The organism is Stutzerimonas sp. VN223-3 (genome assembly GCF_045999685.1).
Lineage (GTDB): Bacteria > Pseudomonadota > Gammaproteobacteria > Pseudomonadales > Pseudomonadaceae > Stutzerimonas > Stutzerimonas stutzeri_AR.
In genome coordinates, this window is sequence record NZ_RBEC01000001.1 from 965,673 (window position 1) to 1,023,343 (window position 57,671).

Annotated in this window: 47 protein-coding genes, 1 tRNA gene and 1 pseudogene (2 of these 49 cut by a window edge); 18 read left to right on the plus strand and 31 right to left on the minus strand. The window is 61.0% G+C overall.

Features of this window, described 5'->3' with window-relative positions:
- Both gspD and D7241_RS04500 read right to left on the minus strand, forming a co-directional pair.
- Positions 1 to 58: the 5' end (the start) of a type II secretion system secretin GspD gene (gspD, locus tag D7241_RS04495; protein WP_408100472.1), read on the minus strand. The gene continues 2,213 nt to the left of window position 1, outside the view; 58 of the gene's 2,271 nt are visible here — the first part of the coding sequence; it begins with the start codon at positions 56 to 58; its stop codon lies beyond the left edge, outside the window.
- Complete coding sequence (locus tag D7241_RS04500) at positions 58 to 645, minus strand: type II secretion system protein N (protein ID WP_408100473.1); 588 nt, start codon at positions 643 to 645, stop codon at positions 58 to 60. The genes gspD and D7241_RS04500 overlap by 1 nt, the downstream gene beginning before the upstream one ends.
- A 382-nt stretch (positions 646 to 1,027) precedes the next feature.
- On the opposite strand from D7241_RS04500, the gene D7241_RS04505 reads away from it, so the two are divergent.
- The 4 genes from D7241_RS04505 to D7241_RS04520 all read left to right on the plus strand — a co-directional run bounded on the left by D7241_RS04505 (position 1,028) and on the right by D7241_RS04520 (position 4,050).
- Positions 1,028 to 1,104, plus strand: a tRNA-Asp gene (locus D7241_RS04505).
- Between the two features lie 313 nt (positions 1,105 to 1,417).
- Positions 1,418 to 2,857: a cytochrome ubiquinol oxidase subunit I gene (locus D7241_RS04510; RefSeq protein WP_255981921.1), complete on the plus strand. Its 1,440-nt coding sequence runs from the start codon at positions 1,418 to 1,420 to the stop codon at positions 2,855 to 2,857.
- Positions 2,858 to 2,859: 2 nt separating this feature from the next.
- A complete protein-coding gene (gene cydB, locus D7241_RS04515) occupies positions 2,860 to 3,867 on the plus strand; it encodes a cytochrome d ubiquinol oxidase subunit II (RefSeq protein ID WP_408100474.1) in 1,008 nt (335 codons plus the stop codon).
- Positions 3,868 to 3,891: 24 nt separating this feature from the next.
- Positions 3,892 to 4,050, plus strand: coding sequence for a DUF2474 domain-containing protein (locus D7241_RS04520; protein WP_255981917.1), 159 nt, complete (start codon positions 3,892 to 3,894; stop codon positions 4,048 to 4,050).
- A gap of 217 nt (positions 4,051 to 4,267) precedes the next feature.
- On the opposite strand, the gene D7241_RS04525 is transcribed toward D7241_RS04520, so the two are convergent.
- Both D7241_RS04525 and D7241_RS04530 read right to left on the minus strand, forming a co-directional pair.
- Positions 4,268 to 5,305: an AraC family transcriptional regulator gene (locus tag D7241_RS04525; protein WP_408100475.1), complete on the minus strand. Its 1,038-nt coding sequence runs from the start codon at positions 5,303 to 5,305 to the stop codon at positions 4,268 to 4,270.
- On the minus strand, positions 5,302 to 6,312 hold the full coding sequence (locus tag D7241_RS04530; RefSeq protein WP_408100476.1) for a carbon-nitrogen hydrolase: 1,011 nt from the start codon (positions 6,310 to 6,312) through the stop codon (positions 5,302 to 5,304). The genes D7241_RS04525 and D7241_RS04530 overlap by 4 nt, the downstream gene beginning before the upstream one ends.
- A gap of 216 nt (positions 6,313 to 6,528) precedes the next feature.
- Here D7241_RS04530 and D7241_RS04535 point away from each other — a divergent pair, with 216 nt between their 5' ends.
- The 5 genes from D7241_RS04535 (at position 6,529) to D7241_RS04555 (ending at position 12,684) form a co-directional block, all read left to right on the plus strand.
- A complete protein-coding gene (locus tag D7241_RS04535; RefSeq protein WP_408100477.1) occupies positions 6,529 to 8,559 on the plus strand; it encodes an FAD-dependent oxidoreductase in 2,031 nt (676 codons plus the stop codon).
- Between the two features lie 46 nt (positions 8,560 to 8,605).
- The gene (locus D7241_RS04540) at positions 8,606 to 9,046 is read left to right on the plus strand and encodes a nuclear transport factor 2 family protein (RefSeq protein ID WP_408100478.1); all 441 of its coding nucleotides are present in this window, start codon (positions 8,606 to 8,608) and stop codon (positions 9,044 to 9,046) included.
- Between the two features lie 189 nt (positions 9,047 to 9,235).
- On the plus strand, positions 9,236 to 10,597 hold the full coding sequence (locus D7241_RS04545) for a chromosome partitioning protein ParA (protein ID WP_408100479.1): 1,362 nt from the start codon (positions 9,236 to 9,238) through the stop codon (positions 10,595 to 10,597).
- 50 nt (positions 10,598 to 10,647) lie between these two features.
- A complete protein-coding gene (locus D7241_RS04550; protein ID WP_408100480.1) occupies positions 10,648 to 11,553 on the plus strand; it encodes a 1-aminocyclopropane-1-carboxylate deaminase/D-cysteine desulfhydrase in 906 nt (301 codons plus the stop codon).
- A gap of 24 nt (positions 11,554 to 11,577) precedes the next feature.
- Positions 11,578 to 12,684 carry a cyclic nucleotide-binding domain-containing protein gene (locus tag D7241_RS04555; RefSeq protein WP_408100481.1) on the plus strand — a complete coding sequence of 369 codons (1,107 nt, stop codon included), beginning with the start codon at positions 11,578 to 11,580 and terminating at the stop codon, positions 12,682 to 12,684.
- 11 nt (positions 12,685 to 12,695) lie between these two features.
- Here D7241_RS04555 and chrA read toward each other — a convergent pair whose 3' ends face one another.
- Together chrA and D7241_RS04565 are read right to left on the minus strand one after the other, a co-directional pair.
- Positions 12,696 to 13,916, minus strand: coding sequence for a chromate efflux transporter (gene chrA, locus D7241_RS04560; protein WP_408100482.1), 1,221 nt, complete (start codon positions 13,914 to 13,916; stop codon positions 12,696 to 12,698).
- A 100-nt stretch (positions 13,917 to 14,016) separates the two neighbouring features.
- Entirely contained in the window at positions 14,017 to 14,949 is a 933-nt protein-coding gene (locus tag D7241_RS04565) for a DUF1853 family protein (RefSeq protein WP_408100483.1), read from the minus strand.
- Between the two features lie 208 nt (positions 14,950 to 15,157).
- Here D7241_RS04565 and D7241_RS04570 point away from each other — a divergent pair, with 208 nt between their 5' ends.
- From D7241_RS04570 to D7241_RS04605, 8 genes are all read left to right on the plus strand, one after another.
- Positions 15,158 to 16,045 (plus strand): NAD(+) kinase, encoded by an 888-nt coding sequence (locus D7241_RS04570; RefSeq protein ID WP_255981896.1) that lies wholly within the window; start codon positions 15,158 to 15,160, stop codon positions 16,043 to 16,045.
- The gene (locus D7241_RS04575; RefSeq protein ID WP_408100484.1) at positions 16,045 to 17,004 is read left to right on the plus strand and encodes a metallophosphoesterase; all 960 of its coding nucleotides are present in this window, start codon (positions 16,045 to 16,047) and stop codon (positions 17,002 to 17,004) included. The genes D7241_RS04570 and D7241_RS04575 overlap by 1 nt, the downstream gene beginning before the upstream one ends.
- The gene (locus tag D7241_RS04580) at positions 17,005 to 17,871 is read left to right on the plus strand and encodes a rhomboid family intramembrane serine protease (protein ID WP_408100485.1); all 867 of its coding nucleotides are present in this window, start codon (positions 17,005 to 17,007) and stop codon (positions 17,869 to 17,871) included.
- A 79-nt stretch (positions 17,872 to 17,950) separates the two neighbouring features.
- On the plus strand, positions 17,951 to 18,226 hold the full coding sequence (locus D7241_RS04585; protein WP_255981890.1) for a YeaC family protein: 276 nt from the start codon (positions 17,951 to 17,953) through the stop codon (positions 18,224 to 18,226).
- Positions 18,226 to 19,059 (plus strand): DUF2797 domain-containing protein, encoded by an 834-nt coding sequence (locus D7241_RS04590; RefSeq protein WP_408100486.1) that lies wholly within the window; start codon positions 18,226 to 18,228, stop codon positions 19,057 to 19,059. Before D7241_RS04585 ends, D7241_RS04590 begins: the two co-directional genes overlap by 1 nt.
- Before the next feature lie 251 nt (positions 19,060 to 19,310).
- Positions 19,311 to 21,968: an aminopeptidase N gene (pepN, locus tag D7241_RS04595; protein WP_408100487.1), complete on the plus strand. Its 2,658-nt coding sequence runs from the start codon at positions 19,311 to 19,313 to the stop codon at positions 21,966 to 21,968.
- 292 nt (positions 21,969 to 22,260) lie between these two features.
- Positions 22,261 to 23,346: a WD40/YVTN/BNR-like repeat-containing protein gene (locus tag D7241_RS04600; RefSeq protein ID WP_408100488.1), complete on the plus strand. Its 1,086-nt coding sequence runs from the start codon at positions 22,261 to 22,263 to the stop codon at positions 23,344 to 23,346.
- Positions 23,347 to 23,364: 18 nt separating this feature from the next.
- A complete protein-coding gene (locus D7241_RS04605; RefSeq protein ID WP_408100489.1) occupies positions 23,365 to 25,743 on the plus strand; it encodes an efflux RND transporter permease subunit in 2,379 nt (792 codons plus the stop codon).
- Positions 25,744 to 26,287: 544 nt separating this feature from the next.
- Here D7241_RS04605 and nuoN read toward each other — a convergent pair.
- The 16 genes and pseudogenes from nuoN to D7241_RS04685 form a co-directional block, all read right to left on the minus strand.
- The gene (gene nuoN / locus D7241_RS04610) at positions 26,288 to 27,757 is read right to left on the minus strand and encodes an NADH-quinone oxidoreductase subunit NuoN (protein WP_408100490.1); all 1,470 of its coding nucleotides are present in this window, start codon (positions 27,755 to 27,757) and stop codon (positions 26,288 to 26,290) included.
- A gap of 7 nt (positions 27,758 to 27,764) precedes the next feature.
- Positions 27,765 to 29,294 carry an NADH-quinone oxidoreductase subunit M gene (gene nuoM, locus D7241_RS04615; RefSeq protein ID WP_408100491.1) on the minus strand — a complete coding sequence of 510 codons (1,530 nt, stop codon included), beginning with the start codon at positions 29,292 to 29,294 and terminating at the stop codon, positions 27,765 to 27,767.
- A 22-nt stretch (positions 29,295 to 29,316) separates the two neighbouring features.
- Entirely contained in the window at positions 29,317 to 31,161 is a 1,845-nt protein-coding gene (nuoL, locus tag D7241_RS04620; protein ID WP_408100492.1) for an NADH-quinone oxidoreductase subunit L, read from the minus strand.
- Positions 31,158 to 31,466: an NADH-quinone oxidoreductase subunit NuoK gene (gene nuoK, locus D7241_RS04625; protein ID WP_255981874.1), complete on the minus strand. Its 309-nt coding sequence runs from the start codon at positions 31,464 to 31,466 to the stop codon at positions 31,158 to 31,160. Before nuoK ends, nuoL begins: the two co-directional genes overlap by 4 nt.
- A gap of 3 nt (positions 31,467 to 31,469) precedes the next feature.
- On the minus strand, positions 31,470 to 31,970 hold the full coding sequence (gene nuoJ, locus D7241_RS04630) for an NADH-quinone oxidoreductase subunit J (protein ID WP_408100493.1): 501 nt from the start codon (positions 31,968 to 31,970) through the stop codon (positions 31,470 to 31,472).
- Between the two features lie 91 nt (positions 31,971 to 32,061).
- Positions 32,062 to 32,610 carry an NADH-quinone oxidoreductase subunit NuoI gene (nuoI, locus tag D7241_RS04635; RefSeq protein WP_408100494.1) on the minus strand — a complete coding sequence of 183 codons (549 nt, stop codon included), beginning with the start codon at positions 32,608 to 32,610 and terminating at the stop codon, positions 32,062 to 32,064.
- Positions 32,611 to 32,622: 12 nt separating this feature from the next.
- Complete coding sequence (gene nuoH / locus D7241_RS04640) at positions 32,623 to 33,618, minus strand: NADH-quinone oxidoreductase subunit NuoH (RefSeq protein WP_408100495.1); 996 nt, start codon at positions 33,616 to 33,618, stop codon at positions 32,623 to 32,625.
- On the minus strand, positions 33,615 to 36,320 hold the full coding sequence (gene nuoG, locus D7241_RS04645) for an NADH-quinone oxidoreductase subunit NuoG (RefSeq protein ID WP_408100496.1): 2,706 nt from the start codon (positions 36,318 to 36,320) through the stop codon (positions 33,615 to 33,617). The genes nuoH and nuoG overlap by 4 nt, the downstream gene beginning before the upstream one ends.
- Positions 36,321 to 36,451: 131 nt before the next feature.
- On the minus strand, positions 36,452 to 37,789 hold the full coding sequence (nuoF, locus tag D7241_RS04650) for an NADH-quinone oxidoreductase subunit NuoF (RefSeq protein WP_408101188.1): 1,338 nt from the start codon (positions 37,787 to 37,789) through the stop codon (positions 36,452 to 36,454).
- Between the two features lie 5 nt (positions 37,790 to 37,794).
- A complete protein-coding gene (nuoE, locus tag D7241_RS04655; RefSeq protein ID WP_408100497.1) occupies positions 37,795 to 38,289 on the minus strand; it encodes an NADH-quinone oxidoreductase subunit NuoE in 495 nt (164 codons plus the stop codon).
- A gap of 1 nt (position 38,290) precedes the next feature.
- On the minus strand, positions 38,291 to 40,072 hold the full coding sequence (gene nuoC / locus D7241_RS04660; protein WP_408100498.1) for an NADH-quinone oxidoreductase subunit C/D: 1,782 nt from the start codon (positions 40,070 to 40,072) through the stop codon (positions 38,291 to 38,293).
- Between the two features lie 62 nt (positions 40,073 to 40,134).
- Positions 40,135 to 40,809 (minus strand): NADH-quinone oxidoreductase subunit B family protein, encoded by a 675-nt coding sequence (locus D7241_RS04665; RefSeq protein WP_014852512.1) that lies wholly within the window; start codon positions 40,807 to 40,809, stop codon positions 40,135 to 40,137.
- A gap of 10 nt (positions 40,810 to 40,819) precedes the next feature.
- The gene (locus D7241_RS04670; protein ID WP_408100499.1) at positions 40,820 to 41,227 is read right to left on the minus strand and encodes an NADH-quinone oxidoreductase subunit A; all 408 of its coding nucleotides are present in this window, start codon (positions 41,225 to 41,227) and stop codon (positions 40,820 to 40,822) included.
- A 251-nt stretch (positions 41,228 to 41,478) separates the two neighbouring features.
- The gene (cobA, locus tag D7241_RS04675; protein ID WP_408100500.1) at positions 41,479 to 42,216 is read right to left on the minus strand and encodes a uroporphyrinogen-III C-methyltransferase; all 738 of its coding nucleotides are present in this window, start codon (positions 42,214 to 42,216) and stop codon (positions 41,479 to 41,481) included.
- 72 nt (positions 42,217 to 42,288) lie between these two features.
- A complete protein-coding gene (locus D7241_RS04680) occupies positions 42,289 to 44,985 on the minus strand; it encodes a molybdopterin-dependent oxidoreductase (protein WP_408100501.1) in 2,697 nt (898 codons plus the stop codon).
- A 108-nt stretch (positions 44,986 to 45,093) separates the two neighbouring features.
- A pseudogene (locus D7241_RS04685) lies at positions 45,094 to 46,314 on the minus strand (NAD(P)/FAD-dependent oxidoreductase); the annotation flags it as partial.
- Between the two features lie 464 nt (positions 46,315 to 46,778).
- Here D7241_RS04685 and D7241_RS04690 point away from each other — a divergent pair.
- Positions 46,779 to 47,090, plus strand: a complete 312-nt coding sequence (locus D7241_RS04690) for a class I SAM-dependent methyltransferase (RefSeq protein ID WP_408100502.1) — start codon at positions 46,779 to 46,781, stop codon at positions 47,088 to 47,090.
- Between the two features lie 60 nt (positions 47,091 to 47,150).
- Here the strand turns inward: D7241_RS04690 and D7241_RS04695 are convergent, their stop codons facing one another.
- The 9 genes from D7241_RS04695 to D7241_RS04735 form a co-directional block, all read right to left on the minus strand.
- Complete coding sequence (locus tag D7241_RS04695) at positions 47,151 to 48,824, minus strand: protein kinase domain-containing protein (protein ID WP_408100503.1); 1,674 nt, start codon at positions 48,822 to 48,824, stop codon at positions 47,151 to 47,153.
- A 93-nt stretch (positions 48,825 to 48,917) separates the two neighbouring features.
- On the minus strand, positions 48,918 to 50,129 hold the full coding sequence (locus tag D7241_RS04700; protein WP_408100504.1) for an MFS transporter: 1,212 nt from the start codon (positions 50,127 to 50,129) through the stop codon (positions 48,918 to 48,920).
- A 376-nt stretch (positions 50,130 to 50,505) separates the two neighbouring features.
- Complete coding sequence (locus D7241_RS04705; protein WP_255981847.1) at positions 50,506 to 50,949, minus strand: thioesterase family protein; 444 nt, start codon at positions 50,947 to 50,949, stop codon at positions 50,506 to 50,508.
- A 114-nt stretch (positions 50,950 to 51,063) separates the two neighbouring features.
- Positions 51,064 to 51,234, minus strand: coding sequence for a hypothetical protein (locus D7241_RS04710; protein WP_408100505.1), 171 nt, complete (start codon positions 51,232 to 51,234; stop codon positions 51,064 to 51,066).
- Positions 51,235 to 51,331: 97 nt separating this feature from the next.
- Positions 51,332 to 51,916 (minus strand): ANTAR domain-containing response regulator, encoded by a 585-nt coding sequence (locus tag D7241_RS04715; RefSeq protein WP_255981843.1) that lies wholly within the window; start codon positions 51,914 to 51,916, stop codon positions 51,332 to 51,334.
- A gap of 14 nt (positions 51,917 to 51,930) precedes the next feature.
- On the minus strand, positions 51,931 to 53,151 hold the full coding sequence (locus D7241_RS04720; protein ID WP_408100506.1) for a CmpA/NrtA family ABC transporter substrate-binding protein: 1,221 nt from the start codon (positions 53,149 to 53,151) through the stop codon (positions 51,931 to 51,933).
- Between the two features lie 305 nt (positions 53,152 to 53,456).
- The gene (locus D7241_RS04725; protein WP_408100507.1) at positions 53,457 to 55,079 is read right to left on the minus strand and encodes a BatD family protein; all 1,623 of its coding nucleotides are present in this window, start codon (positions 55,077 to 55,079) and stop codon (positions 53,457 to 53,459) included.
- Positions 55,076 to 56,812, minus strand: a complete 1,737-nt coding sequence (locus D7241_RS04730; RefSeq protein ID WP_408100508.1) for a VWA domain-containing protein — start codon at positions 56,810 to 56,812, stop codon at positions 55,076 to 55,078. The genes D7241_RS04725 and D7241_RS04730 overlap by 4 nt, the downstream gene beginning before the upstream one ends.
- Positions 56,809 to 57,671, minus strand: partial view of a vWA domain-containing protein gene (locus tag D7241_RS04735; protein ID WP_408100509.1) — the 3' portion only. 154 nt of this gene lie beyond the right edge of the window; 863 of the gene's 1,017 nt are visible here — the last part of the coding sequence; its start codon lies beyond the right edge, outside the window; its stop codon occupies positions 56,809 to 56,811. Before D7241_RS04735 ends, D7241_RS04730 begins: the two co-directional genes overlap by 4 nt.

Genomic DNA, 57,671 nt, shown 5'->3' on the forward strand with positions numbered 1-57,671 from the left:
CGGCGAGCAGGCCGGCAGCGAGTAGCGCAATGAGCGGGCGGGAGGAAAAAGGCAGCATCAGTCAGTCGTCTCTTCCGTGGGCGGTTCATTGGAGGGCATATTCTCTGGCGGGTTATTTGACCCTTCCATCTGTTGGCGAAGCGCTTCCATCTGTTGTTGCAGCATTTCCGCCTGCGGGTCGAGTTGATCCATTTGTGCAGGTTCACTGTAGTCCGGCAGGTTATCGGGCACGGCAGTAACGGAGCGGGTGCTTGGAAAATACAGGCTTTCGATCTGGCCGCCGCGCTGTATTTCTACCCTGTCTGGATGAACGCTGTGCAGAGCCACGCCCGACTCCAGTTGCTCATCAATCCGATAGAGCCGCGGCTGTCCGCTCAGCTGGATGATTGCCGTGGAGCGAGCAGGATCGGCATGAACGAAGCTTCCGAGCAAGGTTAGATCAGAACTCGTTGTACTGGGTGCATAGCCTTGGCTGGCTGGTGTTCCGAACAAGCTTTCCATGCGCTGTAAATCGGGTGCGACGCCAGCGGGTTGGCTGCTGTCAGCGGCGATTGTAGGCGGCGCCTGGGTAAGTTGCAGCCACCCACTAATCTGGCCAGCTAGGTAGAGGCCGAAGAGCACAACGATAGCCGCACTGGCGATCATCGGCGCGTGCTGACGGGCTTTGTGCACTGCTGCGAGGGAAGCCAAGCTAGGTGCTCCATGAAGCTGAATGATGATGAGCTGATTGTTTGGTTCAACTGTAGTTCGAGGTGTTCGCTCCATCCAGACCGAGCCATGACAAAGAAGCACTTTAGTATGCCAATGCAACTGACTGTTTTTCAGGCAAAAGGTGCCCGGCAGGCGATGAATCCTGAGCGTGCTTGCAAGTGGCCGTTATTTCTACAGAAAATAACGCTATGGCTGTTGACTTGATTCTGTTGGGTGCGTAAATTGCGCGCCTCGCAAGGCAATCAGCCTGTTGTATCAACGGTTGACTACTGCTTCACCGCAGGCCTTGCGAATCGGACGAAAGTCCGGCCGACGCGCAGCGGTAGTTCAGTCGGTTAGAATACCGGCCTGTCACGCCGGGGGTCGCGGGTTCGAGTCCCGTCCGCTGCGCCACATTCGCTTCTGGTTCATCTGAACGACTGGAAGCCTCGTTAAAAGCGGCCATATGGCCGCTTTTTTCGTTTTTATTCCCCCGCTTCTGCCGTTTGCTTCTGCATTCCTACGCGCCGGTAATTGCTTTTCCAATGCAATCGATGATTGCGTTGGGGCCGGAACCACCCGGCGAGCCCACTCTTTTCATCCGTTCTACGCTATCTGCGTCAATCTGTTACGGGGCGCAGAGCGCACCCTTGTGGTTTCCTGCTGTCTGTAATACGTGATGACATCAATAAGCCAGGGGCAAGCGGCTACTGACGAGGGGTTGTTAATGTTCGGTTTGGAAGCTCTCGAGCTTGCGCGGATCCAGTTCGCTTTCACCATCTCCTTTCACATCATATTTCCGGCGATAACCATCGGGCTGGCCAGCTTCCTCGCCGTGTTGGAAGGGTTGTGGTTGAAGACCAAGCGCCAGGTGTACCGCGATCTCTACCATTTCTGGCTGAAGATTTTCGCCGTCAACTTCGGTATGGGCGTGGTTTCCGGCATCGTCATGGCTTACCAGTTCGGCACCAACTGGAGCGCCTTTTCCGAATTTGCGGGCAGCGTGACCGGACCGTTGCTGGCGTACGAGGTGCTTACTGCATTTTTTCTCGAGGCCGGTTTTCTCGGGGTCATGCTGTTCGGCTGGAACCGTGTAGGACCGGGGCTACACTTCTTTTCTACCTTGATGGTGGCGGTCGGCACGCTGATTTCCACCTTCTGGATTCTCGCCTCGAACAGCTGGATGCATACACCTCAGGGCCATGAGATCATTGATGGCATCGTGGTCCCGGTGGACTGGTTCGCCATCGTCTTCAACCCCTCGTTTCCTTATCGTCTGACGCACATGGCGATTGCCGCGTTCCTGGCCACGGCATTCATAGTGGGTGCTTCCGCAGCTTGGCACTTGCTTCGCGGAAAGGACAATCCGGCGATCCGCAAGATGCTGTCGATGGCTATGTGGATGGCACTGCTTGTTGCACCAATCCAAGCGATGGTTGGCGACTTCCATGGCCTTAACACACTGGAACATCAGCCCGCGAAAATCGCTGCGATGGAAGGGCATTGGGATAATTCATCGGGCGAGCCGACGCCTTTGGTGCTGTTTGGTTGGCCGGACATGGAGCGTGAAGAGACGCGCTTCAAGGTAGAAATCCCCTATCTGGGTAGCCTGATTCTTAAACACAGCCTGACCGAGCCGATTCCGGCGCTCAAGGATTTCCCTCCGGAAGATCGGCCTAACTCGACCATCGTATTCTGGACGTTCCGGGTTATGGTCGCGCTGGGCTTCTTAATGATTTTCACGGGTTTGTGGAGCCTCTGGCTGCGGCGCAGCGGCCGTCTGTACGCATCACGGCCTTTCCTGCGGCTGGCGCTGTGCATGGGGCCTTCGGGAATTATTGCGATCCTGGCGGGCTGGTTCACCACCGAAATCGGCCGCCAGCCCTGGGTGATCTATGGGGTGATGCGCACCTCGGACGCCGTCTCGAATCATGGCGCCGGACAACTCGGTCTGACGCTTGCGATGTTCGTGCTGATTTACTTTGCAGTCTTCGGCATCGGTTTCGTCTATGTGCTGCGCCTGATTGCCAAGGGGCCGGTCATCAACGAGGGCAACGAGAAAGGGGCCGGTGGGCCGGGTGAAAAGCGCACCCCGATGCGACCGCTTTCCGCCGCCGACGAGGCGATTCCCCACGACCATGGCGACCAATTGGGCGAGAGGAACTGAATATGGGCATCGATCTTTCGCTGATTTGGGCCGTCATCATCATCTTCGGCATCATGATGTACGTCGTAATGGATGGCTTCGACTTAGGTATTGGCATTCTTTTCCCGTTCCTGGCCGATACCTCTGAGCGCGACGTGGCGATGAATACCGTGGCACCGATCTGGGACGGCAACGAAACATGGCTGGTGCTCGGTGGTGCCGGGCTATTCGCCGCGTTTCCGCTGGCCTACTCGGTGGTGCTTTCGGCATTGTATCTGCCGATCATCTTCATGCTCATGGGGCTGATTTTTCGCGGCGTTGCCTTTGAGTTCCGCTTTAAGTCGAGCGCGGCGCGCCAGCATATCTGGGATAAAGCGTTCGTCGGCGGCTCGCTGGCGGCGACGTTCTTTCAGGGTGTCGCGCTGGGGGCCTTCATCGACGGCTTCCCAGTGGCCGACCGCGCCTACGCCGGAGGTCCGTTGGATTGGTTGACACCGTTCTCGGTGTTTTGCGGCCTGGCTTTGATCGCCGCCTACGCGTTACTGGGCTGCACCTGGCTGATCATGAAAACCGCTGGCGATCTACAGAAGCGCATGCACGATATCGGCATACCGCTGGTATGGACGGTCCTCGCCGTGACCGGCATCGTCAGCATATGGACACCGCTGACGCACCCGGACATTGCCGAGCGCTGGTTTAGCATGCCGAACCTGATCCTCTTTATGCCGGTGCCAATCCTCGTGCTGCTGTGCACCTTCGGGTTGCTGCGATCGATCGCGCGCTACGCCCATTACTCGCCGTTTCTGTTTACCCTGGCGTTGATTTTTCTGGGCTACAGCGGCCTGGGTATCAGCCTCTGGCCGAACATTATCCCGCCGTCGGTGAGTATCTGGGATGCTGCCGCGCCACCACAGAGCCAAGGCTTCACCCTGGTTGGTGCGCTGCTGATCATTCCGCTTATTCTGATGTACACCGCATGGAGCTATTACGTGTTCCGCGGCAAGGTCAGCGCCGACGATGGCTACCACTGAGTCTGTCTCTTCACGGAGCCTTGCATGCAAAACAAGCACGAAAGTAGCGCGCCTGGACCGAAGCCGTTATGGAAGCGAATGACCTGGCTGGTGCTGATCTGGTCCGCCAGCGTGCTTGCGCTTGGTGTGGTCGCCTGGCTGTTGCGCCAGTTTATGACTGCCGCTGGTCTGTCGACGCCTTGAGCCTCACTCGTGGATGGCTTCAGCGCGATTGCAATGTGCGAGGGTTCATATTTTGTTCATAGGCCTGCGTTAACTTGCCTGGCATGGACTTTGTTAGCACATTTGACTCCAGCAAGAGGAACGCTCCTATGGATGACTATCAGGACGAAATTCTCGAATGGCACGCGGCAGAGCAGGACGGCCTTGAACCTGCCGAAGACGCGTTCGAGCTTTAATATCAGCCGGCGTGCCGCTGCGCGCGCCGATATTCCCCGGGTGTCTGCCCACTCCAGCGCTTGAACGCACGTTGAAAAGCCTCCGCAGAGGAGAAGCCGAGTAGCCAGGCGATTTCGCCGAACGCCGATTCGGTATCGCGAATGTAGGCCATCGCCAGGTCGCGTCGCGTGTCATTGAGGATGGCCCGATAGCTGGTGCCTTCTTCTTCCAACTTGCGGCGCAGCGTCCAGGGCGGAAGCTGCAGACGATTGGCGATCTGCTGCAAGTCCGGCTCCTGGCCCTTGAGCATCGGCCCCAAGAGTTGCGTTACCCGCTCATGGAGGCTGCGAGTGCGGGTGCGCTGCTCCAGCTCCGCTTCGCAGAGTTCCAGCAGCTGGCGCCAGGTGCCGGGACAATGCTCGGGGTTGCGCAATGCAAGCGTGGCCTTATCCAGCCGAAGTTGATTGTGCTCGGCACCAAACATCACGGGTTTCGCGAAAAACGCTTCATAGGATGCGGCGTAGTCGGGGCGGTCGAATTCGATCTGAACCGCGGCAGGCGACAACGGACATGCCGCAATCGCCCTCAGCTGAGTGATCCAGCTGGCCAGCACGGTATCCACGACGAACCGGTTGTAGCCGTTGTATGGGCTGATCGAATAGAACCGCAACCAGGCACCTTCGGCGTCTTCATGAAACCCTGAGGCGCCACGGTAGTTGGACGTATACAGCGGCTCGTAGCGAATCAACGTACGCGCCGCTTCACGAACAGTCGGCGCCTGGGTCGAAGTAACGCCAACCAAGCCGAGATGTCCGGCTTTGCGCAGCCGGCCCATATCCAGCCCCAGGCCCGGATCGCCAGTCATCTGTATAGCCGCGTGACCGAGGCGCATGTACCGCGGGATCGACAGACGGGCATGCGGCTCCGAGAGGCGTGCCAGATCCAGTCCGTACGCTTCCAGCAGTGGTTGCGGGTCTATCTGTTTCTCCTGCAGCGCGCTGCTCAGGCTGTGCACGAATCCTACCGAGAGATCACCGAGCCGTACTCGCTGCCGGTTCATGACCGCTCCGGCAGCCAGAGATTGTTCAGTTGCACCGGCTCGCTATGGTTGTGTCGTGTAGGTCTGTGGGGTGAGCCGACCAGATTCCAGGGCAATCCGAGCGTACGCACTTCCATGCGCGGCAGCTCTGTGCCCGTTGGGGCGGTGGCTGCGCAGGCACTGGACGGATCGTCTCGTGCGCCTGGTACGGCGAGCAGTTCGGCATCGGCTGGAACGGAGCGGGTGTAGCCATCGCAGCCGATCAGCACAGTCAGTCGACCAGCGGGCGTCTGCAACAAGGTCCCCGGCTGGTCGGTCGATGCTTCACTGTAGCGCTGCTCGTAACGACTGAGCATCATCTTGTGTTGCAGTGGTCCGATTGGTTCGCCACTGGCGGCGAAGCTCAAACTGACCTGCCGGAGTGGACCGTCGCCGATCAGCAAACGACCGTCTTCAAGGCGAGGTTCCGGAAGCACGATGGAGCCCGCAACCAACGTCACGCCATAATCCCTTGCAAGGCCGCCGAAGATGAGTTGATAGTCATCGGCCATCTGTCGCGCCTTGATCTTCAGAGCCGCCTCCGTGCGGCGGTCGTCGCCTTCGTTGTTGAACAGCGCACGGAGATAATCCCAAGGGTTGCTCAGCGCCATCCATTGCATCGCATCGCGCAGCGTACGCGCCTGCTGAACCTCGGGTTTCTCGCCGAGGGCGAAGAGACCGGTCCCAACATGCTCGGGCAGCACGACAACGGTGCGTGCGTTCAGCAGCCCGGCATCGCGCGCCTGGTCGAGGTAGGTGGCGAACTTCAGCTGCAATCGCTCGCGACTTTGATAGTCGGCCGGCACCAGTCGGGTTTCGATCCCGAGCAGATTGCCGGCGGTTCCCGGTTGCCCTTGGATACTTATGGGTAGTGTGCGTAAGTCCGACAGTAAGGGGCCGCTGCGCCGATCACGCGTCCAGTCCAGGTAGATGACTATTGCGGCAATGGCGAGTACCGCCAGGCCGAGCAGCTTGGTATGGGTGCGCATGACAATTACTTTTTGGGTGAGCCAAGAGACTAGGCATCTGCCGTTCGCTTGCCAAGCCTTTTGTGCATTAGGATCAGAGAGTTGTCATTTCGAATCATTGAGCGCTCGGTGTCGCCTGTTTATCTTCGCGGCATAGCGACCACGACCCGACGAGGCGTGGCGGCCCTACCGTTGCATACATGGCACGAGCCTGTGCCGTCTGATCGAGGAACGAACATGACTGCCTTTCCGCATCTGCTGGCCCCGCTGGACTTGGGCTTCACCACGCTGCGTAATCGCACGCTGATGGGCTCGATGCATACCGGTCTCGAAGAAATGCCCAACGGGTTCGAGCGCATGGCGGCGTTCTTTGCCGAGCGTGCCCGCGGTGGTGTCGGCTTGATCGTCACCGGTGGCGTAGGGCCGAATGAAGAAGGTTCGGTGCGTGCCGGCGCGGCCAAGCTGTCCACCGCCGAAGAAGCCGAAGAGCACAAAATCGTTACCCAGGCCGTGCATGAGGCGGGCGGCAAGATCTGCATGCAAATTCTCCATGCAGGCCGTTACGCCTACAGTCCACAGTCGGTGGCGCCAAGCGCCATCCAGGCACCGATCAACCCCTTCACGCCGCGCGAGCTGGATGAAGAGGGCATCGAAAAGCAGATCCGCGACTTCGTCAATTGCGCCAGCCTGGCCCAGCGGGCAGGGTATGACGGTGTCGAAATCATGGGATCGGAAGGCTATTTCATCAACCAGTTCCTGGTCGCCCATACTAACCATCGCAATGATCGCTGGGGCGGCAGCTACGAAAACCGGATGCGCTTGCCGGTGGAAGTCGTTCGCCGCGTGAGGGAAGCGGTGGGACCGGAATTCATCATCATCTATCGCTTGTCCATGCTCGACCTGATGGAAGGCGGCAGTACTTGGGATGAGGTGGTGGTACTGGCCAAAGCCATCGAACAGGCCGGCGCGACGCTGATCAACACTGGCATCGGCTGGCATGAGGCGCGCATCCCGACCATCGCAACCAAGGTGCCGCGCGCGGCCTTTACCAAAGTAACGGCGAAGCTGCGCGGCGAGGTCGGCATTCCGCTGGTTACCACCAACCGCATCAACACCCCGGAAATCGCCGAGCAGGTGTTGGCCGAAGGCGATGCCGACATGGTGTCCATGGCGCGACCTTTCCTCGCCGATCCGGATTTCGTCAACAAGGCGGCGGCTGATCGCAGCGATACCATCAATACCTGCATCGGCTGTAACCAGGCCTGTCTCGATCACACGTTCGGCGGCAAGCTGACTACGTGCCTGGTCAATCCTCGCGCCTGCTACGAGACCGAGCTGAACTACACTCCCACCGCGGCGGTGAAGAAAATTGCGGTGGTCGGCGCGGGCCCGGCTGGTTTGGCGGCGGCCACGGTCGCTGCCGAGCGTGGCCACCACGTAACGCTGTTCGACTCGGCCAGCGAAATCGGCGGCCAGTTCAACGTCGCCAAACGTGTGCCGGGCAAGGAGGAGTTCTACGAGACCCTGCGCTACTTCAATAGCAAGCTTCAGAGCACAGGCGTCGATCTGCGTCTGAATACCCGCGCCAGTGCTACCGAACTGCTAGCTGGCGGCTACGACGAGATTGTTCTCGCCACCGGTATCGCACCACGCACGCCTGAGATTCCGGGAATCGAGCACCCAATGGTAATCAGCTACCTCGATGCGATTCTGCAGCGTAAGCCAGTGGGCCAGCGCGTCGCGGTGATTGGCGCGGGCGGCATAGGCTTCGATGTGTCTGAGTTCATCACTCATCGTGGCCAGTCGACCAGTCTGGATCGCGAAGCATTCTGGAAGGAGTGGGGCATCGATCTTGGGCTGGAGGCACGCGGGGGGGTTGCCGGTATCCAGCCGGCACCGCATGCACCGGCGCGCCAGGTGTATCTGCTGCAGCGCAAGAAATCCAAGGTGGGTAACGGACTGGGCAAGACCACCGGATGGATTCACCGGACCGGTCTGAAGAACAAACAGGTGCAGATGATTAGCGCCGTGGAATATCTCAAGGTCGACGAGACCGGTCTGCACATCCGTGTTGCCGACGGCGAGCCGCAGGTGTTGCCAGTGGATACGGTGATCATCTGTGCCGGGCAGGATCCGTTGCGTGAATTGCAGGCTGAGCTCGAAGCAGCTGGGCGCCATGTGCATTTGATCGGTGGAGCGGATGTGGCCGCCGAGCTGGATGCCAAGCGCGCGATCAATCAGGGCTCACGCCTTGCGGCCGAGATCTAGTTTCCAAGCCCCGCTCCGAGCGGGGCTTTCTCTACAGGAGCATTGCATGAGCGCATCTCTATCGCTGCAACCCGCCGCTGCTACCAGCCTGCAGTGTTGGCATCGAATGATCGAGACCCGGGATCTCAGCGCTCTACCCGAGCTGCTTCATTCGCGGGCGGTGTTTCGCTCTCCGATGGCGTACAAGCCTTACGAGAGCGCGGCGGCCGTCAATCTGATCCTCAACACCGTGATCAAGGTCTTTGAAGACTTCGCCTATCACCGCGAGCTAGCTAGCGCTGACGGCTTGAGCGTAGTGCTGGAATTCAGCGCACGCGTCGGTGACCGACAACTCAAGGGTATCGACCTGATTCGCTTCGACGAGTCCGGGTTGATCATTGATTTTGAAGTCATGGTGCGTCCCATGAGCGGTCTGCAGGCGCTCGGCGACGAAATGGCTCGGCGCTTGGCGCCTCAGCTTGCAGCGCTAAAGCCCCGATCAGCTTAATCCCAACCCTGTCACAATTTACCGGCGGCATCTATTTGGGTTGGTCCGAACGCCAAGTTCGCTGCCAACCCAGTCACATTGCCGGTTTCGCTTTTTCCCCTAAACTTGCGCCGACCATGGGACTGCGGCGTCGATGCGCTCGCTATCTCAAAAACTCGCTGGCCGTTCATGCTGTTGAGGATGCCGAGCATGCAGAACAAACCGCAGACGGTCGAAGCCGTGCTGTTCTTCAATGATGGCGGCGTCTGCAAGGAAATGCTTTATCCGGAATTCGAGGCCATGCTCGACGGAGTCGTGAGCATGCCGGAGTTCGCCGACCAGCAAATGCGTGTCGCCTACGTGCTGGTCAATGCCCGCCTGCAGATTCGTGCGGCGGTGTTCTTTTATCTCGATTTCAACGAAGACGGTTCGGCAGATAGTGGCTGGAATATCCCGCTGCGCAATCTGGCCGAGCGCACAGGGCGCGGACCGGATCTGGGTGCCGGGCCGATTCGCCTGGCCTGTCGTAGCCAGTGCCCGGTGTCCTGGCACCAGATGCACTTATGGGATCCGGAGCTGACCCAGGGCAAAAACCACTTCGTCATGCTGCGTGACCGAATCAAGCGCAATCAACTGGGACTGCTGGTCGAGGACGAAGCGCCTCAGACCGTGCCTGCCGAGCGGTTGCAGATGGTCGCCGAGGAAACCTGGTACGCGCCTGACCCAGCCAAGGAAGTCGCCACCCGGCGAGCCGAAAAGCTCGAGCAGGAGCAACGGCTCAAAGCCGCCCAACTCATCAAGCAGCAGCGTTTGCGCATCGCCAGCCTTGAGCAACAGCGCGAAGCCGATATCGCCAAGCTGCGCGAATTGGCCGTGCAGCAACAGGCCAAACTGCAGGACGAAATTACCCAGCTACGCCTCGATCTGCACCAGCAGGAACAACGTGCCGCCGAATTGCGTGTACAGCTAAACGCCCAGGCCGAGGGCTTCCAAAAAAAACGTGAAGAGATGAGCCAGCAATTGCGCGCTTTGGAGCAGAACGGCCGCGCCGAAGCGGATGCCGCACGCGCGCAATTCGATAGCGAGATGCAAACGCAGATTGCAGCAGCGGTAGCCGAGTATAAGGAACAGGTGACGATCCGTAACGTTGAACTGGCCTACCGCAACGAGCTGGACAGCCAGTTACAGGATGAAATCGAACAGCTCCAGAAGCAACGTGATGCGCTTGCCGAGCAGAGTGGTGAGCGGGTACTGGAGCGGCTTTCACACATGGGCGTACTGTTCATGGCCTACCATCCTGGTGCCGGTCATCTGACCATCCCTCTGCAGGATATGGCGCGCTACCAGCAGAATCCTCTGGCATATGCTGCTGCCAAATGCGGCGTATCCGAAGAGCAGTACGGTCAGTGGGTCCAGCATTACCAACAACCGAGCTGCATTGCGACGCTGTCCAGCGGAGAGCGGTGCAGCATGCCGCTGGACAAAGTCGACTCACCCGGCCGCTTCGTTATCGGTGAGTCCAACTGCTGTGCCAGGCATCGGTCGCAAGGCCGGCTGCGCACCGGTAGCTGACGCGCTTGTCGGCGATCCCATCCAATTTCCCCGATTTAACGACAGCACCGTTGCAGCCAATCAATCTGCCCTGGCTGCAGCGAGCTGGCGTGCAGGTCGCCGTGCTGCGCCTGGATCTGGTCGATCCCGAGCTGTCCGGCAACAAGTGGTTCAAACTCGCCCATCATCTTCACGCAGCACATGCGGCCGGAGCGCCGGGGCTTATCAGTCTCGGTGGGCCGCACTCCAATCATCTTCACGCAATGGCGGCTGCTGCAAAGCGCTCCGGCTTTGTCAGCGTCGGCTTGCTGCGCGGCAACCCACGGCTGACGCCAACCATAGAGGACCTACAAGGCTTCGGCATGCAACTGCACTGGCTGGGCTACGGCGGTTACCGTGAGCGGCACCAGCCGGGATTCTTCACACCCTGGCTTGAACGATATCCGGGCTATTACTGCGTGCCTGAAGGCGGGGGCGGGCTGTCTGGGGCTCTGGGTTGCGCACCGCTGGTGGCCCACGTGCAGGAACAGCTTGCGGCTCTCGGCTGGGATGATCATGACGGTTGGTGGCTGGCAGCAGGGACCGGGACGACGCTGGCCGGGCTGGTCATCGGTGAGGCGGGACAGGCGCGCCGCCCGGTTTATGGCGCACTGGCCGGCCCGCCATCTCACGGCGTGGCGCAAGAAGTCTGCAGGCTTTTGAAGGAGGCTGGAATCGCTAATGACGGTTATCAGCTATTCGATGCGAGCCGCGGTGGTTTCGGCCGTTTCGACGAGCCGCTTGCCCGTTTTCTGTTCGAAACCGAGGTCGCAGGCCTGCCGTTGGAGCCGGTGTATACGGCAAAAGCGATGATGGCGTTGCGCCTTCACGTGGAGCGCGGTTATTTTGCCAAGGGCACGCGGCTCATCTTCATACACACCGGCGGCCTTCAAGGCCGACGAGCTGCCCAGACGCAACTGGACGAGCTGTTGCGCTGACTTATCGTTTTCTGGAAGCCAAGGATGAACAAGCCGCTGCGTCATGATCAGTTACGTAGTCTGATTCCGCTCAATGCGCTCTCGTCCTGTGGGGTCAAGGAGCTCCGCGACCAGCTAACGCCTCGCCCGCTGCTAGCTGGCGAGCTGTTGTTCGGTGACGATACAGAGGCTGGATCCAGCTATTTCCTTCTCGCTGGTGCCTTGTCCATGCAGGGCCCGGACGGCGAAGAGCGACGCATGGTTGCCGGTTCCCCGGAAAGCTGCCATGCGGTCAGCGTCGGCACTCGGTTGAGCAAGGTGTGGGCTCTGGAAGATTCCAGCGTGCTAGTGCTCGATAGCGCTCAGTTGAACCGCTTGCTGTCATGGCATCAGGCCAATGCCGATCTGCTGCTGGAACTGGCGACCGTCGGCGAGCTGACGGACTGGCTCGAGGAGTTGCTGGAAAAGCCACTGTTCGCCAAGGTGCCGCCGGAAAATGTGCGGGACATGCTGAACAAAATCGAATCGATCGAGTTGCCCGCCGGCCATGTGCTGTTGCGTGAAGGCGAAATCGGTGATTGCTGTTACTTCCTCAAGAGTGGACGTGCGGAAGTCATGATCGGCTTCGGTAACGAAGGGCAGGTGGTGGCGGAGCTGGACGTCGGCGCCTGCTTCGGCGAGGAGGCGCTGTTGACCGAGCGGCCGCGAAACGCCACCGTGACGCTTCTCGAGGATGCCTGTGTGCTGCGGCTGGCGCGCGAGGATTTCATTGCGCTGTTGAAGGCGCCGGTGGTTGCCGAGCTCAATCTTGCTGAGGCGAGCGGCTTGATAGCCAAAGGTGCGCAGTGGCTCGATGTCCGGTTGCTTGACGAATATCAGCACGGGCATGCGCCGCAGGCGTTGAACATGCCGCTGCACCTGCTACGCCTCAAGGTCCGCTTGCTGAAACAGGACCGGGTCTATCTGTGCTACTGCGATAGCGGCAAGCGCGGTGCCAGCGCGGTGTTTCTGCTGACCCAACTTGGCTTTACCGCCTATTCGTTGCGCGATGGCCTCGATGCGCTGTCCATGGATGGCTATACCGCTTTGCTCTGTGAGCAGGGCAGCGGCTACTTGGCGCGCTCCGGCGGCCGCACCGAACGTAGCGGCTAGACCCGATACGCTTATAGCAGCGCTGCGAGCATCCAGCCTGCGATGCCACCGACCAGCACCACCAGCCAGGGCGGGAGCTTCCAGACCATCAACGCGACGAGGGCGATCATCGCCAGAGCGAAGTCATCGGCACCGAAGATCGCATTGGTCCAGACCGGGTCGTACAGGGCGGCCAACAGCAGGCCAACTACCGCAGCGTTGACCCCACCCAATGCCGCCTGCATATGCCGGCTGGCACGCAGCCGTTCCCAGAACGGCATGACGCCGAACACCAGTAGAAACGACGGGATGAATACAGCAACCAAGCACACCGCGGCGTTTGCCAGGTTGCCGTTGCCACCACTCATCGAGGCACCAAGAAACGCGGAAAACGTGAACAGTGGGCCTGGCACCGCCTGAGTCGCACCGTAGCCGGCTAGAAAGGTGTCATTGCTAACCCAGCCGTTGGGTACCACCTCGGCCTGGAGCAGCGGCAGCACGACGTGGCCGCCGCCGAACACCAGCGCACCGGCACGATAGAAGGTGTCCAGCAATGCCAGCGACTGGCTTGCCGAGACGGCAACCAGCACGGGCAGCCCAATCAGCAATGCAAAGAACAGGATCAGGAAGAAGCTGGCTGTCGCTCGGCCGGTACGGGGCTGAAAAGGCATCGACGGCGAGCGCATGGATGGACGAAACAGGAGCAGCCCGATCATCCCTGCAATAACTATTATCCCGAGTTGTGCCCAGGCGTTGGGCACTACCAGTACGGCGCAGGCCGCAGCCAGCGCAATGGTGATCCGTGTTCCGTCGGTGCAGAGATTTCGCGCCATTCCCCATACGGCCTGCGCCACGACCGCTACTGCGACAATCTTCAGACCATGCAAGAGCTCATCCGGCAAGGCATCGCCCCAACTGGCAATGCCCAGCGCGAACAGCGCCAGAGCAATCGCCGAAGGCAACGTAAAACCGGCCCAGGCGGCCAACGATCCGCTGTAACCACCGCGCAGCAGGCCAATGGCAATCCCGACCTGGCTGCTGGCCGGTCCGGGTAGAAACTGGCAGAGCGCGACCAGGTCGGCATAGCCCGGTTCATCCAGCCAGCGACGCCGATTGACGAACTCTTCGCGAAAATAGCCGAGGTGCGCGATCGGGCCGCCAAAAGAGGTCAAGCCCAAGCGTAGAAACACCAGAAAGATGCTCCAGGCGCTTGAATGCGGTCGGTGGTCTGAATGGGCTTGGGCTGAGGACATCTGTTCGCTGTTCACGTTGCAGAAATGTCAGCATTGCTGACGCGATGGAGTGTGAAGTATGCAAATGACAGTTTGACGGCGAAAGACGCGCCTTCGCCGATCAGGTCGGCCAGGCGTCAGGGACGAGAAACAATCGCTCCTGCTCAAGCCAGAGATCATTCATGTCTGGTTCGAGGCGGACCAGCAGCTTTGCTTGGCGCTGGCTGTCCGTATCAGCGACCCAGCTGTCGAAATCCACGGGTTGCCAGACTTCGCTGTCGGCCAATCGAGCTGGCGAAAGCCAGGCGCTGCGGGGCAGGGGCTGCCAGCGCGCGTCGCGGTTACCATCGGTAAAGCCTCGCCAGTCGCAATGCCGCACCCATTTTCCGTAAAGATGTGACGGGTCGGCGCCTGCGGGCGGCTCGCAGCCGGCTGGCCAAGACTGGAACAGATAGCCGCCGAGCCAGAGCGCGCTGTCGATTTCGCAGCAGGTCAGCTCGCACAGCAGCGCGCGAGCATGAGGACTGGAGGAGAGCTGTAATTGATGCTCACAGAGGCGGCGCAATTTGATATCCAGCCGGTCATGGCTACCGGGGCCTAGCCAGTGGTCGTGTCGAGTACGGTCGCCATCATCCAGACCGAGGTAGAACTTCACCGCCAGTTCCAGGTGATGCACACCTTCGGTATCGCGCAGGACCAAATCCAGTTCACCCAGCGTGTGACCGCCTTGACGGATCGGTAGGTTGGCCACCAGCAGATCGATATCCGGTGCTTGGCAAAGCGCGAATTGCCAGAGGCTTTCGTAATACAGGCCCAGCCGGCGAATGCTGCGCTGCGCAAGCCAGGCCTGGAGCACGGCCGGCTGTGTATCGAGTAAGAGCAACCAGTCGGCGAGTTCGCCGGGTCGTTCGGTCCAGCGACTGGTCGCAAGCGGATGGCGTTGGGGCGATGGCGTATCTTTCAGCAGCGGCGGCGACAGCAACACCCAGGCAAGATCCCGCACCTGCGGGTGCAGCAACCTGGGCAATAACTCGGCAAGACAGGGGCGGTTCATGCACCAAGCATAGCCGGGATGGTTTGCTGCCACTTCGGGCTTTCGCTCATAATCGCGCAGCCGCACTGCAATGGGACTCGCACCAAGCGCGGTGTTGAACTCAAGCCTGCCCACGCGACACCAATCTAGTGCCTGTTACGCCCCGGCCGGCCAACGTCCCGTCGATTCCAGTCCGCCCGTTACCAGTCACGTCTATCAGGGAGCTTCAATGGACCAGTTCCGCAATATCGGCATCATCGGTCGCCTGGGCAGCTCCCAGGTGCTGGATACCATTCGCCGGCTGAAGAAATTCCTCGTAGAGCGTCATCTGCACGTCATTCTCGAAGAGAACATCGCCGAGGTGTTGCCCGGCCATGGCATGCAGACGTCTTCGCGGCAGCGACTGGGCGATTCGTGCGATCTGGTGATCGTCGTGGGCGGCGATGGCAGCCTGCTCGGTGCCGCACGGGCAATGGCCAAGCATCGTGTTCCGGTGCTGGGAATCAACCGCGGCAGCCTGGGCTTTCTCACCGATATTCGCCCTGACGAACTGGAAGAGAAAGTCGCCGAAGTGCTCAGTGGGCAGTACACGCTGGAGAACCGCTTTCTGCTCGAGGCCCAGGTCCGGCGCTTCGAGGAGTCCATCGGCGAGGGCGATGCGCTCAACGACGTTGTACTGCACCCCGGCAAGTCGACGCGGATGATCGAGTTCGAGCTGTATATCGATGGGCAATTTGTCTGCAGCCAGAAGGCCGACGGTCTGATCATCGCGACACCGACTGGCTCTACTGCTTACTCGCTTTCCGCCGGCGGGCCGATCATGCATCCACGTCTTGATGCGATCGTCATCGTGCCGATGTATCCACACACGTTATCCAGCCGGCCGATTGTGGTGGATGGCAACAGCGAGCTGAAAATCGTCGTCTCGCCAAACATGCAGATCTATCCGCAGGTGTCCTGCGACGGGCAGAACCACTTCACCTGTGCGCCCGGTGATACCGTCACGGTGCGCAAGAAGCCGCAAAAACTGCACCTGATACACCCGCTGGATCACAACTATTACGAGGTCTGCCGCACCAAGCTGGGCTGGGGCAGTCGCCTCGGTGGAGGGGAATAGTGATCGTCGATCCGGAGCGCAGCTACGACCTCATTGGGGACGTGCATGGTTGCGCCCATACCCTGATGCGCCTGCTTGATCAGCTCGGCTATCGCCAGCATGGCGATGTGTGGCGGCATCCGCGGCGACAGGTGATTTTCCTCGGCGACATTATCGACCGCGGGCCACGCATCCGTGAGGCGTTGCATCTGGTGCATGCAATGGTCGAGGCGGAGCAGGCCTATTGCATCATGGGCAACCACGAGTTCAACGCACTGGGCTGGTATACCCCGGCACCACCGGAAAGCGGCAAGGCCTTCGTTCGCGAACACACGCCGCGCTATGAGATGTTGCTGCAGCAGACGTTCGAGCAGTTCGAGCGCTATTCGGACGAATGGCAAGCGTTCCGCGAGTGGTTCATGGAGCTGCCGTTGTTTCTTCAGAGCGAGCGCTTCCGCGTGGTTCACGCCTGCTGGGACAACGCTGTCATCGATCAGCTGCGCCAGCGTTTAAGCCACGGGTGTGTTGACTCTGAGTTCTTGCGTGATGCCGCTTTCAGCGACGGGTTTGCTGCAAAGGCATTGGACCGCCTGCTACGAGGCACCGACATGCCTTTGCCGGAAGGCCTTACGCTGACCAGCGCCGAGGGATTCACTCGCAGCGTCTTTCGTACCAAGTTCTGGGAAGAGAATCCCAGGACCTACGGCGATATCGTCTTCCAGCCTGACGGCCTGCCGGAAAGAGCGGCCCGCCTGCCACTCAGTGAAACTCAGAAGAGCCGCTTGTTTCTCTACGGCCCCGATAACCCGTTGCTGTTCGTTGGGCATTACTGGCGTAGCGGTACGCCTGCGCCCATTCGTCCAAACCTGGCCTGCCTGGACTACAGCGCAGTCAAGTACGGCAAACTCGTCGCCTACCGGCTCGATCAGGAAACAAGACTCGACCCGGCGAAGTTCGTCTGGGTGAACGTGGAGCGATAGATGGCTGTTGTCGAGGCGTTGCGCCTGCCGTTGTCAGAGGATCTGAGTGGTTTCATTGCTTTGCTGCGACGCCTGCGGGTGCCTTGCCGGGTGTCCGAGGAGTCGGGCGAACAGGTCTTGCGGGTGCCTGCGGAAACTGTCGAGCAGGTCCAAGAGCTTTATCAACGCTACCCTCAAGGTGACGGCGCTGTGGTTGCCGAGCAGCCGCCACGCCGCGGCGACGGTTTCGTGGCGAGCTTGCGTCGAAGCCCGCTCACCGCTGCGGTGCTACTGCTGACGATGATCGCAGCCGCCATCACCATGCTCGGCGAGAACTTCGAGACTATCCGCTGGTTCAGCTTCAGCGATTTCCGCATCGACGGCGAATATGCCTATTTCGCCACCCTTGGACAGACTCTTGACGCGGGAGAATGGTGGCGGTTGGTGACGCCGATTTTCGTGCACTTTGGCTTCCTGCATCTGGCGATGAACTCCATGTGGTACTGGGAACTCGGACGACGCATTGAATACCGTCAGGGTGCGCTGATGCTGCTCGGATTCACGCTGCTGTTCGGTGTCGTGTCCAACCTGTCGCAATATCTGTTTGGCGGGCCGGGTATCTTCGGTGGGTTGTCGGGCGTCTTGTACGGGCTGCTCGGCCACTGCTGGCTGTTCCAGAAACTGTCGCCGGACGAAGCCTATCGCCTGCCACCCGGCGTGGTGGTGTTAATGCTGATCTGGCTGGTGATCTGCCTGACGGGCTTGATCGAGGTGGTGAGTTTCGGCGCATTGGCGATCGCCAATGCGGCCCATGTCGGTGGGCTGATTACCGGCTGTCTGACTGGCGTTATTGGCGGGCTGCTGGCGCGCCGCAGGGCCGCGACCTAGCGCAGCTGAAGCTGATCGAGTTTTTCCCTAAAGCGATGCCGCTCGGTAGAATGCGCGCTTGTTTCCCTGGGAGCCGGCCATGTCGTCCTTTATCGAAGCCATCGAAAACATTACCCCCGAAATCTATGAAAACCTGAAAACTGCCGTCGAACTGGGCAAGTGGAGCGACGGGCGCAAACTGACGCCCGAGCAGAAGGAAACCTGCCTCGGCGCGATGATCGCCTGGGAAATCCAGAATCTGCCTGAAGAAGAACGTACCGGCTACATGGGTGGCCAGGAATGCGCCTCCAAGAGCAAGAACAAGGCGCCGATCGATACCAGCCTGTTCGCACCTGTCTCAGGAACCCGTCACTGATGTTGGAGCTGGGACGCGGCGCTCTGAGCAAGATGTCGGTTCAGTTGGGCGCGCTGGCGCAATATTCCTTCCGCCTGAATGACGACCTGGTGCCGGTCAATCCGCTGATCGGCAAGACTCTGCGATTGGAGTACCTCGGCGCCATCAATTGCACTCACTGCGGGCGCAAAACCAATAAGAGTTTCAGCCAGGGCTATTGTTATCCCTGCTTCAAGAAACTGCCGCAGTGCGACGTCTGCATCATGAGCCCGGAAAAATGCCACCACGATTTCGGTACCTGCCGCGATCCGCAGTGGGGCATGGATTTCTGCATGACCGACCACGTGGTCTATCTGGCCAACTCGTCAGGCATCAAGGTGGGCATCACCCGCGCCACGCAATTGCCGACGCGCTGGCTCGACCAGGGCGCGAGCCAGGCGCTGCCGATCATGCGCGTCGCCACTCGCCAGCAATCAGGCATGGTCGAGGACCTGTTGCGCAGCCAGGTGGCTGACCGCACCAACTGGCGCGCGCTGCTCAAGGGCGACGCCGAGCCCATCAACCTGATCGAAACGCGCGAGAAGATCTTCGACGCCTGCGCCGAAGGCCTGCGAGGCCTGCAGCAGCGTTATGGGCTGCAGGCGATTCAACCGGTTGCAGATGCCGAGGTGTTGGAGATTCGCTACCCCGTCGAGGCCTATCCGACCAAGATCGTCAGTCTAGACTTGGAAAAGACCCCTGTCGTAGAAGGCACCCTGCGCGGCATCAAGGGTCAATATCTGATCCTCGATACAGGCGTTATCAACATTCGCAAATTCACGGCTTATCAGGTCGCGGCCAGCTCCGCGGCATAAATAAACAGTGCGTAGGGTGGATCACGCTTCATCGATCCACGGGGTGGCCTTCCACCGGGTGGCGATCCACGGGGTGGCCATCGAATGGGCACGAGGAACAATCAGGCTCCACCGAACGAACACATTGGTGGATGTAAAAAGCGACATCCACCCTACGAGACAGTCAATTTCAACGCCGACGTCAACGGCTGCCACCGAACCACTTGCAGCTTGAGCTTGCCGCTTAAAGCTGCCTCGAAGAGGCCTACCAGATGCGCACCGAACAACCGAAAGTCATTCATCTCAAGGATTATCAGGCGCCCGAGTACCTGATCGATGAAACACACCTGACCTTCGAACTGTACGAAGACCGCACCCTGGTGCATGCGCAGTTGGTGATGCGGCGCAATCCTGAAGCGGGTGCCGGCTTGCCGCCGCTGCAGTTGCACGGCCAGGATCTCGAGCTGATGTCCCTGTCGCTGAACGATTGCCAGTTGGGCCTCGGTGATTACGAGATCGCCGAGGAAAGCCTGACCCTGCAGCCCGATAGCGCCGCCTTCACCCTCGACAGCACCGTCGTAATTCATCCGGAAAGCAACACCGCGCTGGAAGGCCTCTACAAATCCGGCAGCATGTTCTGCACCCAGTGCGAGGCCGAGGGCTTCCGCAAGATCACCTATTATCTCGACCGCCCAGACGTGATGAGCAAGTTCACCACCACCGTCAGCGCCGAGAAACAGGCCTATCCGATCCTGCTGTCCAACGGTAACCCGCTTGCCAGCGGTGACGAGGAAGATGGTCGTCATTGGGCGACCTGGGAAGATCCATTCAAGAAGCCGGCCTATCTGTTCGCGTTGGTGGCTGGTGACCTTTGGTGCGTCGAGGACAGCTTCACCACCATGAGCGGCCGCGACGTGGCGCTGCGCATCTACGTCGAGCCGGAGAACATCGACAAATGCCAGCACGCCATGGACAGCCTGAGGAAATCGATGAAGTGGGACGAAGAGGCCTACGGTCGCGAGTACGATCTGGACATCTTCATGATCGTCGCGGTCAACGACTTCAACATGGGCGCCATGGAGAACAAGGGCCTCAACATCTTCAACTCCAGCGCCGTGCTGGCGCGTGCCGAAACCGCCACCGATGCCGCCCACCAACGTGTCGAAGCGATCGTCGCCCACGAATACTTCCATAACTGGTCCGGCAACCGCGTGACCTGCCGCGACTGGTTCCAGCTGTCGCTCAAGGAGGGCTTCACCGTCTTCCGTGATTCGCAGTTCAGCGCCGATATGAACTCGCCGACCGTCAAGCGCGTCGAGGACGTGTCCTACCTGCGCACTCACCAGTTCGCCGAAGACGCCGGCCCCATGGCGCACTCGGTGCGCCCGGAATCCTTCATTGAGATCTCCAACTTCTACACATTGACCGTGTACGAGAAGGGCGCTGAAGTGGTGCGCATGATCCAGACGCTGCTGGGCGAGGAGGGCTTCCGCAAGGGCAGTGACCTCTACTTCGAACGGCATGACGGCCAGGCCGTGACCGTCGATGACTTCGTCAAAGCCATGGAAGACGCCAACGGCGCCGACCTGACCCAGTTCAAGCGCTGGTACAGCCAGGCCGGCACGCCGCGCCTCGCCGTTAGTGAGCAATACGATGCAGCGACCAAGACCTACAGCCTGACGTTCCGCCAGAGCTGCCCGCCGACGCCGGGTCAGAGTGAAAAATTGCCGTTCGTGATCCCGGTTTCGCTGGGCCTGCTGGATGGCCAGGGCAACGAGATCGCTCTGCGCCTGCAAGGCGAAGACACCGCCGTCGGCACTACTCGCGTGCTGGCAGTCGATCAGGCCGAGCAGACTTTCACCTTCATCGACGTTCCCGAGCAACCGTTACCCTCGTTGCTGCGCGGTTTCTCGGCACCGGTAAAGCTTGAGTTTCCGTATAGCCGCGATCAGCTGATGTTCCTGATGCAGCACGACTCCGACGGTTTCAACCGCTGGGAGGCCGGTCAGCAGCTGTCGGTTCAGGTGTTGCAGGAAATGATCGGACAGCATCAGCGCGGCGAAGCGCTGCAACTGGACCAGCGTCTGGTCGCGGCGCTGCGCAGCCTGCTGGAGGACGAAAGTCTCGATCCGGCGATGGTCGCCGAAATGCTCTCGCTGCCGAGTGAGGCCTACCTCACCGAGATCAGCGAAGTGGCGGATGTCGACGCCATTCACGCGGCGCGCGACTTTGCTCGCCAGGGTATCGCCACAGCGTTGTTCGACCTGTTCTGGAAGCGCTACCAGGCCAACCGCGAGCTGTCCCGGCAGACGCCTTATATTGCCGAAGCCAGCCACTTCGCCCGTCGTGCTCTACAGAACATCGCCTTGTCGTATCTGATGCTCAGCGGCAAGCCCGAAGTGGTTGCCGCCTGCGTCGAGCAGTTCGAGCAGGCCGACAACATGACCGAGCGCCTGACTGCGCTGGCCGTGCTAGTCAACTCAGGCTTCGCAGCCGAGCGTGATAAGGCGCTCAAAGCCTTTGCCGAAAACTTCAAGGACAACCCGCTGGTCATGGATCAATGGTTCAGCGTACAGGCGGGGAACACCCAGCCGGGCGGGCTGGAACGTGTTCAGCACCTGATGCAGCATCCGGCGTTCACGCTGAAGAACCCGAACAAGGTCCGTGCGTTGATCGGCGCCTTCGCCAATCAGAACCTGGTCAACTTCCATCGGGCCGATGGCGCCGGCTACCACTTCCTGGCCGATCAGGTCATCGTGCTGAACACACTCAACCCCCAGATCGCCTCGCGCCTGCTGGCGCCGCTGACTCGCTGGCGCAAGTACGACGCGAGCCGCCAAGGGTTGATGAGGACCGAACTGGAGCGGATTCTGGCCTCGGGCGAGCTGTCCAGCGACGTCTACGAGGTGGTCAGCAAGAGCCTGGCCTGACGGTTTCAAACCGTCACCCGGATGGCCGGTTGGCACGACGATTCCCGCGCTCCGGTGCGGGAATTTTGTTTTCGATACGGCAAAAACGCCACATCCTTCGCCGCTCCGCGCAGCGAAACGAGTAGCTCTGAAGCCCGCGTGCCATCAGGCCAGCTAATTACGCAACATCACTCATCGCGGTTTAACAAAACATAACGTCCGGGCAATTGCCGCCGCTTTCGAAAGCCCGATAGCATGGCCTGGCCTGGTAGTCATACACAGGCCTTACCTAATAAAAATAAAGGGGGTATGTATGAGTGAGCCCGTCATGTGGCGCACCCAGATCGGCCGTGCGAAAACGCTCCGCAAGCCGATCTTCCGCAGTCATTCGCCGCTGGCAAGAACGCTCTCGCTCTGCAGTGTTCTCACCATTCTGTTTTTTGTCACCGCTCCGGCTCACGCACAAAGCGCAGCTGGGCCAGGCACCCGCTATGCGATCGAATCGCAGAAAGCCGCATCCACGCTTCTGCTCGATATCGCCCAGGCCGGTAAGCGTCTGGTCGCGGCGGGGGATCGTGGGCATATCCTCTTTTCCGATGACGGCGGCGCAACTTGGACGCAAGCCAAGGTTCCGACCCGCCAGCTGCTTACTGCGATCTATTTTGCCGACGATAAGCATGGTTGGGCGGTCGGTCACGATGCGCTGATCCTGGCTACTTCAGATGCTGGCGAGACTTGGGTTCGCCAGTACGAGGATCGCGAAGGCGAGGTACCGTTGCTCGACGTCTGGTTCGAGAGTCCGCAGCACGGTATTGCCGTCGGGGCTTACGGGGTTTTGCTGGAAACCACCGATGGCGGCCGAAACTGGGAGAACATCGTTGATCGTCTCGATAATGAAGACGGTTACCACCTCAACGCCATCGCCGAGATAAAGGGTTCCGGTCTGTTTATCGTCGGTGAGCTGGGGGGCATGTTCCGCTCTTCGGACATGGGGCAGACATGGGAACGCGTCGAATCACCCTATGAAGGCTCGCTTTTTGGCGTGCTGGGTGGCGAGCAACCGGGGCTGGTAATTGCTTATGGATTGCGTGGCCATCTGTTTCGCTCGACCGATTTTGGCGACAACTGGCAACAGATCGAGCTGAAGGACGGCAACCGGTCGGTACGTTCCGGCCTGTCGGGCGGCAGTCTGCTGTCTGACGGCACCATGGTCATCGTAGGGCACGGCGGGGCAGTGCTGACCAGCAAAGATCAAGGACGAAGTTTCTCGGTCGTCCATCGCTCGGACCGGCGTTCTCTCGCTGGTGCGATTTCCAACGAACAAGGTGAGCTGGTTCTGGTCGGGCAGGGTGGTGCGCACATCGCACTTCCGTCCGGTGAAGAGCCAAGCCAAAAATAATAGTCGGGGGAAATAGCGATGAGTAAACATCATCAAGACAAGGCCACGTTCCTGGAACGGCTGATATTCAACAACAGGCCAGTTGTCATTCTGCTGTGCCTGCTGGTCAGCATCTTTCTTTTTTATCAGGCTTCTCAGGTTCGTCCGTCGACCAGTTTCGAGAAAATGATCCCGCTCAGTCATCCCTATATCCAGAAGATGATCGAGTTCAGGAATGACTTGGCCAACCTCGGCAATACCGTGCGGATATCGGTGGAGGCCAAGGAAGGCAATATTTTCACCAAGGAATACATGGAAACGCTGCGGCAGATCCATGACGAGGCGTTCTATATCCCAGGTGTCGATCGATCCGGAATGAAATCCTTGTGGAGCCCCAGTGTGCGCTGGACTGAAGTGACCGAAGAGGGCTTCGACGGCGGTGAGGTTATTCCTCAGACCTATGACGGTTCCGAGGGCAGCCTGAACGAATTGCGTAACAACGTATTGAAGTCCGGGCAAGTCGGTCGTCTGGTCGCCAACAACTTCAAATCCTCGATCATCGACATTCCGTTGCAGGAGTCCTACCCGGACCCGAACGACCAGGGCAAGCTGATAAGCCTGGATTACCAGAAATTTTCCCACGAGCTGGAAGAAAAGATCCGCGACAAGTACGAACTGCAGAACCCCAATGTCGAGATTCACATTGTCGGTTTCGCCAAGAAGGTTGGTGATCTGATCGATGGATTGCTGATGGTGGTGGTATTTTTCGCCATCGCTTTTCTGATCACACTTGTACTGCTGTACTGGTTCACGCGGTGTATTCGCAGCACTATTTCGGTATTGGTGACCACCCTTATTGCGGTGGGCTGGCAGCTGGGTCTGATGAACCTGGCCGGCTTCGGCCTGGATCCGTATTCGATGCTGGTGCCGTTCCTGATCTTCGCCATCGGCATTTCCCATGGCGTGCAGAAGATCAACGGTATCGCCTTGCAATCGGGTGAGGCGGACAACGCGCTGATCGCTGCACGGCGGACGTTCCGTCAATTGTTCCTGCCGGGAATGATTGCGATCCTTGCCGATGCCGTCGGCTTCATCACGTTGCTAATTATCGATATCGGGGTGATCCGCGAGCTGGCCATTGGCGCGTCCATCGGCGTCGCGGTGATTGTATTTACCAACTTGATCCTGTTGCCGGTAGCGATCTCTTATCTCGGGATCAGCAAGAAAGCCGTCGAGCGCAGCAAGAAAGACGCCCGCACGGAGCATCCATTCTGGCGAGCGCTGTCGAATTTTGCCCATCCCAAGGTGGCGCCGATTTCAGTGGTGCTGGCGCTGGTGGTTGCGGTTGGCGGCTTCTGGTACCAGAAGCAGAACCTTCAGGTAGGCGACCTGGATCAGGGTGCACCCGAACTGCGTCCGGATTCTCGCTACAACCAGGACAACGATTTCGTCATCAATAACTACTCGACCAGTTCGGACGTACTGGTGGTGATGGTCAAGACCGCTCCTGAGGGCTGTTCCCACTACGACACGCTCGCTGCGATGGACGAGCTGACCTGGAAAATGGAGAACACACCGGGCGTGCAGTCGGCGGTGTCGATGGTCACGGTCGCTCGTCAGGGCATCAAGGGTATGAACGAGGGCAGCCTGAAATGGGAAACCCTGTCGCGTAACCAGCATGTCTTGAACAACTCGATCTCGCGCGCCGAGGGGCTGTACAACTCCGATTGTTCGGTGGCACCGGTCATGGTCTTCCTCAACGACCACAAGGCCGAAACACTCAAGCGGGTTGTTGCCGCGGTCGAAGTCTTCGCCGAGGAAAACAATCGTGAAGGGCTGGAATTCCTGCTTGCTGCGGGGAACGCTGGGATCGAGGCGGCGACGAACGAGGTAATCGCCAAGTCCGAGCTGACCATTCTCACCTTGGTTTATATCTGCGTGGCGGGTATGTGTCTGATCACCTTCCGCTCGATACCCGCCACCATTTGCATCGTCCTGCCGCTGATCCTGACGTCCATCCTCGGCAACGCGTTGATGGCATTCCTGGGCATCGGCATGAAGGTGGCCACGCTGCCGGTGATTGCGCTGGGCGTAGGTATCGGTGTGGATTACGGCATCTATATCTATAGTCGTCTGGAAAGCTTCCTGCGCGCGGGTCTGCCGTTGCAAGAGGCTTACTACGAAACGCTCAAGTCCACCGGCAAGGCCGTGCTGTTCACCGGCCTGTGCCTGGCCATCGGCGTGGCGACCTGGATGTTCTCGGCGATCAAATTCCAAGCGGATATGGGCTTGATGCTGACCTTCATGTTCATCGTCAACATGTTCGGCGCGTTGTGGCTGTTGCCGGCTCTGGCGCGTTTCCTGATCAAGCCGGAGAAGCTGGCGGGTAAGGTTGGGGGGTCGTTGCTAGCGCACTGATATCGGCGTTGCTTGGGCGCTTGAAGCTCGCATCGCAAGATGCGGGCTTTTTTATTCGTCATGGGTATCAGGAGCATAGTTTGAGACTGAACTGACAATTGAAGTGTTGATGTCGTTTGGCGGGATCTTAGAGTTCAATGTCAAACCGCTTGCGGCGTGTGCTAGCACTTCTAATGTATGGATTATTTTTTTGCACGAGCTATCAGGCGACGCGAAACGCCCTTCAGGAGGGTGAGCAGAATCGTTGCGCAGAGGGACGAGTCGCAGGGCCGTATGTCGGGGCAAGCGTTTTTTGTTACTTTTTCAGCGATTGGAAAAAGTGACTCGCCCAGCAGGGCGAAACCACGCCATCAGGCCACTCGATGATCGGCTTGGAACAAAACTTTCAACTAGCAGAAACACCCAGAATTACCAGTCCAGTATCAACCCCAGTGCTTTAGCAAAAATTACCCACCTTTCTCTTTCGCACAGACGAGAGAGCGCCAGGGTGACGCAAAAAAGCCCCGACTAGTCGGGGCGCTTTTTATCTGCTGAGCAGCGCGCGTCAGAGCACCGCCAATCCTGCCTGCTGCACCAGTTCCAACAACGGCTGCGGATAAACCCCCAGGAAGAACGCCAACACCGCAATCGCTAGCAACATCACACCTCCCGCACGCTGTCCCCAATTGATCGGAGCGTCGTGGCGGCGAATGCCCGGCTCGACCAGATACAGCGTCACCATCACCCGCAGATAATAGAACAGGCCAACGGCACTGCCGATGATCAGCGCGCCCAGCAACCACCACAGCTCGGATTCGACACCGGACGCGATCACGTAGAACTTGCCGATGAAGCCTGCCGTCAGCGGGATACCGGCCAGCGACAGCATCATCACGGTGAGCACGGCGGTGAGGTAAGGGCGGCGCCAGAACAGCCCGCGGTACTCATAGAGCGCATCGGCATCACGCCCCTGGAAGGGACTCGACATCAAAGTGATTACGCCGAATGCGCCCAGCGTGGTCAGCACATAGGACACCAGGTACACACCGATGGCTTCCACCGCCAGGCCCTTGCTGGCGATCAGAGCGACCAGTAAATAGCCGAAATGGGCGATGGACGAATAACCCAGCAGGCGCTTGAGATTGCTCTGGTTCAGCGCCAGCAGGTTGCCGATCAGGATTGAGGCGATAGCGATCAGGCTCAGCGCATCGTTCAGCCAGCCGCCGCTGGTGGCCGGCGACAGCTGATACAGGCGTAGCAGTACCGCGAACACCGCCACCTTGCTGACCGTGGCCAGGAAGGTGGCCACCGGAGCCGGCGCGCCTTCGTAGACGTCCGGCGTCCACAGGTGGAAGGGGGCCAGCGAAAGCTTGAAGCCGAGACCGATCAGCATCATGCCGATGCCGGCCTGCACCAATACCGACGAGCCTTGTGCGGCCAGGCTGGCGCCAATACCGGCGAAGCTGAGGCTTCCCGATTCGGCATAAAGCAGCGCCATGCCGAACAGCAGGAAGGCGCTGGCGGCGGCGGAAAGCACCATGTACTTGATGCCGGCTTCCAGCGAGCGCTTGTTGAAGAAAGCGTAGGCGACCAGCCCGTAAACCGGCACCGAGAGCAGTTCCAGACCAATGAAGAAGCTGGCTAAGTGTTGCGCGCTGACCAGCACCAGCCCGCCAGCGGCGGACAGCGCCATCAGCAGGTAGAGCTCCTCGCGATTGCCCGGGAAGCCGTCGGCGCCGGCTTTCTCGCCCAGGTAGGCGTGGGCCAGGGTTACGCAGGCCAGCGTCGCCACCAGCACCACGGCGCTATAGAAGTGAGCGAAGGGGTCCAGTCGTAGCAGCGGCGTTACATCCAGTGCGCCGACCTGCAGTGCGGGCACGATCGACAACAGGGCGAGCGTGAGGCCCACCGAAGTGACGATGAAACTGAGCCCGTGGTTGCGCCGCCAGGCGATGGCCAGCATCACCGCGATAGCGGTGGCGCCGGTGATCAGCAAGGGCAGCAGGGCGATGAAGTGTTGCTGTGTGAATTCCATAGCGAGACTACCGAGCCGAAACTGTTGGGGTGAAAGCGGTATCGATCCATTGCTGCACACCGTTCATGGTGGCGAGCGAGGTGTCGAACACCGGCTGCGGATAGACGCCGAGCAGCACCAGCAGCACGGCCAGCAACAGCACCATGCCAATCTCGCGTGCGTCCAGACCCTGCAGCAGCCCTTCGGCCTTGGTCGGGCCGAAATAGGCGCGGTGGATCATCGCCAGCGAGTAGATGGATGACAGCACCAGCCCGAAGGTGGCGATCACCACCACCCACGGTGAGTTGGCGAAGGCGCCGAACAGCACCACGAACTCACCGATAAAGTTGCCGGTGCCGGGCAGCCCCAACGAGGCGGCGGCGAAGAACAGGCTCAGCGGCGGTAGCCATGGCAGGCGCGACCACAGACCGCCCATCTCGCGCATGTCCCGCGTGTGCAGGCGCTCGTAGAGCTGGCCGCTGAGGATGAACAGCGCCGCGGCCGAGAGACCGTGAGCGATCATCAGCACCACCGCGCCCTGCAGAGCAAGCTCGCTGCCCGAGTAGATGCCGATCAGCACGAAGCCCATGTGCGAGACGCTGGAATAGGCGATCAGGCGCTTGATGTCGGTCTGCGCGAACGACAGCACCGCACCGTAGAACACGCCGAGCAGGCCGAGGCCCATGGCGATGGGCGCGAAGTCCATCGAGGCGTCGGGAAACAACGGCAGGGCGAAGCGGATCATGCCGTAGGCGGCGGTCTTCAGCAGAATCCCCGCCAGGTCGACGGAGCCTGCGGTAGGCGCCTGGGCGTGGGCGTCAGGCAGCCAGGAGTGCAGCGGCACGATGGGGAACTTCACCGCGAAGGCGATGAAGAAGCCCAGCATCAGCATGTACTCGACGCCCGGTGCCAGGTCGGCCTGGAGCAGCAGCTCGTAGTCGAAGGTCAGCACCCCGGTGTCGTGGAAGTTGGCCAGCACGAGGCCGAGAATGGCCACCAGCATGATCAGGCCGCTGGCCTGGGTGTAGATGAAGAACTTGGTCGCCGCGTTGATCCGCGAGCGCTTGCCTTCCGAGCTGTGACCCCAGAGCGCGATGAGGAAGTACATCGGTACCAGCATCATTTCCCAGAAGAAGAAGAACAGGAACAGGTCCAGGGCGAGGAACACCCCGACCACACCGCCGAGAATCCACATCAGGTTGAGGTGGAAGAAGCCGACGTGGCGCTGGATTTCTTTCCAGGAGCAAAGCACCGAGAGCACGCCGAGCAGGCCGGTGAGCATGATCATCAACAACGACAGGCCATCGAGCGCCAGGTGCAGGTTGATGCCGAAGCGCTCGATCCAGACGTGCTTGAACTCCATCGCCCAGTTGGCCTCGGCGCCAGGAGCGGGGGCGAGCTGGTAATTGCCGCCTGCCCACAGCCAGAGGCCGAGACCGAGCAGCAGCGCCATGGTGAGCAGGGCGATCCAGCGCGGCATGCTCTTGTCGAAACGTTCGACGAACCAGCAGAGCAGGCCGCCGATGAAGGGAATCAGGATTAGCCAGGGCAGAATCACGATTTCGAGTCCTTGCGCAAATTCAGAGCAGAACGATGCCGAGCAACAGCACGGCTCCGCCAACGATGGACAGGGCGTACCAGCGCAACTGGCCGGTTTCGCTGCGGCTCAGCAGCACATGGCTGCCCCGTGCCGTACGCGGTACCAATCCGATGGTGGCGTCGATGGGGTCGCGACCCAGTAGGCGGCTGAGCCACAGGTAGGGGCGCACGAAAAGCTTGTCGTAAAGCCAGTCGAAGCCCCAGGCGGCATACCACCAGGCCGAAAGGAAACGCCCCGGCGCGCTTTGCGCGATGGCGCTGACCAGGCCGCGCTTGCCAAGGAACAGCATGGCGGCGAGCAGGATGCCGGCCAGAGCGATGGCGCCGGAGGCGATCTCCAGGCTGTGCTTGGCTTCACCACCGGCATGGCCGACGCTTTGCGGCAGTACGCCAAACAACGGCGGCGAGATCATCGCGCCGAGGAAGGTAGACAGAACGATCAGCACCATCAGCGGCAGGCCATGGGCGATGCCGCGCCCGGCGTGAGCCTCGGTTTTCGCTTCGCCGTGGAAGGCGATGAAGATCAGGCGGAAGGTGTACAGCGAGGTCAGGAAGGCCCCGAGCAGACCTGCGTAGAGCAGACCGCTGTGGCCGCTGGCAAAGGCTTCCCAGAGGATCTCGTCCTTGGAGTAGAAGCCCGCGGTGATCAGCGGCAGCGCCGCCAGTGCCGAGCCGCCGACGATGAAGCTCGCGTAGGCCAGCGGCAATTTCTTCCACAGACCGCCCATCCTGAAGATGTTCTGCTCGTGGTGGCAGGCGTTGATCACCGAGCCGGAAGCCAAGAACAGCAGTGCCTTGAAGAAGGCGTGGGTCATCAGGTGGAAGATCGCCGCATCCCAGGCGCCGACGCCCAGGGCCAGGAACATGTAGCCGATCTGGCTCATGGTCGAGTAGGCGAGGATGCGCTTGATGTCGGTCTGCACCAGCGCGGCGAAACCAGCCAGTACAAGCGTCACGCCACCAACGATACCGACCAGTTCGTGCACATCCGGCGCAAGCAGGAACAGGCCGTGGGTGCGGGCGATCAGATAGACGCCGGCAGTGACCATGGTCGCTGCGTGGATCAGTGCGGACACCGGAGTCGGACCGGCCATGGCGTCGGCCAGCCAGGTTTGCAGCGGCAATTGCGCGGACTTGCCCACGGCGCCGCCGAGCAGCGCCAGGGTCGCCAGAGTGATCCAGAGATCACCGCTGGCGAACTTCTGCGGTGCCAGCACTAGCAACTCCTGGATATTGAGGGTGCCAAGCTGGACGAACAGGATGAACAAGCCGAAGGCCATCAGCACGTCGCCCACGCGGGTGACGATGAAGGCCTTGAGCGCGGCATTACCGTTCTTGCGCTCCTTGAAGTAGAAGCCGATCAGCAGATATGAGCACAGCCCCACGCCTTCCCAGCCGAAGTACAGCAGCAGCAGGTTGTCGCCCAGCACCAACAGCAACATGCTGAAGATGAACAGATTGGTGTAGGCGAAGAAGCGCGAGTAGCCCTCTTCGCCGCGCATGTACCAGCTGGCGAACAGGTGGATCAGAAAGCCAACGCCGGTGACCACGCCGAGCATGGTCAGCGACAGGCCGTCCAGGTGCAGCCCGAAGGCGACGCTGAAACCGGCCACATCCAGCCACTGCCACAGGTGCTGGCTGAACACGCCGCCCTCCGGTGGCGAGGTGTTGAATTGCCAGATGCACAGGGCGCTGATCAACGCCGACAGGCCGATCGAGCCGACACCGATCACGGCCGCCAGGTTTTCGGAGATGCGCCCGCGCGAGAAGGCCAGCAGGAAATAGCCGAGCAGCGGGAAAACGAAGGTCAGGAATAGTAGGTTCATCCGCGCATCTCGCTTGCAGCATCGACATCGAGGGTGTTGAAGCGGCGATACAGCTGCAGCAGGATCGCCAGGCCGATGGAGGCCTCGGCGGCGGCGAGGGTAATTACCAAGATGAACATGATCTGCCCATCCGGCTGCTCCCAGCGGCTACCAGCCACGACAAAGGCCAGACCTGCGGCGTTCATCATTACTTCCAGGCTCATCAGCATGAACAGGATGTTGCGTCGAACCATCAGGCCGACCAGGCCCAGGCAGAACAGCACGGCGGCGATGGCCAGGCCGTGCTCCATTGGAATCGAATGCATGGCTTACTCCTTCGCCTCGTGGCGGCCCAGATGGAAGGCGGCGACCAGCGCCGCCAGCAGCAGCATGGAGGCCAGCTCGACGGCCAGCAGATAAGGCCCGAACAGGGCGACGCCGACTTCCTTGGGCCCGACTGTGGTCAGGCCTGCGGGCGCGTATTCGGGCACCGAGAACAACGCCCAGAGCAGCTGCGCGAGGAGAATTGCCGCCAGCAGCGACGGGCCGATCCACACGCGCGGCGCCATCCAGGCGCGCTCCTGGCCGGCGGTGTTGCGGCCCAGGTTGAGCATCATCACCACGAACACGAAGAGCACCATGATGGCGCCGGCATAGACGATGATTTCCAGCGCGCCGGCAAAGGGCGCGCCGAGGGCGAAGAAGCACATCGATACGGCCAGGAGCGAGGTGATCAGGTAGAGCAGGGCGTGCACCGGATTGCTGCCGGTGATCACCCGCAGCGTGGCGACCACCGCCACGCCGGCAGAAAAGTAGAAGGCGAATTCCATCAGCAGAACCTCGATTCAGGCGCGAACTGCTCCCTCTCCCCTTGGGAGAGGATTGGGGTGAGGGGGAAATGTCCCTGGCGACTCCGAGTCATCATGGCAACAACCCCTTGACGTTGATCGGCTCCGCCTCGTTCTGCGCGGCGCCCTTCGGCTTGCCGGCAATGGCCAGGCCCGAGACGCGGTAGAAGTTGTAGTCGTGATATTTGCCGGTGCCGGAGATCAGCAGGTCCTCCTTCTCGTACACCAGGTCCTGGCGCTTGTATTCGCCCATCTCGAAATCCGGCGTCAGCTGGATCGCGTTGGTCGGGCAGGCTTCCTCGCAGAGGCCGCAGAAAATGCAGCGCGAGAAGTTGATGCGGAAGAACTCGGGATACCAGCGGCCTTCGTCGGTCTCGGCCTTCTGCAGCGAGATGCAGCCCACCGGGCAGGCTACCGCACAGAGGTTGCAGGCCACGCAGCGCTCTTCGCCGTCGGGGTCGCGGGTCAGCACGATGCGACCGCGATAGCGTGGCGGCAGGTAGACCTGCTCTTCCGGGTACTGCAGGGTGTCGCGCTTGCGAAAGCCGTGGCTGAAGATCATCACCAGGCTACGCAGCTGGGTATAGGTGCCGTGGAGCACCGCGCCAATGTACTTGAACATCGAATTCTCTCCTTACTGGGCCGCGGCCAGCACAAGTGCGCCGGTCACCAGCAGGTTGATCAGGGTCAGCGGCAGGCAGAATTTCCAGCCGAAGGCCATCACCTGGTCGTAGCGCGGGCGCGGCAGCGAGGCGCGCAACAGCACGAACAGCATGATGAAAAAACCGGTCTTGATCGCGAAATAGAAGAACGACAGCCAGGGCAACGTGTCGAGGAACGGACCGTGCCAGCCGCCGAAGAACAGCGTGGTCAGCAGTGCCGAGATGGTCACGATGCCGATGTACTCGCCGACGAAGAACATGCCCCACTTCATCCCGGCATACTCGACGTGGTAACCGTCGGCCAGCTCCTGCTCGGCTTCCGGCTGGTCGAAGGGGTGACGGTGGGTGACCGCGACGCCAGCGATGAAGAAGGTACAGAAGCCGAGGAACTGCGGAATGATGAACCACAGGTTCTGCTGCTGGTACTCGACGATGTCGCGCATGTTGAACGAACCGACCTGGGCGACGATACCCATCAGCGACAGACCGAGGAACACCTCGTAGGACACTGTCTGCGCCGAGGCGCGCAGGGCGCCGAGCAGGGCGAACTTGTTGTTGCTCGCCCAGCCGGCGAACAGCACCGCATACACCGTGAGGCCGGCCATGGCGAAGAAGAACAGCAGCCCGATGTTCAGATCCGCCACGCCCCAGGTCGGGGTGACCGGCACGATGACGAAAGCGATCAGCAGCGAGCTCATCGCCACCACCGGCGCCAGGGTGAAGGTCAGGCGGTCTGAGAACGGCGGGTTCCAGTCCTCCTTGAAGAACATCTTCAGCATGTCGGCAGCGATCTGAAACATGCCGAACGGCCCGACGCGGTTGGGACCGTAGCGGTCCTGCCACCAGCCCAGCAGGCGGCGTTCGACGAAGCTCAGCAAGGCGCCGCACACCACCACTGCCAGCATGATCACCAGCGCCTTGACGACGGCGATGATCACGTCGATCACTTCAGGAGTCAGCCAGCTCATCGCGACGCCTCCAGTTCAGTGGCCAGGCAGGTGCTGCTCAGTACCGGAATGCCTTCGAGGCCGACCGGCAGACCGACCAGGCCAAGGCCCAGGGATTCATCGATGCGCACTGGCAGTTGTAGGTGCCGATCGGCGACCCGCAGGCTGAGCAGCGCGCCTTCGGCTACGCCAAGGCGCTGGGCTTCGGCTTCGGCCAGGGCGACATAGGGCTGCGGGATACGGCTCTGGATAGGTGCGGCGAGAGACGAGGTTTCCTCGCTGCCGAACAGATGATGCAGCGGAACTACCTGCCAGCTACCGAGTGCGGGCGCGAAGGCGGCGGGTGCGGTTTTCCAGTCCAGATCCTGACGTGCGCCATCGAGCAGGCGCACACCCGGGTCGCCGGCGCGCAGATGGCCACCCACTTCGTCCTGGAACTTGTTCCAGGCCTGCGGCGAGTTCCAACCCGGCGACCATGCGAACGGGATCTGCTGCCGGTCTTCGGCGCTGCCCGAATAGCCTTCCATGGAGAAGGTGAACGGCGAATCCTGGTCCTGCGGCTGACGCGGTTCGTGCACGCTGATATTGGCGCGCATGGCGGTTCGGCCACTGTAGCGCAGCGGCTCGCGCGCAATTTTCAGGCCCTTGATGCGGAACGAGGAAAGTGGCGCTGCGTTGAGGATGCCAGACAGCTGCGGGTTGGTTGCGGCGCAGTCTGCGGTTACCTGATCCAGGTTGGTCCAGTCCACGGTCTTGCCCTTCAGCGTGCACTGCAGAGCGTGCATCCAGCGCCAGCCTTCGCGCACCAGGATCTTGCCGTCGTAGTAGCTGGGTTCGAAGACCTGGAAGAAGCGCTGGGCGCGGCCTTCCTGGCTGACCAGGGTGCCGTCGGCTTCGGCGAAGCTGGCGGCGGAGAGCACCAGATGGGCCTTGGCCGTGGTGGCGGTCTGCTGATGATCGGCGACAATCACGGCCTTGGCGGCGGCGAGGGCAGCGTCCACCTTGTCTTGGTTAGCACGGCGATACAGATCGTTCTCAAGCACGATCACCGCGTCGGCATTGCCGGCAATCAAGGCGTCCAGCGCGGCATCCACGGATTCGCCGCCGAGCAGCGCGACGCCGAGGCTGTTGGCCTCCGGCACGATGAGGCTGAGTGACGCGTTCTTCTGGCGGTTCTTCAGCGCCTGGGCGATGTTGCCGGCGGCCTCGATCAGGCTCTTCTCGCCTAGCGAGGCGCCGCTGATTAGCAACGGCCGCTTGGCAGCGAGCAGGGCATCGGCGATCTGTTGCACCAGTTCGCGGGCTTCGGCTTCCAGGCCATCCACCGCCGGGGCGCTGGGATCGATGGCATGCGCCACGGCGAAACCGAGGCGCGCCAGATCGACCGGTGCGGCATGCACGCTCTGTTCGGCGATGTCATCGAGACGGGTTTCGCTGACGCTGGCGATGTAGACCGGATGCAGGGCGCCCTGTGCGACGTTCTGCACCGCGGCGATTTGCCAGTCCTGAATCTTCATCGAGGCGGCGATTTCAGTGGCCTTGCCCTTGGCGGCCTGACGCACGGCCAGCGCCATGCGGGCGGCCGTCTGGGTCAGGTCTTCGCCGAGGATGAACACCGCATCGTGGCTTTCGATCTCGCGCATCGTCGGCACCGGTAGCGGGCCGTTCTGCATCATCTGGCGGATCAGTTGGATGTTGTCCAGCTCGGTAGCGGCAATACCGCTGTAGAAGTTCTCCGCACCGACCAATTCACGCAGGGCGTGGTTGCTTTCCAGGCTGGCGCGTGGCGAGCCGATGCCGATCACACGTTTGCCTTGAAGCAGCTCGGCGGCGGTATCCAGGGCGGCGTCGATGCCGAGCTTGTCCGCGCCCAGCAGCGGCTGGCGCGGACGATCGCTACGGTTGACGTAGCCGTAGCCGAAACGCCCACGGTCGCAGAGGAAGTAGTGGTTCACGTCGCCGTTGAAGCGGTTCTCGATGCGACGCAGTTCTCCGTAGCGCTCGCCGGGGCTGATGTTGCAACCGGACGCGCAGCCATGGCAGATGCTCGGCGCGAACTGCATGTCCCACTTGCGGTTGTAGCGCTCGGAGTGAGTCTTGTCGGTAAACACGCCGGTTGGGCAGACCTCGGTGAGGTTGCCGGAGAACTCGCTTTCCAGCACGCCGTCTTCGACACGGCCGAAATACACGTTGTCGTTCGCACCGAACACGCCCAGGTCAGTGCCGCCCGCATAGTCCTTGTAATACCGCACACAGCGATAGCAGGCGATGCAGCGGTTCATCTCGTGGGCGATGAACGGGCCAAGCTCCTGATTCTGGTGAGTGCGCTTGCTGAAACGATAGCGGCGCTGGTTGTGCCCAGTCATCACTGTCATGTCTTGCAAGTGGCAGTGACCGCCTTCCTCGCACACGGGGCAGTCGTGCGGGTGGTTGATCATCAACCACTCGACGACGCTGGCGCGGAAGGCCTTGGCTTCCGTGTCTTCGATGGAAATCCAGCTGTTGTCGGTAGCGGGGGTCATGCAGGACATGACCAGCCGGCCGCGGGTGTCGTTTTCGTCGGAATACTGCTTGACCGCGCACTGGCGGCAGGCACCGACGCTGCCCAGCGCCGGGTGCCAGCAGAAATAGGGAACATCGAGGCCGAGCGACAGACATGCCTGTAGCAGGTTGTCCGCCCCATCGACTTCGTAGTCTTTGCCGTCTACGTGGATAGTGGCCATTTCTAGGTCTTCTCATCCGCTTGCGCGGGTCTGGCTAATAGGAAACTTTTTCCGCTGAAGGGAAGATCAGGGCTGGACGAGGCCGTACGGCTCTTTCTCCCAGCGTTCAGCCTTCAGCGTCTTTCAATTCTTCATGCCGGCTGCGGAGGTGCAGTTGCCGCCTGGGCGACGCCCGCCTCGAACTCATGTCGGAAATACTTGATCGCCGCGCCCAGCGGCTCTACCGCGCCGGGTGCGTGGGCGCAGAAGGTCTTGCCCGGACCGAGAAAATCCACCAGGCGCAACAGGATGTCGAGGTCCTGGGCTGTGCCCTGGCCGCGCTCCAGTGCGCGTAGGGTCTTCACACTCCAGGGCAGGCCGTCACGGCACGGCGTACACCAGCCGCAGGATTCGCGGGCGAAAAACTCTTCCATGTTGCGCAGCAGCGAGACCATGCTGACGGTGTGGTCCACGGCCAGCGCCAGACCGGTGCCCATGCGCGTGCCGAACTTGGCGACGCCGCCGGCGTACATTTGCGCTTCCAGGTGTTCGGGGAGCAGAAAGCCGGTACCGGCACCGCCGGGCTGCCAGCATTTGAGGGTGTAGCCATCCTTCATGCCGCCGGCATAATCCTCGAACAGTTCACGCGCGGTGATGCCGAAGGGCAGCTCCCAGATGCCTGGGTTCTTCACCTTGCCGGAGAAGCCCATCAGCTTGCTGCCGTGGTCTTCGCTACCGGGACGCGCCAGCGACTTGTACCAATCCACGCCGTTGCCGATGATCGCCGGCACGTTGCACAGGGTCTCGACGTTGTTGACGCAGGTTGGCTTGCCCCAGACGCCGACGGCGGCGGGGAAGGGCGGCTTGGCGCGCGGATTGGCGCGGCGGCCTTCCAGCGAGTTGATCAGCGCGGTTTCTTCGCCACATATATAGCGGCCGGCGCCGGTGTGTACGAAGAGCTCGAAATCGAAGCCACTGCCGAGAATGTTCTTGCCCAGCAGGCCGGCGGCCTTGGCTTCATCGATAGCGCGATTGAGGTTGCGCGCCGCATCGACATATTCACCGCGCAGGAAGATATAGCCTCGATAGGCCTTGAGCGCGCGGGCACTGATGATCATGCCTTCCACCAAGAGGTGAGGCAGCTGCTCCATCAGCAGGCGGTCCTTCCAGGTGTTGGGCTCCATTTCGTCCGCGTTGCATAGCAGGTAGCGGATGTTCAGCGATTCGTCCGCCGGCATCAGGCCCCACTTCACGCCGGTGGGAAAGCCCGCACCGCCACGACCCTTAAGGCCGGAGTCCTTCACCGTCTGCACGATGTCGACCTGGGCCATCTCGGCCAGCGCCTTGTGCAGCGCGTCGTAGCCGGCCTTCTGGCGATATTCTTCGAGCCAGACCGGCTCGCCGTCGTCGCGCAAGCGCCAAGTCAACGGATGGGTTTCTTCGCTGCGGGCGATGCGGTTGGCCGGGCCGAAGGATGCCAGTTGCTTCATGACGCTCATGGATAAGCCTCCAGCAGGGCAGCGACACCGCCAGACTGAACGTCGCCGAAGGTGTCGTCGTCGATCATCAGGGCCGGGGCCTTGTCGCAGTTGCCCAGGCAACACACCGGAATCAGCGTGAAACGGTTGTCGGCGGTGGTCTGACCCGGCTCGATGCCGATTTCATTCTTGATGCTGTCCAGCACGCTTTCATGACCGCCGATGTAGCAGGTCATGCTGTCGCAGACGCGAATGATGTGGCGGCCCACCGGTACGCGGAAAATCTGACTATAGAAGGTAGCGACGCCTTCGATGTCGCTGGCGGGAATGCCGAGAATCTCGCTGATGGCATCGCAAGCACCGTCCGGCACCCAACCACGGGCTTTCTGGACGATCTTCAGCGCTTCGATGGAGGCCGCGCGCGGATCTTCGTAGTGGTGCATTTCATGCTCGATGGCCGAGCGTTCGGCTTCGCTGAGGGCGAAACGGTCAGTTTTGATCAGAGTGCTCATATCAGCGGTCCACGTCGGCCATAACGAAATCGATACTGCCCAGATAGGCGATCAGGTCCGGAATCATGCTGCCGCGGATGACCGCGGGGATCTGTTGCAGATGCGGGAAGCTGGGCGTGCGGATGCGCGTGCGGTAACTCATGGTGCTGCCGTCGCTGGTCAGGTAATAGCTGTTGATGCCTTTGGTCGCTTCGATCATCTGGAAGCTTTCGTTAGCTGGCATCACCGGACCCCAGGAGACCTGCAGGAAATGAGTGATCAGCGTTTCGATGTGCTCCAGCGTGCGCTCTTTCGGTGGCGGCGTGGTCAGCGGGTGGTCAGCCTTGTAGGGGCCTTCGGGCATGTGCTTGAGGCACTGCTCGATGATTTTCAGGCTTTCGCGCATCTCGCCCATTTTGACCATGCAGCGGTCGTAGGCGTCACCGTTGACCGCCAGCGGCACTTCGAAATCGAAATGCTGGTAGCCGGAATAGGGACGCGCCTTGCGGATGTCGAAGTCGCAACCGGTTGCGCGCAGGCCGGCACCGGTGGTGCCCCACTCCAGCGCCTGCTTGGTGTTGTAAGCGGCGACGCCCTTGGTGCGGCCGATGAGGATGCTGTTCTTCAGTGCCGCCTTTTCGTACTCGGCGAGGCGCTTGGGCATCCAGTCGAGGAATTCGCGCACCAGCTTGTCCCAGCCGCGCGGCAGGTCGTGGGCGACGCCGCCAATGCGATACCAGGCCGGGTGCATGCGGAAACCGGTGATGGCTTCGATCACCTTATAGGCGCGCTGGCGGTCGGTGAAGGTGAAGAACACCGGCGTCATGGCGCCGACGTCCTGGATGTAGGTGCCCAGGTACAACAGGTGGTTCTGAATGCGGAAGAACTCGGCCATCATCACACGGATGAAATCGACGCGGTCCGGCACGGTGATGCCGGCCAGTTTCTCCACCGCCAGCACATAAGGCAGGTTATTCATCACTCCGCCGAGGTAGTCGATACGGTCGGTGTAGGGGATGAAGCTGTGCCAGCTCTGGCGCTCGGCCATCTTCTCGGCGCCGCGATGGTGGTAGCCGATCTCCGGCACGCAATCGAGGATTTCCTCGCCATCGAGCTGCAGGATGATGCGGAAGGCGCCGTGGGCCGAGGGGTGGTTCGGGCCGAGGTTGAGGAACATGTAGTCCTCGTGCTCGCTGTGACGCTGCATTCCCCAATCCTCGGGCTTGAAGCGCAGGGCTTCCTGCTCCAGGTCCTGCTTGGCGGCGTTCAGGCTGTAGGGGTCGAACTCAGTGGCACGCGCCGGGTAATCCTTGCGCAGCGGATGGCCTTCCCAGGTCGGCGGCATCAGCATGCGGGTGAGGAACGGGTGGCCCTCGAAGGTGATGCCGAACATGTCCCAGATTTCTCGCTCGTACCAGTTGGCGTTGGGCCAGACGGAGACGGCGGTGGGCAGGTTGAGATCGCCCTCCTTGAGCGCGACCTTGATCATCACATCGCTGTTTCGCTCAAGCGACATCAGGTGATAGAACACGCTGAAATCGGCGGCTGGCAGGCCACGGCGATTGGTGCGCAGGCGCTCGTCGGTGGCGCTCAGGTCGTAGAGCATCACATAGGGCTTGCTGACCTGGCGCAGGAAGCCGAGCACCTCCATGAGCTTTTCGCGTGGCACCCAGAGTACCGGCATGCCGGTCAGGCTGGGTTGCAGCGTGAAGGTTTCGGCGCCGAAGCGCGCATTCAGTTCGACCACGATATCCTGGTCGTCAGCCTTGTAAGGCGGGATGTACAGAGCATTGCCTGCAGTCATGATCTCGGTCGCTTTCGGTCAACGTTTGGGTGTGGAGAGGCCTTCCGGGAGGAAAGCCGAGTTCACACGTCGTCGGGGCTGCGCAGGTTGGTGACCTGGATACGCTGTTCGCGTCGCTGTTCTTTCTGCGAAGGCATCTCGGCGCGATAAACGCCTTGATCACCGACGACCCAGGAAAGCGGGCGACGCTCCTTGCCGATAGATTCCTGCAGCAGTTGCAAACCTTGCAGGAACGCCTCGGGGCGGGGCGGGCAGCCGGGTATGTACACGTCCACGGGGAGGAACTTGTCGACCCCCTGAACGACCGAGTAGATGTCGTACATACCACCGGAATTGGCGCACGAACCCATGGAGATGACCCACTTGGGTTCGAGCATCTGTTCGTAGAGGCGCTGGATGATGGGCGCCATCTTGATGAAGCAGGTGCCGGCAATGACCATGAAGTCGGCCTGGCGCGGCGAGGCACGGATCACCTCGGCGCCGAAGCGGGCGATGTCATGAGGCGCGGTGAAGGCAGTGGTCATCTCCACATAGCAGCACGACAGGCCGAAGTTGTATGGCCAGAGGGAATTCTTTCGCCCCCAGTTGACCGCGCCACTCAGCACGTCTTCCAGCTTGCCCATGTAGATGTTGCGATGAACCTGGTCTTCTAATGGATCGGCAACAGTCTCCTGCTGGCCGATCGGATAACGGTCATTGACCGCATCCGGATCGATCCGGGTAAGTTTGTATTGCATGTGAAGAGCCTCATTGTTTTAGCTTCGCCTGTCGCTCGCGACGGCTGGATGGCGCCCAATCGAGCGCACCCACCCGCCAAAGGTAGACAAGACCCGCCAACAGAATTGCTATGAATACGGTAGCTTCAATGAGGCCCGCCCAGCCGCTTTCGCGCACCGAGACGGCCCAGGCAAAGAGATATAGGGCTTCAACGTCGAAGATCACGAAGAGCATCGCGACCAAATAGAATTTTGCCGAGAAGCGCAGTCGTGCGCTGCCCGTGGGAAGAATGCCGGACTCGAAGGGCTCGTTCTTGGCGCGACCCCAGGCCTTGCTGCCGAGCAGGCTGGAAACGCCGAGCATGAATGCGCAGAGTGCGATGACGCCGAAAATGAATACAGCGAAGCCCCAGTTATGGGACAGAGATACATCAGGCATGCCGGGCTCCTTAGCGGAACGGCTTTATTATGTCCAGCTTGCGACAGCGACTAAGCGTCGCAACCCCTAATGGCCGGGCATTCTATGCCTAGTGAAAGATTGTGTACATGTTTCTACATGAAACATATTGAATTATTTTGCGAAATTAGTTGATGGATTGGTTGGCTGTGTCCTGGCGGGACGGTGCTGGAGCGGCTTCTCCAAGGTTGATGGCCGCTTGTCGCAATCTTTTGGAAACGTTGTTTTCGTGCTCAGGCCACATAGAGGCTAGGCAGAGTCTGCGCGTGCGCGGCGACTTGGCCGATCACCAGGATTGCCGGACTTTTCAGCCGAAAGGTCAGCGCATCGCGGCACATGTCCGCCAGGCTGGAGCGGCACTCGCGCTGTTGCGCAAGGGAGGCGTTTTCGATCATCGCGACCGCGGTCCACGCTGGCAGGCCGCCTTCGAGCAGGCCTGTCTGTACTTGCTGCAGGCTGCTGACTCCCATGTAGACGACCAGTGTCGTGCCGGTTTTCGCCAGTGCGTGCCACTCGGGGCTGCTGCCGTCCAGAGTATGCGCAGTGACCAGCGTGACGCTCCGTGCCACGCCGCGCTGGGTCAGTGAAATACCGCACTGAGTCGCACCGGCGAGGCCAGCCGTGATCCCATTGACCAATTCAACCTCGATACCGCGTTCGGCCAACCAGTCGGCTTCTTCGCCGCCGCGGCCGAAGATGCACGGATCGCCGCCTTTCAGGCGCACCACGCATTTGCCCTGGCGTGCATAGCGCAACATCAGCCGATGGATGAAGGCCTGCGGCGTCGAGCGGCAGCCACCGCGCTTGCCCACCGGGATCACCCGTGCGTTCGGGCAGTGTTCCAGTACGGCGGGATTGACCAGGTCGTCGATCAGCACCACCTGTGCCTCGCCCATGGCCCGCACCGCCTTGAGCGTCAGCAGTTCCGGGTCACCAGGACCTGCGCCAACCAGCCAGACTTTTGCGCTCATGTTTTCACCTCTCATGCTGCTGTGATCATCTCGGCGATGCGTTGTGCATCGCATGTTCGGTCGTCGCGTCGCTTAAGCCACCGCGGGTTGCTTCACCAGTAGCCGCTTGATTTCCGGTACACAGGAGCCGCAGCTCGTGCCGCAGCCCAGCTCGCGTTTCAAACCATCCAGATCCAGACCGCGCTCGATCCCCGCGCAAATTGCGTCCTGGCTGACATTCATGCAGTTGCAGAGGATCTTGGCCGCGCGCACTTCGCTACCGGGCGGTGTGCTCAGCGGTGCCAGCAGCCAGCGGCGCAGTGTCTGGTCAGCCTTGCCGTCCTGCCAGAGTTGCTTCAGCCAGTGACGCGCGGCGGTTTCCCCGGAGAGACTGAGGGCGACGATGCGACCATCCTCGATGCGCACACGCTTGCCCACGCCGCGGCGTGGATCGTCATAGGCCAGTACCGGGCCCTCATCCAGCCCCAGCAACTGCTCAAGCCCTGCCAATTGCTTCGCGCTTGGTGCTTCGTGGCAGGCGGCGCGGATGACCAGTGCCGGGCGGTCGCGGCCAGTCAGGCTGAAGCTGGCATAGGCGAACCCGTCGAATTGCGGGCGCAGGGCCTCGAAATGCTTTTGCACCGAGCCTTCGATCAGCGCGAAGAATTGCCAGGGCAGCTCGGCCTTCTCCACTTCGATACCGGTGTGCTTGAGCTCGGGCTGCTTGGACAACGGGTCGAAGGCGGGCAGGGACAACAGATTCACGCCAAGTCCCTTGAGGAAGCGATCACCCCAATGCATCGGGATGAACGCCTGGCCGGGCCGCAGGCTGTCATCGCTGCTTACCGGCAGTACCAGTTCGCCACGGCGGCTGCGGATTTTCACCAACTGGTCGTCGAGCAGGTTACGGCGGCGCATGTCGTCGGCGTTCAAGCTCAACAAGGCTTCTTCCACATAGCCGAATAGACGCGCCGCTGTGCCGGTGCGGCTCATGCCATGCCAGTGATCGCGCAGGCGTCCGGTGTTCAGAATCAGCGGAAAACCTGCGTCGTGTTGCTCCTTCGGTGGCTGGTACTGCTCGGCAAGAAAGCGCGCGCGGCCGCTTTCGGTAGGGAATACACCGTTGCCGTAGAGCCGCGCTGTGCCCGTGTGACTGCCGGCAGGGAACGGCCACTGCTGCGGGCCGATCTGATCGATCAGCGCGTGGCTGAGGCCGGACAGGTCCAAGTCGCGGTCACGAGTGAGTAACTTGTATTCGTCGAACAACGCCGCCGGAGATTTGAAGGCAAACAGACTGGATTGGCCGGGTCGTAGATGCCGCTCGAGCCGTCGCGCGAAATCGCAGGTGATCGACCAGTCGGCACGCGCCTCGCCGGGCGCGGGAATGGCGCGCCGCACATGACTGACGCGGCGCTCGGAGTTGGTCACCGTGCCTTCCTTTTCGCCCCAGCTGGCGGCAGGTAACAGCAGGTCGGCGTAGCGGCAGGTCTCGGTGGTGAAGAAGGCTTCCTGAACCACCACGAAAGGGCAGGCCGCCAGCGCTTCGTGGATTTTTTGTTGATCCGGCATCGACTGCGCCGGATTGGTGCAGGCGATCCACAGCGCTTTCACCTTGCCGCTGCGCACCGCCTCGAACAGCTCGATGGCCGATAGGCCCGGCGTTGTTGGCAACTGCTCGACACCCCAATATGCGGCGACTTCGGCGCGATGCTGCGTGTTACCGGCTTCGCGATGGCCGGGCAGCAAATTGGACAGGCTGCCGGTTTCGCGACCACCCATGGCGTTCGGCTGGCCGGTCAGCGAGAAGGGCCCGCCGCCGGGCTTGCCGATCTGACCGGTCGCCAGGTGCAGGTTGATCAGCGCACTGTTCTTGGCGCTGCCAGCGGTGGACTGGTTTACGCCCATGCACCAAAGCGAGAGAAATCTAGGTGCGTTACCGATCAAGTGAGCGCAGGTCTGCAATTCATCAATGCTGATGCCGCATAGCTTCGCCGTCGTGGCCGGGTTGTAGTCACGCGCGAGTTGCTTCAGCTCGTCCAGGCCTTCGGTATGGGCGTCGATGAAATCCTGATCGATCCGGCCAGTTTCAAGAAGGATGTGCAGGATGCCGTGAAACAGCGCGACATCGGTGCCCGGCAGGATCGCCAGGTGCAGATCAGCCAGTTCACAGGTGTCGGTGCGCCGTGGGTCGACGACGATGATCTTCATGTCCGGCCGTATCGCCTTAGCCTCTTCCAGGCGGCGGAACAACACCGGATGGGCATAGGCCATGTTGCTGCCGACGATCAACACGCAATCGCTCTGTTCGATGTCTTCATAGCTGCAGGGTGGGGCGTCGGCGCCGAGGCTGCGTTTGTAACCGACCACGGCTGACGACATGCACAGCCGCGAGTTCGAGTCGATGTTGTTTGTGCCGACCAGCGCGCGGGCGAGCTTGTTGAATGCGTAATAGTCCTCGGTCAGCAGCTGGCCGGAAATATAGAACGCGACGCTGTCGGGGCCGTGTTCGGCTATGGTCTCGGCGAACACATTGGCGGCGTGGCCCAATGCGCTGTCCCAATCAGTGCGTGCACGGGCCAGGCCTTTTCCCAGCCGCAGCTCGGGGTAGAGCGCGCGGGCGTCGAGGTCTCCGGTCAGGTGCAGCGTCGAGCCCTTGCTACACAGTTTGCCGAAATTGGCCGGATGATTCGGGTCGCCGGCCACGTCGAGGATCCGCTGGCCGTCGTGCTCGATCAGCAGGCCACAACCGACGCCGCAGTAGCAGCATGTTGAAGCGGTAGTCTGGCGCATGGCTTCGTTTCCTCAGATTGGCGTAGCGGGATGCGGCTCGCGGTTTGTTTGTGGTGGGTGCAAACGGGTCTACAGATGGACAGGTTGGGGCGTCGTGGAATCGCCAAGACCAGCCGCACCTAAGCCGGCCGCGCCAAACATCAGGTGGTTGCGGATTGCTTGGACGTTTTGCCCTTCGCGCACCTGGCTGAAGTACCAGCCGCCGTCAGCGGTATCGCCGTAGAGGCAGGCGCCGACCAGGACGTCGTCTTTGATCACCAGCTTCTTGTAGACGCCGCTGATTGGGTCGGAGAGCGTGATGGTCTCGGTGCCCTCACCGCCCATGAAATCGCCGGCGGAAAACAGATCGATACCGGTCACCTTCAGCTTCGTCGAGGTCACCGAACCCAGGTAGCGCGAGAAGCCGAGCATCGCGAGGTGGTTGGCGCAGACCTTGGCCTGCTCGAATAGCGGCGCGACCAGTCCGTAGGCGGTGCCTCGGTGGTTGGCGCACTCGCCGACGGCATAGATTCGCGGATCGAATGTCTGCAGCGTGTCGTTCACCAGAATGCCGCGGCGGCAGGGCAGGCCGCATGCTTCGGCCAGTTCGCTGTTGGGGCTGATGCCTGCCGCCATCACCACCAGATCAGCTGGAATTACCTCGCCATCGGTAAAGCGCACGGCGGCTACCTGGCCCTGATAATTGCCGATCAGTTCGGACGTCTGCTTCTTCAGTCTGAAGCTCAGGCCCCGCGCTTCCAGCGCGCCTTGCAGCAGGCGCCCGGCGGTCTTGTCGAGTTGCCGCTCCATCGGCCACTCGCCCAGATGCACCACCGTGACGTCCATGCCGCGCAGCTTCAGCCCGTTGGCCGCTTCCAGCCCAAGCAGGCCTCCGCCGATCACCACGGCATGACTATGGGTTCGGGCGGCATTCATCATGGCCTGGGTGTCAGCGATATCGCGGTAACCGATCACGCCGTCCAGTTGATTGCCAGGAATCGGCAGAATGAACGGGCTCGAGCCGGTAGCGATGAGCAGGCGGTCGTACTCGGCTTCGCTGCCGTCTTCGGCTATGACTCGACGCCTGACCCGATCGATCTGCGTCACCTTGCGATTGAGCATCAAACGGATGTCGTGCTTGGCGTACCAGTCGAGGTCGTTGAGTACGATCTCATCGAAGGTTTGTTCACCGGCCAGCACTGGCGAAAGCAGAATTCGATTGTAGTTGGGATGGGGTTCGGCACCGAAAACGGTAATGTCGTAGAGCTCGGGGGCGAGTCTGAGCAATTCCTCCAAGGTACGCACCCCGGCCATGCCGTTGCCTATCATCACAAGCTTGAGCTTCTTCATGCGAGTCTCCGCCGAGCCAGTGGCCGGTCACGCCTGGCTGTAGAAAATTCCAACAAAAAAGGCGTCCCACTGGTTACCCAGTGAGGACGCCTTTGTCCTGTATCTGATGCAGCCTGACCTTCTCCGTTGAAGGTCGTGCTTTATGTTGGGTTTGCTTTGCAGGGGATATGCCAATTCCAACCCTGCCGGAATTCATGGACTTCAAGCCCTGGGAGGAGTGCGCTCCGGCCGTTTCGTGCCCCCATATGATGCGGCTCGCGCATCGCTGGTGCAGAGCCACGCAGCTCCGAGCATGTTTTCGTTGACAATGGCCGTCGGGCTTTTCTATTGTTTTGCCCTTGCGCCGATTTAGTCAGCTACTTGCGGGGCGCCTGGAGCCGAAGGCTTCGAAATACCGCTAAAGCGCTGGTTCGGTGTCGCCTCCCACCGCTGCCCAGCGGAATTCTTGAGGCGGAATTTCCAGAATGAATGCACCGCAGCGCTCCCCTATCCGTTTAGCCCCGATCACCGGCGGGCTTGTCCGAAGCAATCCGAAAATTCTCCTCGGTGGCAATCATCAGCCATCGCTGTTGCGATACCTCGACGGTTGGCCGAAGCGCGGGGGAAAACCTCATGCCTTTCTTGTCCACTTCACCAGCGCCGACCAGTCACTCGCCCATTTCGCCGCGAACAGCTTCGACCTCGCTGTCGTCCAGGCGCCGACTGCCGAACGTCTCGATGAGTGCGTGCGTGAGTTGACTCGTGTGGCGCGCCAGGGACTGATCGTTCGGCGCTGAGGCAGGCCAAGATCAGCGCCATTGGATTGCACTTGGCGATGCATGCGTCGCCGGAGCCGACTAGGCCCCTTTGCCCAGCCAGACCAGAAGTCCCAGGTTTAGCAGCAGCGATATCAATGCCAGGGTTCGCCAGACCTTCAAGGGTTCACGTTCGAGCAGCGGCCGCATCGATGTACTGGCGGCCAACCGCTCACCCTGTTCCAGGGTCAGCAACCACTCTTCGGCCGTCTCGAATCGCTGCTTCGGTTCAACCGCAACGGCGCGCTTGAGCATCTCATCCAGCCACACCGGCAGATCGGGGCGATAGCGGCTGGCTGGCGCCGGGGTGCCAAAGCGCGGACGCTGGAAGGCTTCCACTTCACCGTAGGGGTAATGCCCGGTGAGCAGGTAATAGAGCGTAACGCCCGCCGCGTACAGATCCTGCTCGCGACTTGGCTGTGCGCCGGTAAACGCTTCCGGTGCCAGATAGCTCGGGGTGCCCGGCAGGCTGTGCGGTTGATCCTGCGACAGACCGGGGCAGTGCGCCAGACCGAAGTCCAGCAGGCGTAGCTCGCCGTCGTCGCCCAAGTGCAAGTTCTCCGGTTTTATATCGCGATGCAGGATGTTGCGCCGATGCAGCATGCCCAGCGCGCGGATCAGGCGCGGCGCCAGTTGCAGCCAGTCGGGCAGCTCCATCGGCCCCCGCTGAAGGAAGTGCTGGGCGAGGGTTGCGCCGCTGTATTCGCGCTGCACGTAGTACAGATGCTGGCGCTGCGGCAAACCATGGGTCTCCGGGAAATGCCTGCCGGCGACCCGACGCAGGAACCATTCTTCCTGAAGCAATGCCGGGCCGGCTTCGGGTTCGTCATGCCGGCTGGATGGCAGCGTCTTTAACAGCCAGGGCTGGCCCTGTTGGTCGCTGACCCGGTAGATCAGCGATTGCCGCGACTCGGCCAGCAACGCATCGACAATCCAGCCCTCGAACGCCTGTCCTGGGCGCAGCTTGGGCGGTAGCGGCCAGTCGCTCAGTTGCGCGAGAGAATCGGCCAGTGCTGCGTCGGGTAGCTCCTCGACGCGTAGCAACAAGGCGCTGGCGTTATCCTGGCTGCCGGTCTGATGGGCGAGATTAACCAAGGTTTGCGCGGCGCTGGAAAGATCCGCCTGGTCGCGGAGTACATTCTGGATATCGCCTTCGGTGATGCTCGCCCAGACACCATCACTGAGCAGCAGAAAGCATTCGCCGAGATGCAGCTCACCGTCCAGATAGTCCACTACCAGATGCTGATCCAGTCCCATGGCACGTTTGAGCACGTGCTGCATGTTTGGCTGGTCCCATACATGGTCTTCGCTCAGCCGCTGCAGATTTCCGCCGTGCCAGCGGTAAGCGCGGCAATCACCAACATGGGCAAGGGTGAAGCGGCGTCCGCGCAACACCAGCGCCGTCAAGGTGGTCAGCAACGGTTGCCCGTTACCGTTGGCCTGCAACCAGCGGTTGTGTGCGACAAGCAGGCGGTCGAGCGACTGCGCCACGGTCCAGGTTTCCGGAGTGGCGTAGTAGTCGGTAGCCAGCGCCTGCAACGTGGCCCGTGCCGCCAGTCCGCCGTCCGCGCATTGGCTGACCCCATCGGCGATGGCGAACAACGCACCTTTACTGGCGGCAAGCCCCGGTGTCGGCGTGACGATGCGTAGGGCATCCTGATTTTCGTCGCGCGGCCCGGTGGCGGTAGCCTCGCCGAAGGACAGTTGCAGGGGCATGAGCGAGACTCCGGACAGCGAGCTTTGAGCGATGAAATGAAAGAAGACAAGCCGCGTGGCTTGTCTTCGTTGGTCCAGCTTAGGTTGCGTCGATCAGACCCGCGCGGCAGTCATCGCGGCCGAACCCCAGGTAGTCCTCCAGCGCCGCTTGACCCCATAGAGGCCGAACCAGGCCAGCGCACCGAGGCTGGCGAACAGCCAGAGGCCCAGCTGATAGTCGCCGGTGGTTTGCTTGACGGCACCCAGACCGGCGGTGAGCAGAAAGCCACCGATACCGCCAGCCATGCCGACCAGCCCGGTCATCACGCCGATTTCCTTGCTGAAACGCTGCGGCACCAACTGGAACACCGCACCATTACCGGCACCGAGGCTGAGCATGGCGACGACGAATAGCGCCAATGCAGCGGTGGAACTAGGCAGATTGAAGCCGACGATGAACAGACAAGCGGCCGCCAGGGTGTACATCACCAGCAACGAGCGGATACCACCGATACGATCGGCCAGCGCGCCGCCAAGCGGGCGCAGCAGGCTGCCGGCGAACACGCAGGCGGCGGTGTAATAGCCGGCCTTGACCGGGTCGAAGGCGTACTGATCATGGAAGTAGCCGGGCAGGGTACTGGCCAGGCCGAGGAAGCCGCCGAAGGTCACGCTGTAGAAGAACATGAACCACCAGCTGTCTCGATCACCTAGCGCCTTCATATAGTCGGCGAAGGATTTGGGGGCAGGGCGGTTCGGCGCGTTCTTCGCGACACTGGCGAAAATGATCAGGGTCAGCATCAGCGGGATCAATGCCAGGCCGAAAACGTTGCTCCAACCGAACATCGTCGCCAGCACTGGCGCGAACAGGGCCGCGAGCACGGTACCTGAATTGCCCGCCCCGGCGATGCCCATGGCCTTGCCCTGATGCTGCGGTGGGTACCACTGCGAGGCCAGCGGTAGCGCCACCGCGAAGGAGGCGCCGGCCATACCGAGGAACAGTCCCAGCAGCAATGCCTGTTCATAGCTGTGGATGCCATTCAACCAAGCCACGAATAGCGCGGCGATGACCACGCTCTGTCCGAACAACCCGGCCGTCTTCGGTGAGGTACGGTCGGCCAGCATGCCCAGCACCAAGCGTAGGACTGCGCCAGAAAGGATCGGCGTAGCGACCATAAAGGCGCGTTGTTGAGTGGTCAGACCGAGGTCGGCGGCGATCTGCACGCCCATCGGGCCGAGCACGTACCAGACCATGAAGCTGAGATCGAAATAGAGAAAGGCGGCGAAGAGCGTTGGCGTGTGACCGGCTTTCCAGAAACTCGTATTCATCGAACACCTCACAAGACAAGTAGAACCGACGTGCCGAATGGCCGCCGGAGAACGCGGTGCTGTCGGCCGATGGCGACAGCGCGAAATCTATTGCGAGCAGCGGGTCGGTGCTGCACGCGCCCGTGTCAACGGGGCAACGAAAAAAGGCGCCGCGAACCCCCGTCAGTTCGAACGGGGGGACGCGACGCCTTTGTCATGTCTGTGAGTAACCGCCGTTGGCTACCTGCCGATTGCAAAGCAGGAGCTGTGCCAACCGGTCGGCCCGCTGCTTTTCGGGCGCTTTGCGACGGTTGGAGCAGTAGAGGCTGGATGAAAAAGGCGCACCGCCACGATCCTGTGCGTCGATTTGAAGCGTTTCCGAGAGGTCCCGGAGCGATCAGGAAATGCGGTTGACCTTGGGGAATTTTGCGTCGAACTCGCCGGGCATCGGCACTACCCCTTTGTCCCGGTAGTTGAAGAAAACGAAGCCCGACTTGGCCATGGCGATCAGCGTGCCGTCAGCCGGGCGGGTAATGCGGAACGTGATGTCACCGCCGTACCTGTTGAAGTCCATCACGCCGACCTCGAACAGCAGCACGTCGCGCGCATGAGCCTCGGCTTTGTAGGTAGTGGCGAGGTCGGTGACGATGATGCCGCAGCCGTCCTTGGTGGTTTCGGCGATGCCGTAAGCGAACAGGAAGCGCGCGCGGGCTTCGGAAATCATCGAGATCATCGAGTCGTTGGCCAAATGGTTAGCGGCGTTGATATCGGTGATGCGTACGGTCTGCTGGGTCGTGAAGCAGAACTGGTCTTCTGGAAAGTGCAGGGCGAGGCGGGCCATGAATTGCTCGGCTGGTGATTGAAGATGCGCATTCTAACGTAGCGACTAGCCCGCTACAGCTGATACGGGGCGTAGCGCGAGCGCCCCTGCTCGCGACAAGAGCCGCGATAGTTCTCACTGCTCGTTGTGCTGAGGCGAAGGCTCCGTCAGCTGTTGTAGACTGCGCTTCGCTTTGGCTTGCAAGGCTTCGAGTCGCTGATGATGTCGGGCGCTGGCAATCCGATTCAGATAATGACCGAGCAATGCCAACAGGCAGGCGATTACGAAGGTCGCGATCATGGCCATCTCATCTCTCCATCTTTTATGTTCCATCGGCGTTTGGAGCGCATCGGATCGAGCCGCGTGCTGTTCAGCACCCTCCGTCCGCAGGCGTTGTGCGTTGTCAATGCGACCGATCCAGCAGCTCGTTCATGGCAATGATCTGTTCGGCTACCTGAATCAGCTTTTGCTGGCGGCTCATGGCCTGGCGGCGCATCAACGTATAGGCGTCTTCCTCGTTGCAGCTTTTCATTTTCATCAGCATGCCCTTGGCCAGCTCGATGCGCTTGCGCTCGACCAATTGTTGATCTCGGGCATGCAGCTGCGCGCGAATGGCCTGATCGCTTTCGAAGCGGGCCATCGCCACATCTAGGATCGGTTTGAGGCGTTGAGCCTGAATGCCTTCGACGATATAGGCGCTGACGCCTGCGCGGATCGCCTGGCGCATGGCGTCGGGGTTGTTGTCGTCGGTGAACATGACGATGGGGCGCGGCTGATCGCGACTGACCATCACCACTTGTTCCATCACGTCGCGGCCGGGCGAGTCGGTATCGATCAGCACCACGTCGGGGCGTATGGACTCGACCCGTTCGGGCAGGTCTATGGTCAGGCCGGATTCTTCGATCACTTCGAATCCGGCCTCGTTCAAGGCGGCCCGCAGGCGACCAACTTTGCGCGGGGTGTCGTCGATCAGGAGAACACGAAGCATGGCTGTCTCCTCTTTCAAAAAATGCCGGGCGTGGCGGCATCAGTCAGAGCGTGCAGGGCGAAGCTGCGTGCATATCTGGCCGGGTCGCTGCCGTCCCAGTGGCTTCCATCCATCAATACGGCGCTACGCATGGATGAGTCCGGTACCGGAACGTTCAAGGCGGTCGCCGCGTCGCGGTAAAGACTGGTCTGCTGCACGCTCTGCGCTACGGCAAGATAGTCCGGATCTTCACGCAGCAGCCCCCAGCGGCGGAGTTGGGTCATGAACCAGAGTCCGTCGGAATGGTAGGGCATGTTCACCTCGCCGTTACCGAAGAAACGCAACGGGTGCTTGTCCTGCCAGGCGTGCCCGAGCCCGTCTTCGTACTGGCCGAGGAAGCGTGGTTCGATGGCAGCGAGCGGTGCGTTGATGTATTCGTTGCTGGCGATCAGTTGTGCGGCGCTGCGCCGATTGGTCTGGCTTTGATCGATGAAACGGCTGGCCTCCAAAACCGCCATGATCAGCGCTCGAGCGGTATTCGGATAGGCCTCGACGAACGCGCGCGTGCAGCCCAGAACTTTCTCAGGATGATCGGCCCAGATCGACTGGCTGGTGGCCAGGGTGAAACCTATCTCTTGTTCAATGGCCTGCGCGCCCCACGGCTCGCCCGCGCAGAATCCGTCGATACGACCAGCTTGTAGATGAGCAACCATCTGCGATGGCGGCACCACCAATGTGCGTACATCGTTCAAGGGATGGATGCCATGGGCCGCCAGCCAGTAGTAAAGCCAGAGCGCATGTGTGCCGGTGGGAAACGTCTGGGCAAGCGTGATTTTCGCACCACTCTGGCGCACGCATTTCCCGAGCGCCTCGGCATTGGTCACGTCAAGCGCTTTCAAACGACTGGATAGAGTAATGCCTTGCCCATTCTGGGCCAGCCCCATCAGCACGGCCATGTCCACGGGCGCACCGCCGCTAATGCCCAGGTGCATGGCATAGATCAATCCGTACAGACCCTGCGCGGCGTCCAGCTCGCGCTCGACCAGCTTGTCGCGCAGGTTTGACCAAGAATTCTGTCGACGCAGGTTGAGCGTGAGCCCGTATGGCTGGGCGAAACCCTGAGTGGCAGCAACTATCAACGACGCGGCGTCGGTCAGAGCCATGAAGCCAAGATTGACGACATGCTTTTCTGGCGCGTCGCTGCCAGCCACCCAGGCCAGGGCGTCGGAACGGGGCGGTGTGTTGGGATCGGTCATGCTGAGAAAAACCTTTGCCATGCGAAGGCGGTCGTCGCCGTATGAAGCGACCGGACACGCTGGAGGACCATGACTCTGGCGAAGCAAGCCATATGCCAAATACCTCCATGCCATCTCGCCGACGATCCAGCGGCCCCGTGGATAGGTGCAACCCATCGAGCCAAGGTGTCGTGGTGACACCATTTTTTAGGGTCGGGGGACGTATCGATCCGGCGCACGATCCTCCGGTGCGGCTGACGGTCGGGTCGCGCTCAGCCGAGGATTTGGCTTACGGTCTGGAGCAGCCGAGAAAAGCGCAGCGAGCTTCAGCGCGGATATAGCGGCGGCAAGGCACCTGTTTCTTGCTCAACGCTGGCAGGTTGCGCTGTCGGCATATTCTGGATGGCCTGCCACAGCGCTTCGCCCTGCCAGCGCTGGCCGGTCTCGCTGTAGAGTGCACCGTTGAGCCCATCGAGGGCATCGGATAGCGGTACGAAGCGCGCGGCCATATCAGCCAGCGTCTCGGGTTGCTGGCGGGCCCAGGCATCAAGAGCGTGGCGCGTCGCCTGGGTGTCATTAGCCAGGCAGGCGCGCTTGAGATCATCGAGCAGGCTGCGCGGCGTCGGGCCGGACTGGACTGTTCGGATCACGGCTGGCTGTCTGCGCGCGCGCAACCACAAACCGAAGCCGAGCAGGGTGCTCAGGGCCAGCACTGCGCTGCTCAACTGCCAGGGCCACAGCCGCGCTTGATCACGCGATTGCGGAGCATCGGGAGACTCGATCGTCGGTTGCTGAATGTCTGGATTTTCTGCCACGTGCAGCGCCCGCTCGGGCAGTGTGCTGCGCTCCAGTCGATCCTCGGTGGTGTTCCACCAGACCAGCTCCACGGCGGGCAGTAGAAGGTCCCCAGCTCGCGTCGCCACCAATGCCTCGCGCTGCTCGCGGCTGCCGCTGACCCCGTTGTCGGTGACCTCGTTATTCAGGCTCGGTTGATCGGAATAACGGCGCAGCCCTGGCACCTGCGGCGATTCGATTGGCGGCAGCTGTGTGCTAGTCAGACCCTCTGCCTTCAACAGAAGGCTGCGTGTTAGCGCCTCGCCGAGCTCTGCGTCCTGCGGGTCGGGACTCCAGGCTTCGACCAGGGTCAGATTGCTTGCTGGCAGCCAGGGCACACCGGCGGGATATTCGGCTGGTTTAGGTTTGACTTGCAGCGGAATGGTGGGAGATTTGACCTGCATGGATCTGCCGAAGCGGGAGCCATAGTAGTCACCGTTCGAGGGAGCCACCGTGGTGGCGCTGAACAGCTGCGCAGGGATGGTCAGCGTGCCGCTCTTTTGCGGAAACAGCGCGTAGCGAATTTCGATCACGCCGTGGCGAATGCCGTTGATGTCCTTTTCATAAGTGCGCGGTTCGCCCAGGCGCTCGACCAACGCATCGCTCATCTGCAAGGGCGAAAGCGTGCTGTCGTCATAGAGCGAAACCGAATGGTAGATGCGCAGGGTCAGGACGACCTGCGCCTGCACGTAGACGCTGTCCTGATCGAGGCTGGCGTCGATGAATATCGGTGCAAGCTTGTCGCCGCCCTCCGCGCTGGATTCGCTGACGTGCAAGGTGATGGGTTCGCTACGCCAGTCGCCCAGCTGCAGCGGCGGGATCACCACGTAGCCGGCCTGCCGCGGTTGCAACGTGATCAACCATTGAGTGATGGCACGTGCCTCGCCATTGGCACCGGACAGCTGATTGACCTGGCGGGTACCGAATACCTTGAACAGATTATCGAGCGGTTGCAGATCCGGCTTGCTGAATACGGTGACGTCGTTGGTCTCAAGCGTCAGCTCGACCGTTTCGTCCAGGCTCAGCTGGGTGCGGTCGACCCGTGCGACCAGTGTCGAGGCGCTTGCCTGGCAGGCGAGCAGGAGCAGAAACACCAGTGTCATCAGCCGCATCATTGATTCATTTCCTGGCGCTTGCGTTGTTCGTAGAGAAACTTGCGGCGCAGCAGTTCGCCGGGGTTGTCGGGTATCTTGCGCAGCCACTGATTCATCGCCTGGTCTTGCTCGGGATCGACGGAAGCCTCTTGGGCCTGGGCAAGCGTCGCGTCTGCGTCGCTTTGCGTTGCCTCAGTGGGCGTCTTCTCTGAAGCCGGATTGACATCTTGACTGAGATTACCGCTGGCATCTTCCTGCTCGGCGGTTTCAGCTGCTTCAGGCGCCGAGCCAGCAGCGCCTTGGGTCGAAGGTGTCTGCTGCGTTTGCGTGGCATCAGGCGGTGCATCCTGCTCGGCCTGATCTGCTGAGGTTTCGTTCTGCTGTGCCTGTTGCTGGCGCTGACGCAGGATTTCTTCGACGATGGCCTTGTTGCGACGGGCCGACTTCAGCTCTGGATCCAATGCCAGTGCTTGATCATAGGCTTCGATGGCGGCCTCCAGTTCCTGATTGCGCGCCAACGCGTTACCGCGGTTGTAGTGACCTGTGGCGGTATCGTCTTTGGAAAACTGCTCAGCGGCGCCTGCAAAATCACCGGCCTGGTAGCGAGCGAACCCTTGCCATTGATGATCTTCGAATCGCTCGGCGGCCTCGGTTGGACGCTCGGACTCCAGCAGACGCATGCCTTGCTGATCCGGCCGTAGCCATAAGTCCTCCATGCTCAGCGCGTTAGCCGGCTGCGGCATGAAGATGATCAGGGGCAGGCAGAACAGCCAGCCGCGGCGCCCGGCGCAGGCTGCCAGCAACAACAAGGGCAGCAACAGCCAGTGGCCCTGATCCAGCCAGGCGTCGAGTCGGGTGGTGTCATCCTTTGCTAGTAGCGCTCCTCTGCGCTCCAGCAGACCAAGGCTGTCCAAATCTGCGTCGTCGATCCGTACATGCTGGTAATGCCCTCCGATATCTGCGGCGAACCGGCCCATCGCGTTGTCGTCCAGGCGCGGGATTAGAATGGTGCCCTTGTCGTCCTTGAGAAAGCTGCCATCTTCCGTGGCGATCGGAGCGCCTTGCTCGGTGCCGATGCCGAGTATCAGCAATTGCTGGTCGCTATTGTCGAGCAGCGTGCGGATCGCTGAGCGTTCCTGCTTGTCCAGGCTGCTACCGATCAGAAGCAACCGGCCGCGTCCGCGGGCACCTTGCTCGAGCAGTTCGATTCCCTGTGCCACCGCCAGATCCGCTCGATGTCCGGGTTCCGGCATCAGCTCCGGTTGCAGTGCAGCCAGGAGGTTCTGTGTCGTGGCGATATCGTTGGACAGCGGCACCAGCGTGTGAGCGCTGCCGGCGAACACGACAACGGCGGTTTGGGCATCCTGACGGGTGTGCAGCAAATCGAGAATCTTGCGTTTGGCCTGTTCCAGGCGGTTGGGGCGGACATCGGCAGCGAGCATCGCGGGCGTCGTATCGAGTAGTACAACCAGCGGGTCGGCGCGTGACAGGCTGGGCTGTTCAGCGTGTTGCCAGCTCGGCCCCAGTAAGGCCAGGCAGGCAAGCAGCCAGGCCAAGCCGAGCAGTAACCATGGCCGCCTGCTATTGCGCAGCTTGCCGCGGGTCAGCAATGCCGCATGAAAAGCTTCGGGTAACAGGCGCTGCCAGCGACCGATCTGTCGTTGACGATGCCAGAGACGCCACAGTAACCAGATCGGCAGTGGCATGATCAACAGCCAGAACGGCCGAAGCAAATGCGGTAGCAACTCGCTCACGGACGATCTCCTCGCCGGACGAGGCGCTGAAACGACAGCTGCCAGAGTCTGCTTGCTACCAGTAGCAGACTGATCAGTAGGGCGGCCGACAGTGGCCAGACATAAAGCGCTTCGGCGACGCGAGCCCTTGCCGGCTGTTGTGCGGCGGGTTCGAGTTGATCGAGGGTGGCGCCGATCGCCTTCAGCTCCTCGCTCGAGCGTGCTCGGAAGTATTCGCCCCCGGTCTGCTCGGCGATGGCTCGCAGGGTCGGTTCGTCCAATTCGGCACCGGCGTTGAACCCGAAACGATTGAGCACGCCATTGGTTTGCGCATCGGCGCCGATCCCAATGGTATGCACCTTTACACTTTCATCTGCCGCCAAGCGTGCAGCCAGCAACGGATCGACCTCACCGCCATTATTGGCACCATCGGTGATCAACACCAGTACTCGACTTTTAGCGGGACGTTCGCGCAAGCGCTTGACCGCCAGCCCGATGGCATCGCCGATAGCCGTGTTGTTACCGGCGATACCGATGACAGCTTCGTCGAGCCAAGTGCGCACGGTTTGACGGTCAAAGGTCAGCGGCGCTTGTAGATACGCCTTGCTGCCAAACAGGATCAGGCCAACACGGTCGCCGCGGCGCTCGATGATGAAGTCGCCGAGCAACTGCTTGACCAGTTCCAGACGGCTGACCTCGTCCCCCTGCCATTGCATGTCGGGATAGTCCATCGATCCGGACACATCCACCGCCAACAGAAGATCACGGCCACTGGTGGGCAACGGCAAAGGCTCGCCGAGCCATTGTGGTCTGGCGGCGGCAAACAGCAGCAGCGACCAGACCACCAGATATGGCAACTGCTGGCGCCACGAGGGCAGCG

Bases quoted from the DNA above. Each gene is read 5' to 3' on its own strand.
- D7241_RS04720 (WP_408100506.1), bottom strand. From the start codon at position 53,151: ATGACCGATCCCAACACACCGCCCCGTTCCGACGCCCTGGCCTGGGTG.
- D7241_RS04510 (WP_255981921.1), top strand. From the start codon at position 1,418: ATGTTCGGTTTGGAAGCTCTCGAGCTTGCGCGGATCCAGTTCGCTTTC.
- D7241_RS04705 (WP_255981847.1), bottom strand. From the start codon at position 50,949: ATGGCCCGCCTCGCCCTGCACTTTCCAGAAGACCAGTTCTGCTTCACG.
- D7241_RS04580 (WP_408100485.1), top strand. From the start codon at position 17,005: ATGGCTGTTGTCGAGGCGTTGCGCCTGCCGTTGTCAGAGGATCTGAGT.
- D7241_RS04605 (WP_408100489.1), top strand. From the start codon at position 23,365: ATGAGTAAACATCATCAAGACAAGGCCACGTTCCTGGAACGGCTGATA.
- nuoG (WP_408100496.1), bottom strand. From the start codon at position 36,320: ATGGCCACTATCCACGTAGACGGCAAAGACTACGAAGTCGATGGGGCG.
- D7241_RS04535 (WP_408100477.1), top strand. From the start codon at position 6,529: ATGACTGCCTTTCCGCATCTGCTGGCCCCGCTGGACTTGGGCTTCACC.
- nuoH (WP_408100495.1), bottom strand. From the start codon at position 33,618: ATGAGCTGGCTGACTCCTGAAGTGATCGACGTGATCATCGCCGTCGTC.
- D7241_RS04540 (WP_408100478.1), top strand. From the start codon at position 8,606: ATGAGCGCATCTCTATCGCTGCAACCCGCCGCTGCTACCAGCCTGCAG.
- D7241_RS04585 (WP_255981890.1), top strand. From the start codon at position 17,951: ATGTCGTCCTTTATCGAAGCCATCGAAAACATTACCCCCGAAATCTAT.
- nuoF (WP_408101188.1), bottom strand. From the start codon at position 37,789: ATGAAGCAACTGGCATCCTTCGGCCCGGCCAACCGCATCGCCCGCAGC.
- D7241_RS04695 (WP_408100503.1), bottom strand. From the start codon at position 48,824: ATGCCCCTGCAACTGTCCTTCGGCGAGGCTACCGCCACCGGGCCGCGC.
- cydB (WP_408100474.1), top strand. From the start codon at position 2,860: ATGGGCATCGATCTTTCGCTGATTTGGGCCGTCATCATCATCTTCGGC.
- D7241_RS04570 (WP_255981896.1), top strand. From the start codon at position 15,158: ATGGACCAGTTCCGCAATATCGGCATCATCGGTCGCCTGGGCAGCTCC.
- D7241_RS04530 (WP_408100476.1), bottom strand. From the start codon at position 6,312: ATGCGCACCCATACCAAGCTGCTCGGCCTGGCGGTACTCGCCATTGCC.
- D7241_RS04500 (WP_408100473.1), bottom strand. From the start codon at position 645: ATGATCGCCAGTGCGGCTATCGTTGTGCTCTTCGGCCTCTACCTAGCT.
- D7241_RS04600 (WP_408100488.1), top strand. From the start codon at position 22,261: ATGAGTGAGCCCGTCATGTGGCGCACCCAGATCGGCCGTGCGAAAACG.
- nuoI (WP_408100494.1), bottom strand. From the start codon at position 32,610: ATGTTCAAGTACATTGGCGCGGTGCTCCACGGCACCTATACCCAGCTG.
- D7241_RS04725 (WP_408100507.1), bottom strand. From the start codon at position 55,079: ATGATGCGGCTGATGACACTGGTGTTTCTGCTCCTGCTCGCCTGCCAG.
- nuoL (WP_408100492.1), bottom strand. From the start codon at position 31,161: ATGAACCTACTATTCCTGACCTTCGTTTTCCCGCTGCTCGGCTATTTC.
- cobA (WP_408100500.1), bottom strand. From the start codon at position 42,216: ATGAGCGCAAAAGTCTGGCTGGTTGGCGCAGGTCCTGGTGACCCGGAA.
- D7241_RS04565 (WP_408100483.1), bottom strand. From the start codon at position 14,949: ATGAACCGCCCCTGTCTTGCCGAGTTATTGCCCAGGTTGCTGCACCCG.
- D7241_RS04520 (WP_255981917.1), top strand. From the start codon at position 3,892: ATGCAAAACAAGCACGAAAGTAGCGCGCCTGGACCGAAGCCGTTATGG.
- nuoC (WP_408100498.1), bottom strand. From the start codon at position 40,072: ATGACTGCAGGCAATGCTCTGTACATCCCGCCTTACAAGGCTGACGAC.
- D7241_RS04665 (WP_014852512.1), bottom strand. From the start codon at position 40,809: ATGCAATACAAACTTACCCGGATCGATCCGGATGCGGTCAATGACCGT.
- D7241_RS04670 (WP_408100499.1), bottom strand. From the start codon at position 41,227: ATGCCTGATGTATCTCTGTCCCATAACTGGGGCTTCGCTGTATTCATT.
- D7241_RS04715 (WP_255981843.1), bottom strand. From the start codon at position 51,916: ATGCTTCGTGTTCTCCTGATCGACGACACCCCGCGCAAAGTTGGTCGC.
- D7241_RS04700 (WP_408100504.1), bottom strand. From the start codon at position 50,129: ATGAATACGAGTTTCTGGAAAGCCGGTCACACGCCAACGCTCTTCGCC.
- D7241_RS04690 (WP_408100502.1), top strand. From the start codon at position 46,779: ATGAATGCACCGCAGCGCTCCCCTATCCGTTTAGCCCCGATCACCGGC.
- chrA (WP_408100482.1), bottom strand. From the start codon at position 13,916: ATGTCCTCAGCCCAAGCCCATTCAGACCACCGACCGCATTCAAGCGCC.
- D7241_RS04710 (WP_408100505.1), bottom strand. From the start codon at position 51,234: ATGGCCATGATCGCGACCTTCGTAATCGCCTGCCTGTTGGCATTGCTC.
- D7241_RS04555 (WP_408100481.1), top strand. From the start codon at position 11,578: ATGAACAAGCCGCTGCGTCATGATCAGTTACGTAGTCTGATTCCGCTC.
- D7241_RS04590 (WP_408100486.1), top strand. From the start codon at position 18,226: ATGTTGGAGCTGGGACGCGGCGCTCTGAGCAAGATGTCGGTTCAGTTG.
- nuoJ (WP_408100493.1), bottom strand. From the start codon at position 31,970: ATGGAATTCGCCTTCTACTTTTCTGCCGGCGTGGCGGTGGTCGCCACG.
- D7241_RS04680 (WP_408100501.1), bottom strand. From the start codon at position 44,985: ATGCGCCAGACTACCGCTTCAACATGCTGCTACTGCGGCGTCGGTTGT.
- nuoN (WP_408100490.1), bottom strand. From the start codon at position 27,757: ATGGAATTCACACAGCAACACTTCATCGCCCTGCTGCCCTTGCTGATC.
- D7241_RS04545 (WP_408100479.1), top strand. From the start codon at position 9,236: ATGCAGAACAAACCGCAGACGGTCGAAGCCGTGCTGTTCTTCAATGAT.
- D7241_RS04525 (WP_408100475.1), bottom strand. From the start codon at position 5,305: ATGAACCGGCAGCGAGTACGGCTCGGTGATCTCTCGGTAGGATTCGTG.
- nuoE (WP_408100497.1), bottom strand. From the start codon at position 38,289: ATGAGCACTCTGATCAAAACTGACCGTTTCGCCCTCAGCGAAGCCGAA.
- pepN (WP_408100487.1), top strand. From the start codon at position 19,311: ATGCGCACCGAACAACCGAAAGTCATTCATCTCAAGGATTATCAGGCG.
- nuoK (WP_255981874.1), bottom strand. From the start codon at position 31,466: ATGCATTCGATTCCAATGGAGCACGGCCTGGCCATCGCCGCCGTGCTG.